The sequence below is a fragment of the Streptomyces scopuliridis RB72 genome, assembly GCF_000718095.1.
GTDB lineage: Bacteria > Actinomycetota > Actinomycetes > Streptomycetales > Streptomycetaceae > Streptomyces > Streptomyces scopuliridis.
This window is the reverse complement of sequence record NZ_JOEI01000015.1, coordinates 57,330-115,000: the sequence shown is the minus strand read 5'-3', so window position 1 is coordinate 115,000 and position 57,671 is coordinate 57,330. Positions and strand designations below refer to the sequence as shown.

The window sequence follows — 57,671 nt, the reverse complement described above, 5'->3', positions numbered from 1 at the left end:
AAGCGCGCCACATCGGCGTCCGTCACCTCCGTCAGTTCCCTCGGCGACCAGCGGGGCCTGCGGTCCTTGTCGATGACCTGGGCCCGGATGCCCTCCTGGAGATCGGGGAAGGTCAGCGCGGCGCACGAGGCGCGGTACTCCTGGTCGATCACCTGCTCCAGCGTGGCCGTCCGCCGGGCCCGGCGGACCGCGACGAGGGTGGCCTTCAGCGCGGTGGGCGAGCGGGTGAGCAGCGTCTCGGCGGCGTCCTTCGCCGCCGGCTCCCCGCTGCCGCGCAGACGGTCGATGATCTCCTCCACCGAGCCGGCCGTATAGCAGGAGTCGATCCACTCGCGGTCCGCGTCGAGCCGCCCCTCCGGCGCGGTCGTCCCGTACCGGCGCGCGATCTCCCGTACGTCCGCCGCCTCCCGCACCTCGGGCCCGGCGAGCGCGGCGCGCAGGTCGCCCAGCCTGTCGGAGGGTACGAAGTGATCCGCGAGCCCGCACAGCAGGGCGTCCGCCGCGCCGATCGTCTGGCCGGTGAGGGCGAGATGGGTGCCCAGCTCGCCGGGCGCCCGGGAGAGCAGATAGGTCCCGCCGACGTCGGGGACCAGCCCGATCGCGGTCTCGGGCATGGCGACGGCCGACCGTTCGGTGACGATCCGTACGCTGCCGTGCGCCGAGACGCCGACGCCGCCGCCCATCACGATGCCGTCCATCAGCGCGACATACGGCTTGGGGTAGCGGGCGATCCGGACATTGAGCCGGTACTCGTCACGCCAGAAGGCGGGCGAGGCGCCCGCGCCGGTGCGCGTGTCCTCGTGGATCACGCGGATGTCGCCACCGGCGCAGAGCCCGCGGTCACCGGCGCCGGAGATGACCACGGCCGTGACGTCGTCGTCGCCCTCCCACGCGGCCAGCGCCTCGTCGATCGTCCGCACCATGGGGTGGGTGAGGGCGTTGAGAGCGCGGGGCCGGTTGAGGGTGAGGTGGGCCGTGCGGCCCGCGCGGGCGGTCAGTACCGGTTCGTCGTGGGCCATGCTCTCGCTGGTTCCTTCCCTGGGCGGACGCGTCGGTCTGGTCGCGCCCGTCCAGTATGGACACGCTGATCCGGGGGCCTCTCACCGGTCGGATCACTCACCGGCCTGGGGCCGCCAGGCCCTGTCTGACAAATCGAGCCCCGCCCTCCGGGCGGACGGCGCTATTTGTCAGACAGGGCCAGCGCCTCGATGATCCGTTCCGCGGCGAGCGTCGCGGTCAGCGTCCCGTCCCGTACCTCCCGCTCCAGCGCGGGCGCCAGCTCCCGTACGCCCGGGTGCTCGCGCAGCCGGTCCAGGAGGTGGTCGCGGACCATCGCCCACGTCCAGTCGACCTGCTGGTCCCGGCGTTTGTCCGTCAGCCGGCCGTCGGCGCCGAGCACCGCGCGATGCTGTTCGAGCCGTTCCCATACGGTGTCGAGGCCGCTGCCCTCCCGCGCGCTGCAACTGAGCACCGGCGGCGTCCAGGCCGCGTCCACGGGGTGCATCAGCCGTAGCGCGCCCGCGAGTTCGCGCGCGGCGGAGCGAGCGTCGTGTTCGTGCGGGCCGTCGGCCTTGTTGACGGCGATGACGTCGGCCAGTTCGAGGACGCCCTTCTTGATGCCCTGGAGCTGGTCGCCGGTACGCGCCAGGGTGAGCAGCAGGAAGGAGTCGACCATATTGGCGACGGTGGTCTCGGACTGGCCGACCCCCACCGTCTCGACGAGCACCACGTCGTAGCCGGCGGCCTCCATGACGATGATGGTCTCGCGGGTCGCCTTGGCCACGCCGCCCAGCGTGCCCGCGGTCGGCGAGGGCCGTACGAACGCCGCCGGGTCGACCGCGAGCCGTTCCATCCGGGTCTTGTCGCCCAGGATGGAGCCGCCCGTCCTGCTGGAGGACGGGTCGACGGCGAGCACCGCGACGCGGTGGCCGAGACCGGTGAGCAGCGTGCCCATCGCGTCGATGAACGTGGACTTGCCGACGCCGGGGACCCCGCTGATGCCGATCCTGCGGGCCTTCCCGGAGTGCGGCAGCAGCTCGGTCAGCAGCTCCTGGGCGAGCCTGCGGTGGTCGGGGCGGGTGGACTCCACGAGTGTGATGGCACGGGCGATATACGAACGGGAGCCGTCCAGAACGCCCTTGGCATAGCTGTCGATGTCGATCCGTGGGGGCACGCGCTCACCGCTCTGCGCCGAGGGCGGCTTCGCCGGAAGTGGCCTCTCCGGAAGCCGGCTCCCCGGAAGCGTCATGGCCCAGCGAGGCCGCGAGCGCGGTCAGCAGATCGCGCGCGGCGTCCGGGATGACCGTGCCGGGCGGGAAGACCGCGGCGGCCCCCGCCCGGTGCAGCTCCTCGATGTCCTGGGGCGGGATCACCCCACCCACCACGATCATGATGTCCTCCCGGCCCTCCTCGGCGAGCTGTTCGCGCAGCGCCGGTACGAGCGTGAGGTGCCCGGCGGCGAGCGAGGAGACGCCGACGATGTGCGCGTCGGCCTCGACAGCCTGCCGCGCCACCTCGGCGGGCGTCTGGAACAGCGGGCCGACATCCACGTCGAAGCCCAGATCGGCGAAGGCCGTGGCGATCACCTTCTGGCCGCGGTCATGGCCGTCCTGGCCCATCTTGGCCACCAGGATGCGCGGCCTGCGCCCTTCGGCCCGTTCGAAGTCCTCGACGGCGGCGCGGGTGCGCTCGACGGCCGGGGAGGTGCCTGCCTCGTTCCGGTACACACCGGCGATGGTACGGATCTGGCCGGAGTGGCGCCCGTACACCTTCTCCAGGGCGTCGGAGATCTCACCGACGGTGGCCTTGGCGCGGGCCGCGTTCACCGCGAGGCCGAGCAGATTGCCCTCCAGTCCGGGGCGCGCGCCGGCCTCGGCGGCGGCGGTGAGCGCGCGCAGCGCGTCCTGGCAGACGGCCTCGTCGCGTTCGGCGCGCAGCCGCCGCAGCTTCTCGATCTGCTGGGTGCGTACCGAGGAGTTGTCGACCTTGAGCACGTCGATCTTCTCGTCGGTCTCCACCCGGTACTTGTTGACGCCGATGACGGGCTGGCGTCCCGAGTCGATGCGCGCCTGGGTACGGGCGGCGGCCTCCTCGACCCGCAGTTTGGGGATTCCGGCGTCGATGGCCTGCGCCATTCCGCCGGCCGCCTCGACCTCCTCGATGTGCTGCCACGCGCGCCGGGCGAGGTCGTAGGTCAGCTTCTCGACATACGCGCTGCCGCCCCACGGGTCGGTCACCCGGCAGGTCCCGGACTCCTGCTGGAGCAGCAGCTGGGTGTTGCGGGCGATACGTGCCGAGAAGTCGGTGGGCAGGGCGAGGGCCTCGTCCAGCGCGTTGGTGTGCAGCGACTGGGTGTGGCCCTGCGTGGCGGCCATCGCCTCGACGCAGGTGCGGGTGACGTTGTTGAAGACGTCCTGTGCGGTGAGCGACCAGCCGGAGGTCTGCGAATGGGTGCGCAGGGACAGCGACTTGGCGTTCTGCGGGTCGAACTTCTTGACCAGCCTGGCCCAGAGGAGCCGGGCCGCGCGGAGTTTGGCGATCTCCATGAAGAAGTTCATGCCGATGGCCCAGAAGAAGGAGAGCCGGGGCGCGAACGCGTCCACGTCGAGCCCGGCGCCCAGCCCGGCGCGCAGATACTCCACGCCGTCGGCGAGGGTGTACGCCAGCTCCAGATCGGCCGTCGCGCCCGCTTCCTGGATGTGGTAGCCGGAGATGGAGATGGAGTTGTAGCGCGGCATCTTCTGCGAGGTGTACGCGAAGATGTCGGAGATGATCCGCATCGAGGGTTTCGGCGGGTAGATATAGGTGTTGCGGACCATGAACTCTTTGAGGATGTCGTTCTGGATGGTCCCGGCCAGCTTCTCGGGCGGTACGCCCTGTTCCTCGGCGGCCACGATGTAGAGCGCGAGTACGGGCAGGACCGCGCCGTTCATCGTCATCGACACGCTCATCCTGTCGAGCGGGATGCCGTCGAACAACTGGCGCATGTCATAGATCGAGTCGATGGCCACGCCCGCCATGCCGACGTCGCCGGTCACCCGGGGATGGTCGCTGTCGTAGCCGCGGTGGGTCGGCAGATCGAAGGCGACCGACAGGCCCTTCTGCCCGGCGGCGAGATTGCGCCGGTAGAACGCGTTGGACTCCTCGGCGGTGGAGAACCCGGCGTACTGCCGGATGGTCCAGGGCTGGTTGACGTACATCGTCGGGTACGGGCCGCGCAGATACGGCGCGATGCCGGGGTAGGTGCCGAGGAAGTCGAGCCCCGCCAGATCCCGCGCGGTGTAGAGCGGCTTGACGGCGATGCCCTCGGGCGTGTCCCAGAACAGTTCGTGGTCGGTCCTGCCGCTGTGTTCCTTGACGGCCGTACGCCACTGGTCCTCGGTGGTCCCTGCGCTGTCGCCGGGGCCGAGCCCGATCTCGGAGAAGTCCGGGATCCCCATCACGCCACTCCCATCCGGTCGAGGACGGAGGTGAGGACGGCGATCGCGTCGCCGCCCGCGACGACGAACTCGTCGACTCCGGCCCGTACATAGGTCTCACGCTGTTCGCCGGGGCGGCCGGCGAGGAACACCTGGAGCGCGCCGGCCGTCTTGAGCGCCTCCGCGACGGGCGCGGCGCTCTCCGCGTAGAGCGCGTCGCTGGAGCAGATACAGGCGACGGCGGCCCCGCTGCGGGTGAAGGCGTCGGCGACGCTCTCCGCGTCGACCGTCACCGGGTCGTGGACGGGTTCGATCCCGCCGGCCTGGAAGAGGCTGGTGGCGAAGGTGGCGCGCGCGGTGTGCGCGGCGGCCGGTCCGAGGGCGGCCAGGAAGACACGGGGCCGGGCGCCGGTGGCGGCGAGATACGCGTCGGAGCGGGCGCGGAGCGTCTCGTACGCCTCGTCGCGGCGTACCACCGGCAGTCCGCCGCCGGGCGGCTTGGGCGCCGGGTCGCGTTCCACCGGGGGCTGCGCGAGCTGCGGGAACTCACTGACGCCGGTGATGGGTTCACGCCGCCTGGCCAGCCGGCCCGAGCGCTCCTGCCACGTGGCCGCGAGCCGCTCGGCGATCAGTCCGTCGTGGAGCGCGGCGCGCTGGCCGCCGGCGCGTTCGATCTCCTGGAACCACGCCCAGGCGGCGTGCGCGAGATCGTCGGTGAGCCGCTCCACGTACCAGGAGCCGCCCGCGGGGTCGATGACCCGGCCCAGGTGGGATTCCTCCAGCAGGATCGTGGAGGTGTTACGGGCGATCCGGCGGGCGAAGGCGTCGGGCAGCCCGAGGGCGTGGTCGAAGGGCAGTACGGTCACGGCGTCCGCGCCGCCGACCCCGGCCGCCATCGAGGCGACCGTGGTGCGCAGCATGTTCACCCAGGGGTCGCGCCGGGTCATCATCACCGACGAGGTCACGGCGTGCTGGCGCTGCGCCCCGGCGCCGGGGCCGGCGCCGCAGACCTCCGTCACCCGGGCCCAGAGCCTGCGCGCGGCCCGGAGTTTGGCGATCGTCAGAAACTGGTCGGCGGTCGCCGCGTACCGGAACTCGATCTGGTCGCAGGCGGCTTCGACGGAGAGTCCGGCCGCGGTGAGATCACGCAGCCAGCCGACCCCGGTGGCGAGGGAACAGCCCAGTTCCTGCGCGTCGGAGGCGCCGCCCTCGTGGTACGGCAGCGCGTCGACGGTGATCGCGCGCAGGCCGGGGTACTCCCGGTCGCAGAGCGCGGCGAGTTCGGCGGCCTCGTCCGTCAGACCCGTCACTTCCCGTCCGGTACGGGCGAGTTCACCGACGGGGTCCGCGCCGAGCGTGCCGCGCGCCGCGTCGCGGGCCACCCCGCGCTCCTCGTACAGCTTGAGCAACGCCCGTGCGGCGGACGGGAATTCGGCGCCGGCGTCGAGGGCGACCGGCGCGAGGTCGAGATAGACCCCGTCGAGCGCCGTGGCCAGCCCGGACACCGGGATTCCGGCGGAACCCACCGACAGCCAGAGGGAGGTGACCCCGTTCTCCAGGTCGGAGAGCACGGCCTCGTTGGCGCGTACGGGATCGGGGAGCGAGTGGCGCTGCCGTACGTCCCAGCCGGAGACCACGCCCCCCTCGGGACGGCCGCCTCGCGTGAACGGCGCGAAGCCGGGATAACCGGAGTCTCCGGGCGCGTCGGCGGCGGTGTACAGCGGACGGGCGGTGAGCCCGTCCTGAAGCGTGGTGGAGAGCGCATCCTCGGCGGCCGGCCCCGAGAGATCCCGACCCGACTTACGCAGAACGCCTGCCACCAGGCTCTGCCACTGCTCGCGGGTCGCATCGGGGAACTCGCCGGCCAGGGAAAGCCCGTCGTCAGGCAGGACCGTCATGCCCAGATGTTAGGGCAGCCCGGCCAACGGGCAGCAGAGCGCATCGCTGTGACGTTGCCCTCGTCGAAATGCCACGGGTGTAGGTCATTCATGACGCGGAATGTGCCAGGGCTCGAACCCGCGGCAACAGGGGCCACCCCCGTCCCGTAACCCACAGACGCTACGCTGCCCACCACCACCTCAGTGAAGAGCCGGTATGAGTAGGACCACTCACCCATCCATATGATCGAACCCGCGCTTCGACCGTCAGCCCTCAGTCCGTCACTGCGCCGCTGTTCCGCGGGCCAGTGCTTGATCATCTCTTGGATGGCGTAGTACCTCATGTCTTGGTTCGAATCTTTCATCCTCGGGCTCGTCCAGGGGCTGACCGAGTTCCTCCCCATCTCCTCCAGCGCGCATCTGCGGCTGACGGCGGCCTTCGCCGGCTGGCACGACCCGGGTGCGGCGTTCACCGCGATCACCCAGATCGGTACCGAGGCGGCGGTCCTCATCTACTTCCGCAAGGACATCGCCCGAATCGTTTCCGCGTGGTGCCGCTCGCTGGTGGACAAGTCGATGCGTAGTGACCACGACGCCCAGATGGGCTGGCTGGTCATCGTCGGCTCGATCCCGATCGGTGTCCTCGGCGTGACGCTCAAGGACCAGATCAACGGCCCGTTCCGTGATCTGCGGCTGATCGCCGTCACCCTGATCGTGATGGGCATCGTGCTCGGTGTCGCCGACCGGCTGGCGGCCCGCGACGAGACCGGCGGCAAGCACCGCGCGATCAAGGAGCGCAAGTCGCTGAAGGATCTGAGCGTCAAGGACGGTCTGATCTACGGCTTCTGCCAGGCGATGGCCCTGGTGCCCGGCGTCTCGCGCTCGGGCGCCACGATCAGCGGTGGTCTGCTGATGGGATACTCCCGTGAGGCGGCGGCGCGGTACTCGTTCCTGCTCGCGATCCCGGCGGTGCTCGCCTCGGGCGCGTTCGAGCTGAAGGACGCGGGTCAGGGGCATGTCGCGTGGGGACCGACCCTCTTCGCGACTGTCATCGCTTTTGTCGTTGGATATGCCGTTATCGCCTGGTTCATGAAGTTCATCACCACGAAGAGCTTCATGCCGTTCGTGATCTACCGGATCCTGCTCGGTATCGCGCTGTTCGTCCTGGTCGGCACGGACACGCTGAGCCCGCACGCGGGCGAGTCGGCCGGCTGACCGGGGCCCGCAGGGGGTGGCCGTGCGGCGGGGTGGACGTGCGGGGAGCGTGTGAGCGAAGTGTGAGCAAGGACGCTCCCTGATCGGCACCGGGACGGGGCCGCCTCCCCCTAGGCTTGTCACATGTCCTCTTCCTCCGCTTCCGCATCCCCGGCATCCGACGCCGTCGCGGCCAACGAGCGCATCCGCGCGCTCGTCGACGCGGCCGAGACGTCCGACGGGACGTGGCCGGCGGAGGCGTACGAGGTCCTGCTGCTGGAGTGGGCCGCGGCTCTCCACGACAGGGTGGACGAGGCCGCCTAGAACAGGCCTCTTTGAACGCCCTGCCCTCAGGAACAGGGCGGCTGCGACGGGGTTCCCTCCGGCAGCAACTTCCGTTCGGCTTCGGTGTAGTCGCGATCCGCGGCGGCGCACAGGGTGCGGAACTGGGTGTCGGGGTTCAGGTCGAAGGTCTGGCGCAGGCGGCCGGTGTCGATGGTCAGGCGATGACCGTGCACGAAGCCCGCAATCCAGTTGCCGCCCGCGACCGGCAGAGTGCCGGAGGCTCCGTCGCCCGTCAGGTCGTAGAACTGGACCTGCTTCTTGTCAGAGAGGTACGTGACGACGCTGTCGCCGGAACCGATACCGACCAAAGCGTCGTTACTCGCGCGGGGCGCGCTGCGAGCAAGCTGCTTCCTGCGGTCGACGTCCCAGACCATCACCTGACCGTCCACGTTCTGCACGGCGAGATGTGAGCCGTCCGCGTCGAAGGCGAGCGCGCTGGTGAAGGAGTCGGTGGCGAACGGCACACTGATGGCCGGTCCCGGCAGCGTTGTGACGCGCCGTTGGGACCATACGTCCCACAGCAGGATCTCACCGCGCTGGGTTCCCGTCCTGGTGACTGCGGCGACCTGTCCGGGGTGCCCGGGACGGGCGATGAGCTGGCTCCTCACGAAGATCTCGCCGGTGAGGCCGGTGCCGGCCCAGTTCGGTGCGGGGTGGACGAGGAAGCGCCGGGTGCGTACGGCCGCGTCGGCCGCATCAACGCGGGCGAGCCTGCCGTCCACGGTCAGCAGAACGATCTCGCTGCCCTGCAGCGCGGCGACACTGTCCACTTCACCACCCCGCAGCTCAGTGACACTGTCCAGTTCCTTCGCCTTCGGCACGACGTCGTCGAGCGGCACGCTGTCGCGCAGGTCCTGCACGGAGTACGACCGGTAGAGGTTGCCGCTCTCGCCCCACACCACGATCCGCTTCGAGTCAGCCGTCCACGTGGGTATCCAGTCCACCGTTTCGGCAGGTGGCGGCAGTGACACCGACTGGTGGCGGGTGCGGGAGGCGTCGAGGACCTCAAGGCGCCGGTCGGTGACCAGGGCGACGAAGCGCCCGTTCGGCGACACGCTGTACTTTCCCGAGTCGGCCCGGAACCGCTCGCCGCCCACCGATTCGGCGCGCACCGCCATCAGCGTCGTGCCGACGGGCACGAGAACGGTGAGCCCGCCGCCCGCCAGCGCGGCGAGCAGCCCGAACAGACCGCGTGCGGCGGCCGGTTCGGCGCCCGCGTACTCCTCGAACTGGTCGACGAAGATGACGTGTCCGGCGCTCGCTCCCCGGGCGAGAACCCCGCCGCGCAGCTCGGCGGGCACATCGCCGCCGGTCTCCAGGAGACCTGCCAACTCCTCGGCCCTGGCGAGCCGTTCGACCTCACCGAGCTCCGGCTCCAGGATTCCGGTCAGCGCGCGGGCGAGTACGGCGGCCGCCCGTACCCCGGGCACGGGCCGCAGCTCGGACACGCTCATGCCCTCGGCCCGTAGCCGGGGCAGCACGCCTGCCCGTACGAGGGACGACTTGCCGCACCCCGAGGGCCCCGCCACCAGCGTCACCGGCCGCCTGCGTACGGCCGTGTGCACCCGGGCGGTATCGCCCTCGCGGCCGTGGAAGAACTCCGCGTCGGCCTCCGTGAACGGCGCGAGGCCCTGGAACGGGCAGCGCGGCCGTAGCGTCCGTTCGTCGACCAGCTCGGCCGAGGGCAGCAGATACGCGGTGCGCTCGCCCAGGTGCGCGGCGACCGTCATCCCGACGACGCCGTCCTGCGCGTCGTCCCAGACCGGCGCCCCGCTGAACCCCTCCTCGATGCGCGGCCCCGGCTCCTGGGCCTCCATCTGCACCCAGCCCGCGCCCTGTCCGGCACGCAGCGTGCCCGAGGCCCATACGCCGTCGTCGGCGCCGTCCGGATAGCCGAGTGCCCGGAACGTGTGCCCCCATACGCCGGTCCCGTCGACGAGCGGTACCGGCCGGGCGCCCTCGACCGCCGCGTCGAGCCGCAGCAGCGCGACGTCCGCCCCACCACCCCGCCAGGACACCACGGTCGCCCGCGCCCGGGGGCGGCCACTCAGCAGCGGAAAGTCGAGGTCCACGGGGGTGCCGGGCGCTGACTCCTCGGTATCCGGCACCCCGAGCGCCCCGGTGACGACATGGGCGCAGGTGCACACAACATCGGCGGCGACGAGGAACCCGGCGCCGATCACCTCACCGTCGGCCGAGAGGATCCGCACCTGCGACGCCTCAAGGACATCGCTCCCCCGTAACGCGGCCATGGACTTCCCCTCTGCCCACCGTGTCACGTGCCACCCGACACGCCAGCATCCCCGGCGCGATCGCCTCGCACAACTCGCCTAGCCCGGAGCACAGTTGAAGCTGCGGCCGCAGCGCGACCCGCACGTAGCGCCTCGCTGTTCTTCGTCCGGCTCTCTGTCCGACTTCTTTGTCCGACCCACCCCGTTGACCTCTCTTTGGCGCGCCCTTACGGTTTCGGCGTTCGGAATCACAGATGGCGTTCGATATACCGAACATCAACCTCCGTGAACCTCCGCCCCCCGAGAGGGAGACCGCATGAGCCGCAGTGAAATCCCGAGCCGCAGAGTGGTGTTGAAGGGCGCTCTGGCCGCCGGTGCCCTGGCCGCGGCGCCGGGTATCGCCCACGCCGCGCTGCCCGGTACCGGCCACGCCGCGCCGCCTGGATCCACGTACCGCAACCCGCTCGTCGAACAGCGCGCCGATCCGTACATCCACCGGCACACCGACGGCCGTTACTACTTCACGGCGACGGCTCCCGAGTACGACCGCATCATCCTGCGCCGCTCCCGCACCCTGCGCGGCCTCTCGACCGCCGAGGAGTCGGTGGTCTGGAGGAAGCACACGAGCGGTGACATGGGCGCGCACATCTGGGCGCCCGAACTCCACCACATCGACGGGAAGTGGTACATCTACTTCGCCGCGGGCCGCAGCGACGATGTGTGGAAGATACGCGTCTGGGTGCTGGAGAACGAGCACCCGGATCCGTTCCAGGGCACCTGGACCGAGAAGGGACGGATCGCGACCGCCTGGGACACCTTCTCGCTCGACGCCACCACCTTCACCGCCCGGGGCACCCGCTATCTGGCGTGGGCGCAGCACGAACCGGACACGGACGGCAACACCGGTCTCTTCCTCTCCCGGATGGCGAACCCCTGGACCTTGACAGGGCACCAAGTACGCCTGAGCACGCCCGAGTTCGACTGGGAGTGTGTGGGCTTCAAGGTCAACGAGGGGCCGGCCGTGATCGAGCGCGGCGGGCGTGTCTTCATGTCGTACTCGGCGAGCGCCACCGACCACCACTACTGCGTCGGTCTGCTCACCGCCGACGCCGGCGGCGACCTGCTCGACGCCGCCTCCTGGACGAAGTCCCCCGTACCCGTCTTCACCAGCAGCGACACCACTCGCCAGTACGGTCCGGGCCACAACTCCTTCACCGTCGCCGAGGACGGGCGTACCGACGTCCTCGTCTACCACGCCCGGCAGTACAAAGAGATCACCGGCGACCCGCTGAACGACCCCAACCGCCACACCCGTATCCAGGAGCTGGGCTGGAAGCCGGACGGCACCCCCGACTTCGGCATCCCCGTCGCCGACGCACCGGCCCGCGTGCCCGCCGCGACGACGCGGTACACGATGACGGCGTTCACCAATTCCAGCGAGTCCAATATGTATGTGTACGAATCAGCGGACGCGCTGACGTACCGGCTGCTGAAGGGGCCCGCCTACACACCGCCCACGGGGCTGATCCGCGACCCCAGCCTGATCAGACACACCGACGGTTACTACTACCTCGTCCACACCACCGACTGGACGGGCAACACGATCGGGTTCGCCCGCAGCAGGGACCGTACGACCTGGCAGTTCGTCGCCCAGCACACCCTTCCGGTGAGCGGACTGGCCCGCACCTGGGCTCCGGAATGGTTCGTGGACACGGACGGCAGCGTCCATGTCGTCGTCTCGCTCGACACGACGAACACCTTCACCTTCCGGCCGCATCTGCTCACCGCGACCGACGCGTCCCTCACCCGCTGGACCACCCCGCGACCGGTGGCGGGGCTCGACAGGGCCAACTACATCGACACGTTCATCGTCCGGCACGGCGGCGTGTACCACGCGATCACCAAGCAGGAGACGACCAAGTACCTGGAGCACGCGGTCGCCGACAGCCTCGCGGGGCCCTACACCTTCACCGGTACGGGCGACTGGGCGGGCTGGGGCAGTTGGCGCGAGGGGCCGGCGCTCGTGCAGCTGGACAACGGCGGCTGGCGGATCTACTTCGACGGATACGCGGAGGGGAAGTACTACTACAGCGACAGCCTCGACGGGCTGCGAACCTGGACCCCGATCCGGGAACTGCCCGGACTGTCAGGCTTCGCACGCCACTTCACCGTGCTGAGGGAGCGCGTCTGAGCCGAGCCGCCTTCCCGGGTGAGCGACGCCCCCACCCCGCCCGCCCGCCTGCCTGCCGGTCCGGTCAGGTCGCGGCGGTGGGGGCCACCGGCGTCCGGGAGGCGACCGGCGGGATCGACGTCCGCTCGGGCCGGGGCTCCGGGCTGACCAGGCAGTCGAGCGCCTCCTCCACCCCGGACGCGACCTGGATGACGAAGCGTTCCTCCTGACTGATGAAGCCGTCGGAGACCATATTGTCCAGGAGCGTCAGCAGCGGATCGAAGAAGCCGCCCTGGTTGACCAGGACAAGTGGCTTGTGGTGAATGCCCAGTTGATTCCAGGTCGCCACTTCGAGCAGCTCGTCGAGCGTGCCGAGGCCGCCCGGGAGCACCGCGAAGCCGACCGCGAGGCGGTACATCAGCGCCTTGCGCTCATGCATCGTCTCCACGACGATCACTTCGGTGCGTGACTCGTCGGGCTGCTCACGTTCGTACAACTGGCGGGGGATCACGCCGGTTACCGGCGCCCCGGCATCCAGCACCGCATCGGCGACGGCGCCCATGATGCCGACGCCTCCCGCGCCGTAGACCAGTCCCGTCCCGCGCTGTGCCAGCGCCTCGCCGAACTCGGTGGCGAGCCTCAGATGCTGGGGGCGGGCGCCCGGCCGGGCGCCGCAGAACACACCGACTCGCTCCACCCGCGACGCTGGCATGGTCATATCCGTCTCCGTCTCTCTGGCCCGACCCCGATCGGCACATAACGTATCCGAACGGCTACGTTAAGCGAAGAGGGCCTTTGATGCCCCCGCTCACCGCCCCTCTCCACATGGGCCGATTAATAGCACTAAACCCCCAAAGGGATTACTTACCGGGTCATGTGGCGCAGGCAGGGGCATACCGCTGGGGCGAGACGTTTGCTGTGGAGTACGGCGGGAGCGGTACGGCCCGCCCGCGGCGTGGCGGCCGGACTTGCCCGGCCGCGATGAGCCCGACTCCGCGGCTCTCCCCTTACTGCCGGGGCCCATGACGGCCTACCGGTCAGGACCAAGATATGGAGGCTGTCGATGGTGCCCGCCATGCAAGGTGACGAACGCGAACGATTCCTGGCCGACACCCATGTGGGTGTCCTGGGAGTCACCGACCCCCGTGGAGTCAGAGCACCGCTGCTCGTCCCGGTCTGGTACCGGTACGAGCCGGGCAAGGAGGTCGTCGTGCAGACCGGCAGGGCGTCGCTCAAGGCGCGTCTGCTGAAAGAGGCCGGCCGGTTCAGCCTGTGCGTGCAGGACGAGACCGCCCCCTACCGCTACGTCAGCGTCGAAGGTCCGGTGACGTCCGTCGCGGATCCGATGGACGCGGCGGAGCGCGAGGCCATGGCCCATCGCTATCTGGGGGCCGCCGAGGCGCGGGACTACCTCGCGGGGACGCGGGACCAGCTCATCGACGACATCACTTTCCGGATGCGTCCGGAGCGCTGGCGGAGCGCCGACTTCGCCGCCTTCGCCGCCGAGTTCGCCGGTGCCGACGGCCCTCGCTGACCCGCCCCCGACAGCGACGGAAGGCAGAACCGCATGACCGACACCGACCCCCGCACGGACGGTATCGACAGCCATCCCGACCCCACGACCGGCCGCCTCGGACCGGCCGTCACGCCGCTCACCGCGGGCTTCGGGCACCCTCCGAGTCCCGGCCATCCTCCGGACCCCGGCGACCCGCCGGACTCCGCCCTGCTGGACCCCGGCTATCCACGGAACAGCGGCCTCCCGGAGCTCTTCGAAGCGCGCGCCGCGGCCGCCCCGCTCGCGCTCGCGGCCCGCCACCGGGACCGCGTCATGACATACGGGCAGCTCAGCGCCGGCTCCGACCGCCTCGCGGCCCGGCTGCTCGCCGCCGGTGTCGAACCGGGCTCGGCGGTGGGGGTGTGCGGCAGCCGCTCGCTGGAGGCGCTGGTCGCGTTCCTGGGCATCCTCAAAGCCGGCTGCGCCTACGTACCCCTCGACGAGGACCATCCGCCGGCCCGGCTGCGGGCGATGGCCGAGGACGCGGGCGTCCATGTCGCCGTCGTCCTGCCCGGCAGCACCCGCCGTATCCGCGGCCTGCACACGCGTGTCGAGCTCGACCGGGTCACCGACGCCGCTCCTCCGGACGCCGCGAATGGCGCCCCGCCGCCGGTCGCGGCGGCGACCGACCGCGCCTATGTGATGTTCACCTCCGGCTCCACGGGCAGGCCGAAGCCCGTCGCGATCGCACACCGCGGTGTGGCCCAGCTGGTCCTGTCGGATCCCCAACTACCCCCGCCGGGCCCCGGCGACGGAGTGCTGCATGGCTACGGCCTCTCCTCCGACGCCTCCACGATCGAGATCTGGAGCGGACTGCTCGGCGGCGCCTGCCTCGTACTGGTGGACCGGGAGGAACTGCTCGCGCCCGCCGTCCTGGAGGAGCGGTTCCGTACGCACGGCGTGACCGTCGCCTACCTCACCACCAGCGTCTTCCACCATCTGGCCAGGACCCGGCCCGGCGCCCTGAGCGGACTGCGGTTCGCGTCCGCCGGCGGGGAGGCGATGGACCCCGGCCTCGCCCGCGCCGTACAGACCGCCTGCCCCGGCACGACCCTCGTCAACTTCTACGGGCCCACCGAGAACAGCGTGGTGTCCACCGCGTACGTCCTGCCGAAGCTCACCGGCGACGAGACCCGCGTTCCCATCGGCCGCCCCTTCGCCACCTCCACCTGCCACGTATTGCGCCCGGACGGCACGCCCGCCGCGCCGGACGAGGAGGGCGAGCTGTACGTGGGCGGGGACGGCCTGGCGCTGGAGTACATCGGGGACGCGGAGCTGACGGCGGAACGGTTCGTCAGCCTGCCCGTCGACCCGGGTGGCCGGCTGTACCGGACCGGTGACCGTGTCGTACGGGGCCCCGACGGTCCGCTGGAGTACCGGGGGCGGCTGGACCGTCAGGTCAAAGTGCGCGGCCAGCGCATCGAACTGGACGAGGTCGAGGCGCGGTTGCGCAGTCACGCCGAGGTCGGCGAGGCCGTCGTGGAACTCCGCGACGGTGTCCTGGCCGCCTATCTCACCCCCGCGCGGCCCGGCGGCACCCTTCCGGTGGACGCGCTGCGGAGGCACTGCGTGCGGTGGCTGCCGGCCCAGGCGGTGCCGACGCTCATCGCACGGGACCGGTTCCCGGTGACCAGCGGCGGCAAGGTCGACCGCAAACGCCTGCTGGCCGAGTCGCGGCACGACGAGGTGAGCGCGCCGCGCGGGGAGACGAGGGAAGACGCCCGGTACGGCTCCGGGCCGGGCCGGGAGACCCGGTCCGGCCCCGGCGCGGAGGCGGACGGTCCGCTGGAGGCGCTGGCCGAGGTGTGGCAGCTGGTGCTGCGCGTACGTCCCGCGCCCACGGACAACTTCTTTCTCATCGGGGGCGATTCCCTGCTGGCGGCCGAAGTCGTCGCCCGTACGCTCGCGTTGCTGAATCTCGACGCGGCGCTCGGCAGCGGCCTGATCCGGGCGCTGCTCTCCGATCCGACGCTGGAGGGTTTCGCGGCCGCCGTCGGCGCCCATCTCCGCCGGCCGGCCGGCCTGCGGCAGGCGGGCACCGCGCCGGGGGCCCCGGAGGCGGAGGTCGACTTCGTACGCGAGACCGCACTCGGCTTCTCGCTGCCGCCCGCCCGGACGCCACTCCCCCAGCCCGGCGACCCCTCGGACGTCCTGCTCACCGGCGCCAGCGGTTTCGTCGGGGCGTTCCTCCTGGACCGGCTGCTGCGGGACACCACGGCCCGTATCCACTGCCCGGTACGGGCCTCGGGCGCGGCGCACGCGGAGCGACGCGTCCTGGCCGCGCTCACCCGCTACGGCCTGCGCGCGGACGACGCGGCGCGGCAGCGGCTGGTCTGCTTCCCCGCGGACCTCGCCGCTCCCGGACTCGGTCTGTCCCCGGAACACGCCGACGGTCTGGCCGCGTGTCTGGATCTGATCGTGCACAACGGCGCCCAGGTCAACTTCCTCTATCCCTACAGCGCCCTGCGGGCCGCCAATGTCGAAGGCACCCGCGAGATCATCGGACTGGCGGCCCCCCGCCGGGTGCCGGTGCACTTCCTGTCCACGGTGGCGGTCCTCGCCGGCTTCGGCACCGCCGGTGCGCGCGAGGTCGACGAGGACGTACGGCTGGACCACGCGGACCGGCTCACGATGGGGTACGCCGAGAGCAAGTGGGTCGCCGAGGGCCTGCTGCGCAACGCGGCGGAGCAGGGACTTCCGGTCGCCGTCTACCGTCCGTACGAGGTCACCGGGGACCGGCTGCACGGCGCCTGCAACACGGAGACCGCGATCTGCTCGCTGTTCAAGACCATCGCGGAGACAGGGCTCGCTCCCGACATCGCGCTGCCGATGGACTTCGTACCGGTCGATCATGTCGCGGAGTCCGTCGTATATATCGCCACCCGGCACCGCGCCACGGACCGGGTGTACCACCTCACCAATCCGCGCCCGGCCGTGCTGCGTGACGTACTGGACCGGATGCGCGCGGCGGGGTGCGAGATGCGCATGCTGCCGTACGGGGAGTGGGTGGGCGAGCTGGTACGTCATGTCTCGCGCCATCCCACCAGCCCGACCGCGCCCTTCGTGTCCCTCTGCGTGGACCGGGCGAACCAGGGCGACATCTCGGTCAAGGAGATGTATCTGGACGGCGTCTTCCCCCGGCTGAGCCGCCGTAACACCGAAGCGGCTCTGGCTGGGAGCGGGCTGGACTGCCCGCCGGTGGACTCGGTGATGCTCGACCGCTATCTGGAGTACTTCTTCACCTCGGGCTATATGACGCGGCCCGCGGTCGCGCCGGTCGGCGCGGCGGCGACGGTGTCCTAGGTCCTGTCCGAACCGGAGATGCGGCACCGGCGGCCGACGGTCGATGTCCAGCCGATCAGGCGAGTCGAAAACGGCCGGGTCGCGATTGGCCGCGTCGATGGAGATCAGCACCAGCTCACCGGCGGGGACCGGGACTCCGCCGACCTCGGCGTCCTCCCGTGCGATACGCGTAATCGAATCGCCCAGCATGACGGACCAGCGGTACAGCTCCTCCAGCGCGCCGGGCAGTGCCCGCGGCTCCCGCCTCAGCCGGGCGGCCAGCTCCGGGTCGCGTGCCAGCACCAGACCGCAGAGGGCCAGGAACCCGGCCGGGTTTCCGAGGCCGGACACGAACAGGAACAGCGCGATCTCCACCAGCTCCTGATGGCTCAGCGGGCGGTCGGAGGAGCGGTTCAGCAGGGCGAGACGGCCGAGGAGCCCGTCCGTGCCGATGCCCGTCATCCAGTCGTCGAAGCGGCTCAGGGGTGGCTCTCCTCGTCCTCCGCGGCGGACTCCTCCGCCCAGATGCCACGGACATGGCCGATATGACGCCTCATCAGCTGCTCCGCGCCATCCGCGTCCCCCTCCTTGATCAGGTCGAGGAGTTCGGAGTGCTCGTGCGAGGAGGGGATGAGCTCGTCGTGCTCGGCCAGGATCTTGAGGCCGTAGATCCGTGACCGGGAGCGGAGGGAACGGACGGTCTCGACCAGATAGGTGTTGCCGGTCAGCCCCAGCAGCGTGAGATGGAACTCCATGTCGATCGTGACATGGGCGATGAGGTCCTGACGGCGGGCGGCGTCCTCGATGGCCGTGGCCAGCGGGCGCAGTCGCTCGATGACGGCGGGATCGACGCCCGCCTCGGCGATCCGCCGCACGGTGGGGATTTCGATGAGGGCGCGCAGGTGCGTGATGTCATCGAGGTCGGCGTCGGACAGTTCGGTGACCCGGAAGCCCTTGTTACGGACGATGTCGACCAGCCCCTCGCGTGCGAGATCGAGCATCGCCTCCCGTACAGGGGTGGAGGAGACACCGAACTGTTCGGCCAGGCTGGGCGCCGAGTAGACGACGCCGGGGCGCAGTTGACCGGAGATCACCGCACCGCGCAGCGTTTCGATGATCTCCTCACGGAGATTGCGCCGGCGGCTGAACGAGGGCAGTACCGGTGTGATGTGGTCGCCCTCGGGCATGGGACTTCTCCTTCGTACGGTCATAACTCGAAGCCTTCGGGGAACGGGTCGTCCGGGTCGTAGTGGTACTGGGCGGTGCCGGTGATCCAGGCGCGGCCCTCGATGGTGGGGATCACGGTGGTCAGGCCGCGAGGCGCTTCCTGGCCGCCGGGCACGTCCAGTGCGGCGGGAACGTCCGGTGCGGCGGGAACGTCCGGTGCGGCAGGAACGTCCGGTGCGGCGGAAACGTCTTGTCCGCCGGGAACGTCGTGTCCGCCGAGGACGCCCTCTTCGATGAGACGGCCCGTGAAGTGCGTACCGATGAACGACTCGTTGTCGAAGTCGGTGTCGAGCGCGAGTTCGCCGCGGGCGTGCAGCTGGGCCATACGGGCGCTGGTGCCGGTGCCACAGGGCGAGCGGTCGAACATGCCCGGGTGGATGACCATGGCGTGCCGGGAGTGCCTGGCGTCCGACCCGGGGGCGGCGAGATACACGTGATGGCAGCCGTTGATCTCGGGGTCGAGGGGGTGGACGGGACGGTCCTGGTCGTTGACCGCGGCCATGATGGCGAGGCCCGCGTCGAGGATGCGCTGCTTCTCCGTCCGCGCGAACGGGATGCCCAGCTTGTCCAGTTGGACGATGGCGTAGAAGTTGCCGCCGAAGGCGAGGTCGTACGGGATGTCGCCCCAGGGCTCGACCCGTACCGTACGGTCGAGACCGAGCGCGAACGACGGTACGTTGCGCAGGACGACCGACGTCGCCGCTCCGTCCGTCACCCGGACCTGGGCGACGACCAGCCCGGCGGGGGTGTCGAGGCGGATGGTGGTGACCGGTTCGGTGACCTCGACCATGCCGGTCTCCACGAGGACGGTGGCGACACCGATGGTGCCGTGGCCGCACATCGGCAGACAGCCGGAGGTCTCGATGTAGAGCACGCCGTAGTCGGCGTCGGGGCGGGTGGGCGGCTGCAGGATGGCCCCGCTCATCGCCGCGTGGCCGCGGGGCTCGTTCATCAGGAACTTACGGATGTGGTCGAGGTGTTCGATGAAGTAGCGGCGCCGGTCGGACATGGTGGCGCCGGGCACCACACCGACGCCGCCGGTGATGACCCGGGTGGGCATGCCCTCGGTGTGGGAATCGACCGCGTGGAAGACCCTGCTGCTGCGCATACGGTTTACCCGAGCCCTTCCGCGAGCGCCTTCTCGGTGGCCCGGCGCACGATCTCCTCGTGCTCGGGGGTGAGCGGAACGCGCGGCTGGCGGCAGGGACCGCCGTAGCGGCCCGCCAGATCCATGCTCGCCTTGATCGCCTGCACGAACTCCGTCCTGGAGTCCCAGCGCAGCAGCGGGTGCAGCGCCCGGTAAAGCGGCAGCGCGGTCTCCAGATCACCGGCCGAGGCGGCGCGCCACAGCGCGACCGAGGCACGGGGGAACGCGTTTGGATAACCGGCGACCCAGCCGGGAGCGCCCGCGACGGCCAGCTCCAGCGCGACATCGTCGGCGCCGCACAACACATCGAGACCGGGGGCGAGTTCGGCGATCCGGTAGCTACGGCGGACATCGCCGGAGAACTCCTTCACGGCGACGATCAGTCCCTCGGCGTGGAGTTCCGCGAGCAGTTCGGGCACCAGATCGACCTTGGTGTCGAAGGGGTTGTTGTACGCGACGACCGGCAGGCCGGCCCGGGCGACCTCGCGGTAGTGCGCGACCACCGCGCGCGGGTCGGCCCGGTAGGAGTTCGGCGGGAGCAGCATCACGGCCGCGGCGCCCGCCTCGGCGGCCTGCTCGGCCCAGCGGCGGGCTTCGTCGGCGCCGTAGGCGGCCACACCGGGCATGACCGTGAAGCCCTCGGGGGCGGTCTCGACCGCCGTGGTCACCACACGGGCGCGTTCTTCCGGCGAGAGGGTCTGGTATTCGCCGAGCGAGCCGTTCGGGGTGACACCGTCGCATCCGTTCTCGGCGAGCCAGCTGACGTGGTCGGAGTAGCCGTCGAAGTCCACCTCCAGCCGGCCGGTGGAGCCGTCGCGCAGCGGCAGCGCGGTGGCGACCAGCACGCCGTGCCAGGGCTTGCGGTGAGGTTGTTGCTGTCGTTGTGGTTGTGGTTGTGGTTGCCCGGGCGCTGACGCGTTCATACGACCTCCACGGAGACTCTGTTGATTCGGCCGGCTTTGCTGAGGCTGAGCGGCGGGTTTCGCGGCCGCGGCCAGGGCACCGAGCGGCACCGGCTGCGCGATGGGCCTGCTCGCCATGGAGCGCAGATCGTCCTCGGTCGGAGCGCGTCCGGTGCGCGCGGCGACCAGACAACTGGTGGCGTACCCGCAGACCCGCCCCTGGCACAGCCCCATGCCGGGGCGCGCGAACAACTTCACCGCACGGGAATCGGTGGCGCCCAACTCCTCGATGACCTCGGTGATCGCGCCCGCCGTGACCTCCTCGCACCGGCACACCACCGTGTCGTCGTCGATCCGTCCGGTCCACCCCGGCCGCACCGGATACGCCTCGTGCAGGGCGGTGGCGAAGGAGCGCAGCGCCGCGCGCCGGTGCGAGAGACGGCGCACCGCCGCCGGGTCCGGGGTGGCGCCGACCGTGGCGTACGCCGCGTGGAGTCCGGCGAGCCGGCCCTCGGTCACGGACAGCTCCGCGCCGCCGACCCCGCAGACCTCCCCGGCGAGATAGACCCCGGGGACCGTGCTGAGCTGCCGGCAGTCGGCGGTGGCGACCAGGCTTCCGTCGATGTCTCGGCGCGTGTCGCAGCCGAGTTGGAGCGGGATCTCGATCTGGGGCGTGAAGCCGTAGCCGACGGCGAGGGTGTCGCAGTCCAGGCGGCGCTCGCTGCCCGGTACGGTCCGCCACCGCGCGTCGAGCGCGGCCACGGTGACCCCGGAGACCTCGCCTTCGCCGTGGGCACCGTGGGCGGCATGGGCGGCGTGGGCGGCGTGGGCGGCGTGGGCGGCGTGGGCGGCGACCACGGTCGTACGGGTCCGGTAGGGCACGCGGTGGCGCAGCAGCGTACGGAGGAACCCCGCGCCCTCGGCGAGTTTGCCGGGGTTACGGGCCACGGCGAGCGGATGCCGTACGAAGGCGGTGGGCAGCCCGGCCTCGAAGACCCCGACGACGTCCGCGCCCGCCTCGGCGAGACCGGCGGCGACGGCGAGAAGGAACGGGCCGGTACCGGCGACCGCGATCCGCCGGCCGGCGCGTACGCCCTGCCCTTTCAGCAGCGCCTGCGCGCCGCCCGCCGTGAAGACGCCGGGCAACGTCCAGCCGGGGAAGGGCAGTTGGCGGTCGTAGGCGCCGGTGGCGATCACGACTGTACGGCTGTCGATGACTCGCTCGGTGCTGTCGCGGGCGGTGTGGGTGGCAATGGTGTGGCTGGCGTGGACGGCGTCGGTGGCAACGGTGTGCGTGCGGAACCCGTACGGGGGCTCCTCGGCGGTCCGCTCGATGTGCCAGACGGAGAGCCCCGGCAGGTATTCGATCCGGTCGGCATGGTGGGTGAGCCCGCGCAGGAGCCGTTGGAATACCGGCCAGCCGTGGTGCGACGCCCCGTTGTCACCCTGGCGGTGGCGCCAGTACTGGCCGCCGGGACGCGGGGCCGCGTCGATCAGCGCGACGCGGGCCCCGGCGGAGGCGGCCGTGACGGCGGCGGCGAGACCGGCCGGGCCGGCGCCGAGGACGGCGAGATCGTAGCGGGCGTGCTGTGTGGCGGCGGGATCAGCACGCGAGATCGTCATGGCCCGCTCCCTCCTGGGTACGGACCCGGTCACCTGGCGCGGCGTCGACCAGACAAGCCCGTTGATTCGGCTGCCCGTTGACGGTGACCAGGCAGTCGAAGCACACCCCGATGCCACAGAACACACCGCGCGGAGCGCCACCGAGGCGGGTACGGCGCCAGGAGCGGTGCCCGGCGGCGATGAGCGCGGCGCCGATGGTCTGGCCCGGCGAAGCGTCGATCGTCCGGTCGTCGAACCTGAACCGGAAAGGGAGTTGAGCCTCGTCCTCGGCGTTCACGCCGCCACCAACTCCTCCCCGAACCGGTCCGGGCGGAACGGTGTGAGATCCAGGTCGGGTTCCGTACCGGCGATGACCTGCGCGATCAGATGTCCGGTGGCGGTGGACAGCCCGATCCCGGCGCCCTCGTGTCCTCCGGCATGGAGAAGCCCGGGGGCCCGTGGGTCGGCGCCGATGACCGGCAGATGGTCCGGGCAGTAGGGGCGGAAGCCCAAGTAGCTGCGGAGCAGCCGGACTTCGGCGAGGAACGGGAAGACGGCGATGGCCTGCGCGGCGAGCGTACGCAGGACCGGCAGCGACATCGAGCGGTCGAAGCCGACGCGCTGGCGGCTGGCGCCGATCAGTACGGTCCCGGCCCGGGTGCCCTCGACCACGACCGAGGTCTCCAGCCCGGCGTCGCTGCTGGCGACATTGGCGACGTACTCGGCGGTGTACACCTTGTGCCGGATGACCCGGGGCAGTGGCTCCGTGACGAGGATGAACCCTTTGCGCGGCAGCACGGGGACCGGCGCGCCCGCGAGCCGGGCGGTCTGTCCGCTCCAGGTACCGGTGGCGTTGACGACCCGGCCGGCATGGATCACGGGCGCCGTGGACGAGTCCGTACGGACGCCGGTGACGGTGCCATGGCCGTCGCGTACGAATCCGACGACCTCCGTCCCCGGCAGTACGGTGGCGCCGCGACCACGGGCGCGCTGGAGCAGCCGGGCCGCCGCCAGCATGGGCTGGACCTGGCAGTCCTGCGGGTAGTACGCGCCCGAGACCACGTCGGGCGTGATGTGCGGCTCCAGGTCGGCGACTTCACCGGAGGACACGTCGATCGCGTCGATCCCGGCCGCGCGCTGAACGGCGGTGAGCTTCCGGAGACCGTCGGCCGTGGCCCGCGAGGTGGCAACCACGACGCCGCCCTTGCGCTGATACTCCAACCGCTCGGCGCCCACGTCCTGGGCGACCTCGCTCCAGAGCCGTGAGGAGAGCAGCGCCAGATCGAGTTCGGGTCCCGGCTCTTTGTCGGAGAGCAGGATGTTGCCCTCGCAGGCGGAGGTGGTTCCCGCGGCGATCGCGCCCCGCTCGATCACGGTGACGCGGAGACCCGCGGCCGAACAGTAGTAAGCACAGGCGGCACCGACCATGCCCGCCCCGATGACAACCACATCTGGAGATCTCTCCGAGCTGCCCATGTCAGTAGCATGTCACATTGCAATGTGGCGCACCATGGTCCGTCAGCGGGCCTGTCGGCGGGCTTGCCAGTGGACTCTTTGTTCGGCCAGGTCCAGCCACTGATCGGCCTCGGCAGGGTGAAATGCCGGATGGCCCAGTCGATCATCCGAAGACTCAGGCGCACGCCGGTCAGGTCGGTGACCGGAGAGAGGGGTCCCCGGGGAAGCTCCCTTGTTCCTGGGGCCCGTTCGCGGGCTACGGGCCGGTGGGTGGGCTACGGGCCGGTGGGTGGGGCGCGGGAGTGGAGTGGGGCGGCCCGGCACCGGCTCAGCGGGCTTATGGGGGTGGGTAGTTGGGCTTCATGCCCCGCTGTTGGCGGTTCGTTGTCGGGTACGGGTTCATGCCGAGGGGTAGTCGGGGTGACCCGGTGCGTTTGATGGCGGGTGGGGGCCGCCCCTCAGGTTTCAGTTTCGCGGCTCCGGGCCGGGCGTCAAGGGCGCTCCTTCGTCGCGTCGGCAAGCCGATGACCTCCGGTCACCCTTGACTCCCAACCCTCCACCGCAAGTGCAGCTTCGTGGAGGGGCGGCCCCGGAGGGAGGGGTCCCCGGAGGGGATCCGTAGATGGGGACGGTTCATTGCCGACCGCAGGTCGGTGGCTGGGGCGCGGTTGTGGAGTGGGGCGGCCCGGCACCGGCTCAGCGGGCTTATGGGGGTGGGTGGTTGGGCTTCATGCCCCGCTGATGGCGGTTCGTTGTCGGGTGCGCCTGCCATCTGACCCGTATGTCCCACTTCGGCAAGGCATTCTGGGGCTCCTCCGGCGGGTAATGCGTCCTGGTGCCAGGTAACCGGGCCCCATGGCACATCACAGCCTCTCAACGGCCCACTTGCCGCCTCATCAGTCACACCCACCCCACCACCCACGCACCCCCACCAGCGGGGCATGAATCCCCACTCAAGGAGTGTCCGCAGACGCTGAGGCGGGGCCGGGCCGCCCCATTGCACTGGTGCGCCCCCACCCACCGGCCCTTAGGCCGGGAACGGACCCCAGGAACAAGGGAGCTTCCCCGGGGACCCCTCCCTCCGGGGCCGCCCCTCCACGAAGCTGCACTTGCGGTGGAGGGACGGGAGTCCAGGGTGGAGCGAAGCGGAATCGGCGCAGCCGACGCGACGAAGGAGCGCCCTTGACACCCGGCCTGGAGCCGCAAAACTGAAGCCTCAGGGGCGGCCCCCACCCGCCATGACGGATTCCGGGTGACCCCGACTACCCCTCGGCACGAACCCGCGCCCACCCCCGCATTGCCCCATGAGGCAGAACCCAATGCCCCCCGCCCACGAAGTCCGGGCTGGACCGTCCGCCGCGCTCGGCCCGAGAGTGGAGGGTGGAGGTCCAGGCAGGGTGAGCGGCACAGTCAGGGGAGACGGAGATGCGCGCACACGACCAGGGGCACGAGTCGGAGCACGAACACGGGCACGAGCATGACGAGACCTTCCGGTCCACCGCGCAGGACGGGGCCGCCGACGCGCGGGAGTCCGCGCAGACCTCGTATCTCTTCAAGGCAGCCGCCACCGGGCGGCCCGATGTGGTCGGGGCCGCCGGGCTGAGCAGTCTCCAGCGCTCCGTGGGAAACAGCGCCGTCGGAACGATGCTCAGCAGGGACGCGGCACCCGAGAAGGAGCCCGCTCCAGGCCCAGGGCACGAGACCGCGCCCAGCCCCTCGCAGGACCGCTCCCCCGTGCACGATGTGATCTCCTCCGGGGGCGGTTCGCCTCTGGACACCGATACCCGTACCGACATGGAGAGCCGTATGGGCGCGGACTTCTCCGACGTACGCGTGCACACCGACTCCGCGGCTCATGAATCCGCGAAGGGCGTCGGCGCCCACGCGTACACCGTCGGCAACCATGTCGTCTTCCAGCGGGACAGTTACGATCCGTCCTCACCCGGCGGCCGGACCACACTGGCGCACGAGCTGACGCATGTCGTCCAGCAGCGCAACGGTCCGGTGGAGGGGTCCGAGGCGCCCGGTGGCATCCGTGTGAGCGATCCGTCCGACCGCTTCGAGCAGGAGGCCGTCGCGAACGCCGACCGCGTGCTCTCCGAGCCGAGCCCGTCGCCGTCATCCGAACCTGCCCCGGCGCCCCCGCCCATTACCGCGGCCGCCGTACAGCGCCAGGCGACCGAAGACGAGGACGAGGAGCCGGCGAACGTACAGGGATCCTTCGTCCAGCGGGCCGAGGAGGGTTCCGAGGAAGAGGAAGAGGCCCCGCCCACCTGACCACCGCGCGGTACCCGACCCTCACTGCCCCACTCACTCACTCCGAGTTCGACCGCAGCGTCCCTCCCAGAAACAGCGACTCCGCGCAGCGCGACGGCCTCGGCGCCTGCACCGGCCTGCCCACCTGCCGGCAGTCGACGGTCATCGTGATCTCGCCGCCCGCCGGTACCAGAATGGGGGTGACGAAGTGGTAGTCGGAGTCACGGAAGTTCTCCAGTGCCAGGCGCAGTACGGGATCGTTCTGGCTGGACACGACGAGTGTTCCGGCGTCGCCCTGCGGGTTCTGGACCACGATGTCGGTGAGTTCGAAGGTGCTGCCGGCCGGCACCCGGTACGCGGATCCGCTGGCCGAGCCGCCACCCACCGCGTCCCTGACCTCGACGCGCGCGCTTGTCGGCGCGCCCGCGCCCTGCGCGCTGCCCGCGCCCGTTCCTGACCCCGAACTCGCCCCGGAGCCCGTTCCGTTCTGCCCGGCCCCGCTGTTCGCCCCGCCCTCGGCACCCGCCGTCGCACCGGCGTTCCCGCCCCCGGTTCCGGCCGTGGCTCCGCCGTCAGCCGTCCCACTGCTCGGAGACGCGGTCTTCTCCGCTGCGGACGCCACCGCCTCCGGGGTGATCGCCTCCCGGGCCGCCGACTTCACCGCGGGGCGCAGCAGCGCGTACCAGAGCCCGACCAGCGCGATCGCCACGACCGCCGCGAGGATGAGCGCGCGGGGCAGCCAGCCCGGCAGGATCGCCTGCTGCTCGTACGATCCGTCGAGTACCACCGGTTCGAGTACCGCTGGTTCGGATACCCCCGGTGCGTACGGCTCCTGGCCCCCCTCCGCCGCCACGAGCGCCGCGAAGACCTGGAACGTATGCGTCACCGGCGTACCGCGCCACAGCCGCTTGGCCGGCCGTACCCGCAGTTTCGCGAAGTCCGCGTGCCCGGGCGGTATCCGCAGTTCGGCGGTGGCGAAGTCGACGCGGGCGCGCTCGGTGCCGGTCCGGCCGCTGAGGCGCACGGTCGCCGGCGCGTTTCCCCTGTTGTCCACGGCGAGTTGGTGGCTGCCGCGGCGCGCGCCGTTGGAGCTGCGGGGCACCAGTTCCGAGGTCACCTCGGTGAACGGCGCCACGGTCACCCGCCCCTCGGGCACCACGGTCTCGCTCAGCTCGCTCGTCGGCACCACACGGATACCGAACGGTGTCTCGCCCGCGGGCACCGAGGAGTCGCGCGGCGGTGTCAGCCGCAGCACGACGGTGCCGGAGGCCCCCGGATAGAGGGACAGGGTCCGCGGTTCCACGGTCGACCACGCGGCGCAGGCTCCGACCACCTCGAAGCGGTATTCCTCGACCGTACTGCCGGAGTTGAGGATCTGTAGGGGTAGATCCGTCTGCGCGCCCGGCTCGGCGGTGACGGACGATGCGTCGAGGCTGGCCGTAAGACTCATACGTCGCACCGTAGGACCGCGCATTACCGTGAACAGCGGTCGGACAGGAACACTTTCGGGCAGATGTAGTGCCCATCGGGCGGCTGCGGATTTCGCGTCCGCACTCGGTGGGAATGGAGTATCTGCCGATGCGTAAGGCACCGACGACTCAGTCTGCCAGGTCCTATACGGCCCATGATGACGCCATCGGTTCGCATTTGCGGAGGGGGAAATTCGTGACAGACCGTACGATCGTTGGTTTACGCGCACAGGATCCGATCTCCCAAGCGGGAGTGGCCAGCCAGCTGCGGACCAGGCCGGAGGTGACACTTACCGGATGGGAGGACGGTGAACTCACCCCGCAGGTAGTCGTGGTGGTGGTGGATGTCATAGATGAGGAGGCACTACGGATGCTGCGCAATATCCAGCGCAGCGGTACGGCACGCGGAGTACTGGTGGCCACCGAGATCGATGAGCAGAAGCTGGTCAGCGCCGCGGAGTGCGGTGTCGCCGGGGTGGTCAGGCGTTCGGAGGCGACGCCTGATCATCTAGTGCGGGTCATTGTCGCCGTGGCGAACGGTGAGGGCCATGTGCCCGCCGATCTTCTCGGACGCCTTCTTGAGCAGGTGGGAAAGTTGCAGGGCCAGGTGCTCGGGCCGCGCGGCCTGCACTTCACCGGACTCTCCTCCCGCGAGATCGATGTACTTCGACTGGTCGCGGAGGGATACGACACCGCTGATATCGCGACCAAGCTCGCGTACTCCGAACGCACGATTAAGAACGTCCTGCACGCGGTCATGACCCGGCTTCAATTGCGTAATCGCTCCCACGCGGTGGCGTACGCGCTGCGCCAGGGTCTGATCTGAGCCACAGTTCGAACAGGCCCCAGTTCGAGCGAGGCCACGGGCCGACCAGATCAACAGGCCGAAAAGATCCACGGGCCGTAAAGATCCACAGACCCAGCAGATCCACGGGCCGAAAAGATCCACAGTTCGCACCGATCCGGGTTTTGATCTTTCAGCACAGCCACTCGCCGCACGGCTGCCCCAAAGGGCAGAACTCGGTTCCCGCAGGAATGACTCGCGCCCCGCTGCCCGCGGGGCGCGAGCACGGGATGGTGGGCGCCGGTGCGCCGATCTGGGGAGGGTTCCGTGCGGCGGTCTCAGCGGTTCCGGCAGTCCGCACGGCAACTGCCACAACAGCTCCTCCGGCGGTCGGCACGGAAGCAGCCACAACAGCCGTTCCGGCAGTCCGCGCGGAAACAGCCACGGCGCGGGAGCAGTGCCTTGCGCGTGCTGCCCTTCGCCCTTCTGCTGCTGGTCATGAGCGGCCTGCCCAGCTCCGCCGCCGAACCGCGCGCGGCCGTCCCCGTACCCGAACCGCCGGTCACCCCCGCCGTGGTGACGGAGCGGCTCGACCCGGGCGCGTCCCTCTCCGTGGACAAGCTGGTCCGTACGCCGGCCATCCCGCCGAAGCCCGACATCGTGCTGCTGGTGGACGGCACCCTGAGCATGGAACCGTCCATCGAGCAGATCCAGCGGAACCTCCCCGTGATCACCGAGAGAGTGACCGAGGAGCAGCCCGACTCGCGCTTCGCCGTGGCCACGTACGGCGACCAGCAGGTCGACGGCGACCGGACCTACACCGTGCTCCAGCCGTTCACGGACGACCTCGTCAAGGTGCAGGAGGGGGTCGACGCCCTCACTGTCGAACGCGGCCAGGGCAGCCGCGGCCCGTCCGAGGACTGGATCAACGCGCTGTGGCAGATCGCCAACGGCAGCGGCGGCCAGACCGAGTTCCGCGCGGACGCGAGCCCCGTGGTCGTCCTGGTCGGCGACGCCTCCAGCCACGACCCGAGCAGGGGGCACTCCCTGACCGACACGATCTACGCGCTCCAGGACCGGGGAGTCCGGGTGCTGGGCGTGGATGTCGCCACCGCGGTCGGTGACGGACTCAACGGCACCGGAGACGCCGGTGTCCCCGGCCAGATAGAGGACCCCCTGCACCCGCCGGGCCAGGCCGACAAGGTCATCGAGGCCACCCGGGGCAGCCTGATCTCCGGCGTCAACGCGGACGCGGTCGTGAAGTCGATCGCCGACGGCCTCGGCAATCTGCCCACCCAGGTCGGGCACCGGCTGGAGAGCTGCGATCCCGCCCTGACGGTGGCGCTCGATCCGCCCACCCGGACCGTCACCAGCGGCGACCCCGCCGCCTTCGACGAGACGATCACGGTCGCCGAGGACGCTCCGCAGGGACGGAGGCTGACCTGCACCGTCCAGTTCCTGCTGGGCACGAGCCCGCCCGGCACGGACACCGTCGGGCCGAACGCGGCGGCCGATCCGGAGCTGACCCAGACGATCAACATCGACGTCAACGATGTCGACGCGCCCGTGGTCGTCGTGGACGACCGTACGGTGGTGACCAGGGACCCGGACGGCGCCCGCGTCGAGCTGACCGTCACCGCCGTGGACGCCAACGACGGCCGTCTGCCCGTACGTTGTACCCCCGCGTCGGGCTCGGTCTTCCCGGTCGGCCGCACTCTCGTCACCTGCTCGGCCACCGACTCGAACGGCAACACCGGCACCGACACGGCCACGGTGGAGGTGCTGGAGCTGCCACCTGTCCCGCCCGTCCCGCCGGTTCCTCCCGCGCCCCCGGTGCCTCCGACGGCCGATGTAGCCGTGGACGTACAGATCGCCCCGTCGCGCACGTACACGGGCCGTGCCGCCCGTGCCCGCTTCGTTCTCACCAACGCCGGTCCGGACGCGGCGTCCGGTGTCATCGTCACGTCCGCCTGGCCGAGGACACCGGACGCGGGCAGACGTACCCTGGCCGGGCTGTCGCGCTGCACCCCGACCGCGCCGTGCACCATCCCGGCGGGCGGCCGGGTCGAGGTCACCCAGACGGCCACGTACCGGATGGCGATCAGCGGAGCCGTCCACGCGACCGCCGTCGCCACACTGCCCGACCGCAGACCGGCCAACAACACGGACCGGGGCACACTCCGCGTTCTCCAGCCGAAGCTGGCCGTCACCCCGCAGGTGGCCACACCGGGGCAGGTGGTGCTGGCACGGGGTACGGACTTCCCGCCGGGCTCGACCGTACGGCTGAGCTGGAGCGCGGGCATCACCGCCAACGGATCGCCGGTGACGGTGGGACGTGACGGTACGTTCGAGACGCAGGTGCCGGTCCTGCGCAGGGACCGGCTCGGGCCACGCGATCTCCGCGCGGACGTCACCGGTCTCGACCGGCTGACGAAGCCGGTCCTGGTCGTCCAACGCAAGCTCCAGCCACCGGACTTCGCGGGGCGCGGATGACGGCGGACCGGATGACGGGAGCGGGGTCGTCGTGATCCACGAGGTGGACGACGCGCTGCGCGCGCTGCTCAGGGCCGAGGTCCTCGAAGGCGCCCAGATCGCGGTGGTGTTCGACGCGCCGACCCGCGAATGGGCCGCCAAGGTCAACGCGCCCACGGTGAATCTGTACCTCTACGACATCCGCGAGGACATGCGACGGCGTGAACGCGGGCTGCACAACGAGTACGACGAGCGGGGCGCGGTCGTCGCCCGCCGCCGGCCTCCGCGCTTCTTCAAGCTCTCGTATCTGATCACCGCCTGGACGAAGCGGCCGGAGGACGAACACCGGCTGCTGTCCTCGCTCCTGGCCTGCCTGCTGCGGTACGAGGCGCTGCCTCCCGAGCGGCTGACGGGAACGCTCCAGGACATCGGGGTTGCCGTACCGATGACCATCGCGCTGCCACCGCCGGAGGACCGCTCCTTCGCGGACGTGTGGAGCGCGCTCGGCGGCGAACTGAAGCCGTCGCTGGACCTGGTGATCAGTGTGCCGGTCACGGCGTCGCCGACCTACGCCGCGGGTCCGCCGGTGGGCGACGAGGGGATGCGTGTCCACTTCGGTGACCGCGCGAGGGAGGGTCGCGCGGGGGAGGATCGCGCGCGGCGGCCGACCAGGGCGATGCCGGGCCGCGGGGCGCTTCCGCTGTATGGGGCCGTTGTCGACCGTCGCGGGGATGCGGCGGACGAGAGCGACGGTGGGGGAGAAAGCGAGGGCGCGGGCGAGGCGGTGCGGCGCCCCGGGCTGTCGCTTCGGATTACGGAGAACCGGGGCGATGCCTGAGCGCGGGCGGCACGACGGGGAGCGGCCCGATTCCGCTGGGGCCGAACAGACCGGGGGCGAACAGTCCGGGGGCGAACTGGCCGGGGGCGAACTGGCCAGGGGCAAACAGGCCGGGGGCGAACAGGTCGGGGGCGAACAGGCCGGGGGCGATCCGAACCTCCGACATCTCCTGACCTGTGCCGTACGTGTCGAGCGGCGCGTCCGCCGGGCGGTCGAGGCGCGCCAAGTCACCGACCCCCATCCGGACGACGCGTTCCGTGGCCTGTATCTGACGGAGGAGACGATTGCGCGGCTGCTGGACGAGGGCCGTACGTTCCCCGCTCCCGACGAGACCGATACGCCCGATGCGAGCGACGAGACCTGGGCGACCGATGGGCCACCGTCCCGACTCACCATGCTGGAAAGGGAGTTCGACCTCAGTCCGCTGGATGTCGAGATGCTGCTCATCGCGCTTCTGCCGGATCTCGACGACCGGTTCGAGGCGTTCTACGGCTACCTCAACGACGATGTCACCCGTCGCCGCCCGACCATCGGACTGGCCCTCGGCCTCTGCGGCCTCTCCCCGGCGGACGCGGAGGCCCGCGCCCGGCTCGGCCCCCGGGCACCGCTGCGCGCCGGCGGACTGCTGCTGGTGGAGGAGGCGGACCGGCCGTTCCTGGGGCGTGCGTTACGGGTTCCCGACCGCGTCACCGCGCACCTCCTCGGCGACGACAGCCCCGATCCCCGGCTGACCGGTCTGCTGGCGCCGTGGCACGCCGTACCGGGCGTGGGCGATCCCGGGCCGCTCGCCCGTACGCTCGGTTCCGGTGTCCGTCTGGCGTATCTCCGCGAGGAACAGGGCGGCGCGGGTACGGCGCTGGCCGCCACGGCGCTGAGCCTCGCGGGGCGCGGCGTACTGGGCCTGGATCTGTCCCGGCTGGCGGAGGACCCGACGCCCGTCGAGGCGGTGCGGGCGCTGGTACGGGAGGGCCGGCTGACGGGGGCGGGGCTGGTGTGCGCGCCGCTGGACGCGCTGTCGCGTGACCACCCGCAGACGCTCCGGCTCCTCACCGACACGCCGCTGCCGACGGTCCTGGTGGGCCGCGCCCCCTGGGACGCGGCCTGGTCGACGCGCCCGCCACTGCTGCTGCACGCTCCCCGGGTGGAACCGGCGGTACGGGCCGCCCTCTGGCGCGACGCCTACGCCGAGCCGGTCCCGGCCGATCTGGATGTCGGCGTACTGCTCTCCCCGTTCCTCCTCACCCCGGACCAGATCGAGGGCGCGGCCCGCAGCGCCGCCCAGACGGCCCGGCTGGACGGTGGCGCCCTCGGCCCTGACCACATCCGCCGGGGAGCCCGCGCCCAGAACGCCGCGGGCCTCGACCGGCTGGCCCGCCGCATCGAACCTTCCGTGACCTGGAACGACTTGGTCCTCCCCCCGGACGCCCACGCCCAGCTCCGCGAACTCACCGCCCGCGCCCGCTATCGCGACCAGGTCCTCGGCGAGTGGGGAATGCGCCCGGGCGGCGGCCGCGGCCGTGGCGTATCAGCCCTCTTCGCGGGCGACTCCGGCACCGGCAAGACGATGTCGGCCGAGGTGATCGCGGCCGATCTGGGTCTCGACCTCTACACAGTCGATCTGGCGACGGTCATCGACAAATATGTCGGCGAGACCGAGAAGAACCTCGAACGCATCTTCTCCGAAGCGGCCGGCGTGAATGGCGTCCTGCTCTTCGACGAGGCGGACGCTATCTTCGGAAAACGCTCAGAGGTCAAGGACGCCCACGACCGCTACGCCAACGTCGAGAGCGCGTATCTGCTGCAACGCATGGAGTCCTTCGACGGCCTCGCCATCCTCGCCACCAACCTCCGCGCCAACCTCGACGACGCCTTCACGCGCCGCCTCGACCTGGTCATCGACTTCCCCATCCCGGACGCACCCCAACGCCTCCTCCTCTGGGAACGCTGCCTGGGCCCCACTCTCCCCCGCGCCTCCGACCTGGACCTCCCCTTCTGCGCCGAATCCTTCGAACTGGCAGGCGGCAACATCCGCTCGGTAGCGGTAACGGCGGCCTACCTCTCAGCGGCCTCGGGCACCCCAGTAACAATGCCAACCCTGATCCACGCGATCCAACGCGAATACCAAAAACTGGGCCGCCTCACCCTGGCCTCAGAATTCGGCCCCTACCTCCACCTGCTGACCTGACCCCGCGACGACGCGACCGCCAACGGGGAGATGCGACTCGATCGCTGCTGTAGGACAACGCTGGCGATGTCGTCTGCAGGATCAGGATGAGGCGAACTGGCGGAGCGGAACGTGCCTGAGATCTGGGCCGGATGGACATCGACAAGAGGCATCACGACGCCGTGGTGATCAACGGGGACGGCGTGCGGCTGCTGTCCTGCCAGCTCAAGGACGGCGAATCTTCGTTGCTGACACTGATCGGCGACGTACTGAGCGATATCCGAGGATGTGTTGCGGGCCTTCGATCTCAACCATGGTGGCGCCGCCCTGGTGCGTGGTGCTGAACCAGGCATTCGCCCAGGCTCCGCAGTCATTGCGGTTGCCAGGCAAGGTGCGGCCAATCACGACGACTGGGGCTCGTCCGGTCGATCTTCGCGGATCAGTGCGCGGCAGTCTGGTGCAGGGGGTACCCCCTGCCGTTCAGGCTAAGGGGGAACATCGCAAGGCGGAGGATCGGGGTTGTGGATGGCCCGGCCATACATGGGCGACCCCGACATCGCAGCGAGCGTACGCGCCAGGCGTCACGGGCCCGCGAAGATCGACCGGACAGGACCTAAGCGCTTGTCCGAGTCGATATCGACCTGGTGGTTGGTGGAGCTGCAGAAGCCCTTGGACTGCTCGACGACCGTGCGGTCGCGGGTGGGCATCAGTGTGCCATTCGCGGTGAGTACAGCGTTCTTGCGGAACCGCCGGCGGCAATGGAGCGCAAGTCGCAGGCCGAGGTGGTTGATGACGCGGTCTATGCAGAAGTACAGACTCGGCGGTGACGATCCGGCGACGTCGCCCCATTGTCCGGCGTATCCCAAACGGCCACGGACAAGGCCGTTGCCCTCCTCTAACTTTGGCACCCGAGGAGTGCCGACACCGGAAGAGATGTCGATGATTGTTCAGGCAAATAGAAACGACTAATTCATTCCCCCTCCCTCAAGATAGAAATGAGTTCATTCGCCGGAAACTCGGAGTCGTCTGACCAAGAGGCCGTGAGGTTCATCAAAATGGGCCGAAATCTTCCCATATCCCGATCCGCAAGAGCCAGTCCCGCGACAGCTTGCAATTGAACATCAGTTAGTTCCAACGCTCCGACAAGGTACGACTCTGCAATTTCCGACCCGGATTGAGAAACAGCGTTTATGGCTAACCAACGCTCCTGCGACGAGACCGAATCATCGAAGATGATTTCCGCAAGCTGATCGATCAGTTCGTTCAGAAGTGCAGCTTTGTGGCCGCACCCAGGTAAAGTATCCCTTAGGATGGTGGAAGCTGCCATCGCGGCTGCTTTCCTGACATCTTCAGACGTAGCTCTTCTCAGCGCCTCGCTGACGAGTCCGGAATCCTCAGGCTGGACAATCCCGGCGATCGCAGATAGCGCAGTTGCGTGAGCAGCCTCATACTCATCGTGTTCTGCGGTCGCAACTTTTGACGGTGGCCGGCGCAAAACCACACGCGCACATTCGAGAACATCTTGCGATTCCCCTTCCAAAATATTCTCGCCACCGTGCCGCGACATAGATTCGCAATAATGATAGTAGCTCAGTGCTACACACATCGCATCGATATCTCCACTGCGCAACAGAACACCAAAAGAGTTGATCACGTCAGAATCACTCTTGGGGAACTCCAACTCTTCCCTCGCGTCCTCAAGGGCAGCATCGCCGAGATGACAATCTTCCCAGTCATACATCCTGCGTGACGTCCTTTCATCAGGCGTCGCCCCAAGAACAGCTGAAATATCACTCGGCGCATCGATGCTAAATTCTCATCACCGGTCTTCTCCCGGCTCGACCCTGAGAATCTCACCTCCCCTCGCGATATACTTCGCCCGCTCATTCTTTATATCTTCTTCAGTGAGCCATTCGATCGCCGCAGCGGGTATCTCACCAAATATGAGCACTTCCTGAGTTCGCACTACATCCTCAACAATCTTCTTCATCTTGCTTTCACTCTTCGTTAAGAACCACTCCCGCTGACCAGACTTCGTGGTCATGTCGCTGATATTTCTCGGTGAGATATAAGAGAGATCTATCCTGATCCTGTCTTTCTTCCCCCCAAAAAGCCTCCCTTGCGGATTTCGAATATCCCCAGAGAGGATCTTCGTCCCAGAGACGTAAGGGCTATTATTTGGCCGTCCATCAACGTGCGCCTCTTCCGGTATCACAGAGACGTTCTTTCGCGGAATACCCTTACCGGCCAAGATATTACGCCTGTCCCCAGGCGTCACGTTCCTCACGATATGCCTGGGCACTTCCTGGCCCTTCTTGTCCAATACATAATGATCATTTGCAGCAGCATCCCCCGCATAAATCACCTGATCCCCCCTCCTATCTAGCTCAACGTAATCTCTTGCCCTACACAACTGCCCAACCACGGTCCGCCTAACACCTTTCTTCTCATCTTTCTCAAGGAACAACACCCACGAATCATCCGTAAACGGATCCCAGAGCAGCCTATATCCTTGCTTGAGAGCGTCACGAACCGCCTCATTTCCATTCACTCTATTCTTGACATCCTGAATCTGCACTGGAGCAGTATAGTAGGAATTTCCGTGAATCGGGAGCTGCTCAAGCTCCCGATCGATCTCCTTGCGCAGCCGCTCAGCTTCGTCAGGAATGGAGAACATTTCAAATTTCGCTTCCGGGTTGATCTTCGCAAATACGTTCCACGTATAAGTGGACCCCGACCTTACCGCTTCCAGGGAACTCAGTCGGTATTTACGCTTAATTATGGCGAGGCGCGCCCTTAGGATTAGACCCAAGCGCTGCGACCCGCTCATCAACCCTTCCGCTTCGGTCACTGCACGCCGAAGCCTCTCCTCTTTCTGCGCAGTTGACTCCTCATTATTCTTTTTCTGCGGCGAACCACGAGATCCGTATGCATTCTTTTCACCATCGGTTTCCCGTTTCCCGCTGCCAGACTCTGCTTTGCTCTTCCTCTTGGCTTTGGACCAGATCCTCCTGGCAGTTTTGGCGATTTTGTCGACTATTTTGTCGATGGCTCGGTTTACTGGGCGGGAGACCTTTTCGAAGGCTTGTCTGACTCTGTTGGCCAGGCCGCCGATTCCCAGGAGTGAGGCGAGGAGGCCGATCAGGAGGGGGATGCTTGCCGCCAGGGCGGTTTCTACTGTTTTAGGGACGGCGGCTGCGGCGCCGTTGGCTATGGCTACTACCGCGTCCAGGACCGAATTGACGAATTCCACTATCTGGGCGCCCTGGATCACGATGAACGTGACGATGTCGATGATTCCCTTGACCGCTCGTATGAACGCCGAGGCGGGGTTGAGGAGGGAGAGAATCCAGGTGATGCCCGCCATGAGGACGGTCGGGATCAGATAGGACTTGAGGTCGTCGAGGATGGTCGACTTGAGATCGCCCGTCTCGGCGGTGATCTCCTGGGCGGCGCCGGCCGGGCCCTCGCGGGCCAGGGCCTGGGCTACCGGGACGGATTGTTCGGCCTTGGTCATCGCTTCGTCGGGGACGCCCTTGCGGGTGACGCGGGCTCGGATGTTGTCCCAGGTCAGGCCCAGTAGCGAGGCGATGAGCTGGATGATGCCCTTCAGGTCGAAACGGGACGGGATTTCGAGGCCTGTGCTGACCGCCGTGCCCAGGAGCCAGGAGACCAGGCCCTTTTGGAGGTGGGTGGCGATGTTTCCGATGAAGAGGTTCAGGCCCGCGCCGACCGCCGAGACCAGGTTTCTGAGGAAGCCGATCGGGTCCTTGAGGATCTTCATGACGGCGCCGGCGGCCTTGGCCAGGATGCCGAGGAGGAGGTTCTTCAGCTCGTTGATGGTCTGGATGACACCGACGACGGCATCCACGACCTTCGCGATCAGGCCCTTGTTCTCCTCTTCGAGTTTCTTGATCTCCTCATCGACGGAGTTGAGGGCCTCGGTGTATTTCTGGGCCAAGTCCTGGACCAGTTGCGTGGACTTGTCGTTGACCTCGGATTCGAGATCGTCAAATTTTCCCGCGAAATCTGCGGCTGCCTCCTCACCGAACTGCTTCAGATCGGCTGGGAGTTTGTCGACCTCGGCCTTCAATTCATTGCGGCCCGTGGCGATACGGGTCTTGGCCCGGCCCAGCTCGGTGCCGATGGTGTCGGCGATGGACGAGATGACGGACTGCATCTTGGTTACGTAGAGCTCCCGGGACTTCTTGAAGATGTCCAGGCCCTCCTGGGGGAGGCCCTTGAACTTGTCCCTGAGCCAGCGGCCCTTGCCGGTGAAGCCGGAGTAGCGCCTGTCCTTGTACTGCTTCATCCGGCGCTTGTGGTCGGCGGTGAAGTCGTCGCGGGCCCGTTTCTCGCCCTCGGTGAACTGTTTGTCGACCTTTCCGTCCAGGTCGCCGAGGATCTTCTCGACGTCCTTCTGCGTGGCGTCGAAGACCTTCTGGAGCTTGGCCGTGACCTGCTCGCGCTTCTTCTCGTCCGCCGACTTCGTCTCGCCCTTGCCGCCGTCGACCGCCTTGCCCGCGGCGGCGCGCTCGGCGGTCATGGCGCTCATGGCCGCCGCGCCCGACGCGGCGGCGCCCGCCTTCGCCGCCGACAACTGCTTGGCCTCGGCCGCGCGGCCCTTGGCTGGGGCGCTCGCGGTGTGCTGCTCCCCCTTCTTCTTCTCCGACAGCGCCGTGTCGAACTGCGGCTCGTTGCCCTTGGCCAGCTGCTCCTCGGTGACCTCGGCGTCCGCCATCTGCTGGTCGACCTGCTGATTGCCCTCGGAGAAGTCCAGGACCTTGTCCGGCTGTCTGTCCGGCACCGCGTCCGCCGCGCTGGGGGCGCCCGGGTTGCCCGGAGGCTGGTCCGGGCCCATCGGGGTGACCTGCTTCTCCTTGGCCTGCGAAGTGTCCGGCGCGGCCGTCGTCGTGCTCTCGATGTCCTCGGCCGACGACTTCTTGCCGTCCTTGACCTTGCCGTCGACCGAGTCCTTGATCGTGTCGGCCTTGCCGGAGTCGGCGAATCCGTCGGCCTCGTCGAGGTTCTTCGGCGCCTGGGCGGCGATCGCCTCGTTGACCGCGCCGACGAACGCGTTCTTGTCGAACTCCCCCGGCTTCGCCTCGTTCATCTTCTCGGCGTTGGCCGCCTTGCCCTGCGCCTGCTTGTCGTCCGGCGGCGCGACGGCCGCGTCCTGCGCCGATCTCGATTCGCTCGCCGCCGGCTTGTGCTGCTTGATCCGCTGCTTCTTCGCGGCGACGTCCTGCTGGACCTTGCGGAAGCCGGGCGCCTGCGAGGGCGGGGGCTTCACCACCTCCGCGTACCGTTGCGCGACGAGCCGCGACACCGCCGCGTTGCCCGCCCTCCCCTGGAGCCGCTGGAGGCTACGGGCGTTCAGCCTCGGGCCGGGGGCGGATGCCGCTGATACGTCAGGTGACGGTGCTACGTCAGGCGAAGGGGCCGTCTCCTGGGCCGGGGCCGAGGACCGGGGCGCGGCCGCGCGTACGGCAGCCGCAGAGCTCTTCTCCGGAGCGGCCTTCACCGCCGCTCCCGGTCACAGGTCCCCGACATACCAGCCAGGGTGTGGGCGCGTGCGGCACGCCCGGCAGCGTGTGCGGGACAGTGCCGGGGGCAGGATGCGTTGCCCGATCACCTGTCCCGGCGACTCTGCCTTTTCGGGCAGTCGGCTCGGTACGACGCGGCGGCCGAATGCCTGTTCCGGATGATCTCGCCCACGGCGAGAATCGCCCACGTTCCCTGATCAATCACGTTCTCTGATCAATCACGTTCTTTGATCAACCGCGATCCACGGTCCTGGTGCCCACGTTCCCGGTCAAGGAGAGTCGCATGCCGTCGTATCTGTCCCCGGGCGTGTACGTCGAAGAGGTCCAGTCCGGCTCGCGGCCGATCGAGGGCGTGGGCACGTCCGTCGCCGCCTTTGTCGGCTTCGCCCAACGGGGACCGTTCAACGAACCGACCCTGATCACCAACTGGTCGCAGTTCATCAGCCGGTTCGGCGAATTCGTCGAAGGCACCTATCTCGCCTCCTCCGTCTACGGCTTCTTCGCCAATGGCGGTGGGACCTGTTACGTGATCCGGATCGGTGCAGGCGAGGCGGCAGTTGGTGGGGCCGGGGAGCTCACTGCCGGCGCGGAGGCTCAGCTCGGGCCGTACACCGTACGGGCGTTGCCCGGTGTGACCGGTGAGATCACCGTGACCGTGGCCGATCCCGAGGGCGAGGATCCGCCGCAGGACGTGTTCAGCCTGGTGGTGGCCCGGGACGGCAAGGTCGTGGAGACCTACCCGGCGGTGTCGTCCAAGCGCAGCAAGGACAATGTCGCCTCGCAGGTGAAGGCGCAGTCGCAGCTGATCGAGGTACGGGAGCCGGGGCGCGGGCCCGCGCCGGGCAGACCCGAGGCGCAGACAGTGACGCTCCGGCCGGCGGATGACGCGGGGACCGCGTCCGGACCACTGTCCCCGGACGAGTACGTGGGCGACCCGGACCAGCGCACCGGCCTCGGCGGGCTGGAGGCCATCGACGAGGTCACCATGGTCGCCGTACCGGATCTCATGAGCGCCCTCGAACGCGGGGTGCTGGACCGGGAGTCGGTGATCTCGGTGCAGCAGGCCCTGATCAGCCACTGCGAGCTGATGGGTGACCGCATCGCGATCCTGGACCCGCCCCCCGGCCTGAGCCCGCAGGAGATCAAGGGCTGGCGGACGGAGACAACGGGCTTCGATTCCAGGTTCGCGACGCTCTACTACCCGTGGATCAAGGTGTTCGATCCGGCGACCGGCCGCAATACGTTCGTACCGCCGAGCGGGCACATCGCCGGCGTCTGGGCCCGTAACGACGCCACGCGCGGGGTGCACAAGGCCCCGGCGAACGAGGTCGTACGGGGAGCGGTCTCCTTGCAGACGCAGTTGACCAAGAGCGAACACGATCTGCTCAACCCGATCGGTCTGAACTGCATCCGCTCCTTTCCCGGTCGCGGTATCCGCGTCTGGGGCGCGCGAACGCTGGCGTCGGACCGCGACTGGCATTATCTGAATGTGCGCCGGCTCTTCAATTACCTGGAGGAGTCTATTCTGACCGGAACGCAATGGGTGGTGTTCGAGCCGAACGATGACGCGCTGTGGGCCCGTATCCGCCGTACGGTTTCGGCGTTCCTGGTCAATGAGTGGCGCAGGGGAGCGCTGTTCGGGCTGACGCCCGAGGAGGCCTTCTACGTCAAGTGCGATCGTGAGACGAACCCGCCGGAGAGCATCGACGCAGGTCAGGTCATCTGCGAGATCGGGGTGGCGCCGGTGAAGCCCGCGGAGTTCGTGGTGTTCCGGCTGTCCCAGCTGACCGGTGGAACGGGCGCCGTCGACGAATGACGAATGACGACGAGCGACGAGCGACGAGCGACGAGCGACGAGCGACGACCTGACAATTAGCGCAGAGGAGGCTGGTAGTGCCACTTCCCGATCTCGACAGTTCCGTCGGGCATTCCTTCGGTCTGGAATTCGACAGCGTCGTCATCAAGCAGATCACCGAGGTGAGTGGTCTGAAGATGGAACAGGACGTCATCGAGCTGAAGCAGAACACCGCCGACGGCAAATACGCCATCAAAAAGCTCCCGGGACGGCCCAAAGCGGGTGAGGTCACGGTCAGCCGTGGACTCACCGAGGACAACAGCTTCGAGCAGTGGGTCAAGGACTCCCGGTTCGGTCGGATGTCGGACGCCCGGCGCAACGGGGCGATCATCGTCTACGACTACGAGGGCATCGCGATCAAGCGCTACAAGCTGATCAACGCCTGGCCGAAGTCCCTGGAGATCGGCACGCTCAAGGCGGGCGACACCTCCGTGCTCACGGAGAAGCTGGCGATCACCTACGAGAGCATGGAAGTCGACTGATGCGGCGTGTGCTGTCGACCTCCGCGCGGGGTGGGACGGGCGATGAGGAGCGCACCGCTGCCCGGGAGTTCCCAGACGCCCACGCGTCACGTGAGTCCCACGCGTCACGTGAGTCCCGCGCGTCACGTGAGTCCCGCGCGTCACGTGAGTCCCGCGAGTCCCGCGAGTCCCGCGAGTCCCGCGAGACGCTACGGACCGAGTTCCCCTTCGAGCTGCCGCGCGGGTACGTGGACGACGCCGGCACCGTACACCGCAGCGGCGTGATGCGACTGGCCACCGCCCGCGACGAATTGATCCCCCTCCGGGACGACCGCGTACGGGAGAACGCCGCCTATCTGTCGGTGGTCCTGATCGCCCGCGTGGTCAGCCGGATCGGCACCGTCGACGACATCCACCCGGGCGTCATCGAGGACCTGTTCGCCTCCGACCTCGCCTTCCTCCAGGACTTCTACCGCCGGATCAACGCCGAGGGGCACACCCGCGCCGCCGTGACCTGCCCGTCCTGCCAGGAGAACTTCGCCGTGGATCTCGCCGGAGGTGGTCGCCCGGGGGAATCGTGACGTACGCGGCCGACCTGCTGTACGAGGAGGTCGCGTACCTCGCCTATCACTTCCACTGGCCGCTCGACCAGCTGCTCGATCTGGAGCATCCCGAACGGCGCAGATACATCGCACAGATCGCCCGGCTTACCGGCCACGAGTACGAGTAACGGGAAAGGCGAGGGGGGACGAGAGACCATGGGACTGCTGTCCTGGCTGCGCGGCGACCGGACCGCGGCAGACGCCGGTACGGCCACGGCAGACGCCGGTACGGCCACGGCAGACGCCGGTACGGCCACGGCGGACGCCGGCGCACCTGCCGGGACAGCCCGCCGCCCGGCAGCCGGCTGGCGCGAACTCCCGCCTGTGCAGCGTACGTTGACGACGCCCGGCCTGGTCACGGACCCGGACGGCTTCCGGGGATCGCTCGGCACCTGGCAGGACGCCACGCTCAGTACGCCGCTCGGCCACCTGGTCACTCCGCAGGCACCCTCAGGGCTGGTGCACGGGCTCGTCGCCTCCACCGGTCCGACAACGGCAACGGTGAGCCGACGTGCGGAAGGCGCGGAGCCGCGAGAAACGGAGGGCAGAGTGGTCACCTCCTGGCCGGGGGCGACGGGTCGCGTACAAGTGCAACCCCGTGCGGTTCCGCTACAACGGAGCGACTCCCTGGGGGAGATGGTCACGGCCGGTGTCTCGCCCGCCGAACTGCCCGTACGCCAACTGATCGGTGAGCGGCCGGTGGAACCGGCATTGCCCGTCACGCCTCCGCACGACGCACCTCCGCCCGCCGCGCCCTCCACGCCCGTCCCGGACGACGTGCCCACCGTCGGTACGTCACCAACTGGCCGTGGGCCAGCGCCCGTTCAACGGACCCATGCGGCGCCCACACCCATCCCGCCGGATGCGCGCCGGCCGCCGTCCCGTCCCCGTATGCCGGGCCTGGGGGCCCCACTGGCAGGTCTGCCGCCCACGGCACAACGGGAGATCGCGGCTCGCACCTCCGGCCCGGTGTCCGAAGCGACCCCACCGACCCCACAGGCCCAACCGACTTCACCAGTCCCACCCGGCCAGCCCGCCCAGCCCGCCCAACCAAGCGCACCCGAGCCCTCACCGGATATGGACGCCCCGACCGGGCCGCTGCTCGGCGAGACCCCACCCCTCACACCCCAACACACCCCGTACGCAACGGAGTCCGGAACGGAACGACGACCCGCCGCGTCCCCGACAGACCCCGACCCCGCCCCCGTCCCGATCCAGCGCTTGAGCGGTCCCCCCGCCCTCCCCCGGCCGACCGAACCGACCCCCGGTCCAGTGGCACCGCTCCTCGCGCAGCGTGCGGTCCCCCTCTTCGCCACCGGGCCGGACGCCCCCGTGGCCCCCGCGTCCGCCCCGGCCACCACCAGCACGGGCGCGGAGCCGTCGCCCGTACCGGTCCGGTGGGAACCCCCTGGTCCCGGGAGGACGACATCGGTCCAACGCTCCTATGAAGCACGGCCGTTGACCGCGGCCCGAGAAACAGTGACGAGGAACCCCAAGCCCCCCACCCCCACGTTCCAGGACGCCGGTTCCGCGGCCATCGCCGCAGGCGTCGCCCAGCGGATGGCCGACGGCAGCGTGGTCTTCAGCCGTACGCGCGTGATCCAGCGTGCGGCCATGACCAGCGAGCTCCCGGCCCCCGACCCCCTCCCCGACCCCGCACCCGCGCCGGAACCGGACCCCCTGCCGGCCGCCGTCTCAGACCCGGCATCGGGCTCCGACGACCCCGCGTTCCCGGACGCCACCACCCCAGGAGCGCCCGGAAGCGCCGAGTCCGCCCCGCCCGGCTCCCCGGCCCAAAGCGCAGGCACAGGCGCGGGAACAGGCGCGGGAACAGGCACAAGCACCGCCGCAGGCACCCCGCCCGTCACCGACGAACTCGTACGAGCGCTGTACACGCCCCTCAGCCGACTCCTCAAGGCGGACCTGCGCCTGGAACGCGAACGCGCCGGATTCCTCATCAACACCAGGCATTGAATCAACACCAGGCATTGACCTGATCAACACCAGCATGGAGAGGTACATGCCATGGCCCCGACCGACAACGACGATCCGGCCGTCAGCGTCTGCTTCGTCGTCACCATCGACGGCATCGAACTCGGCTCGTTCAACACCTGCGACGGTCTCGGCTGCGAAGTGGTGCTCGAAGCGCGCGAGGAGGGCGGTAACAACGGCCACGTCTGGCAGTTGCCCACCCGGCTCAAGTACTCGAACGTCAAGCTGTCCCGCCCGCTGACCCGGGAGACGGAGAAGGTCGCCAAGTGGTTCGCCAGCATGACGACCGGATTCAGCCGTAAGACCGCCCATATCGAGGCCAGGACGGGCGACGGCCGCAAGGTCGCGCAGTGGGGGCTGCTGGAGGTCGTACCGGTGCGCTGGACCGGTCCCTCCTTCACGCCCGAGTCCCCCAAGGTCGCGATCGAGACCATCGAGATCGCCCACCACGGCTATGTGATGGAGGGCTGAGCACGATGAGCGGGCCCATCGCCTTCAGCGCAGCCGGCACCTCCGGTACGGCCGCCTCCCGCGCGCCCGGCTCGGCGAGGCCCAAGCTGGAGCACGCCTATCTGGAGCTGCGTACGCCGCCGCCCGGCGGCAGTCTGACCCCCGGCGGGCCGTGCGGTCGTATCGACTTCCAGTTCAATCCAAAGGAGCTGAGCCTGACGAAGGCGGCGTCCTGGAAGCGCACCCCCGCCAAGGGCGCGAAGAGTTCCGGGCCGCCGGAGTACCAGGGGCCGCAGCCCAGCAAGCTCACGGTGGAGATGTTCTTCGACGCCAGCGACACCCAGGACAGCAGTGTGGTGACCTCGGTGGAGAAGCTGTTCGCCTGCTGTGTGCCGACCGACGAGACGCGCCAGCAGCAGCGTTCCTCGCCGCCGTGGGTGGTCTTCCACTGGGGCGGGCTCACGGGCTTTCCGGGCTATGTGAGCCAAGTGCAGGCGAAGTACACCCTCTTCACGACCTCCGGTGTGCCCATCCGGGCGCTCTGCCAGGTGACGATGGAGGAGATCAGCGGGGAGACGCCGGGACAGAACCCGACCTCGGGTGCGCTGGCGGCGCGGCGCGTGCACCGGGTGCGCGCCGGGGATTCGCTGCCGGGGCTCGCCCACCGCGAGTACGGGGATCCGGGCGCCTGGCGGGTCATCGCCGAGGCGAACGGGATCGACGACCCGATGCGGCTGACCAGCGGCCAGGAACTGCTGCTGCCCGCACTCGACGAGCTGGACCGGCTGCGCGAATCCGAGCGCGAGCGGGAACTGCCGAGGCAGAGGTGAGGGCGGATGGCCCAGCAGAGTGTCGCCAAGGCGCTGGTGATCGAGTTCGGTGGCAGTCCGCTGCCATCGGCCCTCGCCAACACACTGGTCGAAGGGTACGTGGACGACAGCCGCACGCTGCCGGACCTCTTCGTCCTGCGCTTCCGCGATCCCGGCCGGGTGCTGCTGGAACAGACCGGCCTCAAGATTGGCGGCGAGGCCCGGCTGCTGGCGCACGCGGGCGGGGGCCCCTCCGCGACACCGCTGCTGACCGGTGTGGTGACGGCCCTGGAGGTCGAGATCGACGACACCGGCACGTTCACGGTGGTGCGCGGGCTCGACGAGTCGCACCGGTTGTTCCGGGGCCGTCGCGTCGCCGGGTACCAGAACATGACGCTCGCCGACATCTGCGCGCAGGTGGCGCAGCGGGCCGGGCTGCGCCCCGGGACAGTCGATGTCGCGGGGCCGGTGCTGGAGCATGTGGCCCAACCCAACATCAGCGACTGGGAGTTCGTACGCGGGCTCGCGGAGGAGGCGGGCGCGCAGGCGTATGTCACGGACGGCCGGCTTCATATCACCAGGCCCGCCGAGGCCAGTGGCGCACCGGACAGCTCCGCGCGGGCCGAACAGAACCCGCTGGTACTGGAGATGGGGAGCAATCTGATCCGCTGCCGGGCCGGGGTGTCGTCGGCCGAGCAGGTCTCCGAGGTGGAGGTGCGCGGCTGGGATGTGGCGGCCAAACAGCCGCTGGTGGGCCGGGCGCCGGCGGGGAGTACGTCGACGCTGGCCCTCGGGGTGACGGCGGCCGAGGTGTCGGCGCCGTTCGGTGAGGCGAGTTTCGTCGTCACGGACGCCTCGTACGGGACGCAGGCGCAGGTGGATCAGGCCGCGAAGGCGCTGGCGGAGCGGATCGCCGGGTCCTTCGCCGAGCTGGAGGCGGTGATCCGGGGCAATCCGGAGGTGCGGGCGGGCAGTGCCGTGGCGCTCAATGCCGTGGGCGCGCCCTTCGAGGGGCGCTATACGGTCACCTCCTCGCGGCATGTCTTCGACCCCGTACGCGGCTACGAGACCTGGATCACCGTCTCCGGGCAGCAGGAGCGCTCGCTGTTCGGTCTGACCGGCGGCGGCGCGGGCTCGGGCGGTGGCGGCGCCGGAGCGAGCGCGGGCGGGCGCTGCTCGGGACTGGTCAATGGAACGGTGACGGACACTCAGGACCCGGAGGCGATGGGGCGGGTGAAGGTCCGCTTCCCGTGGCTGTCGGACGAGTACGCGAGCGACTGGGCGCGTACGGCGCAGTCCGGCGGTACGGGCGGCGGCGAGGCGTTCATCCCCGAGGTGGGGGACGAGGTACTGGTCGGGTTCGAGCAGGGCCATCTGGACCGGCCGTATGTGCTGGCCGGTCTCTACAACGGTCAGGACAAGCCCTCCCAAGGCGGAGGCAGCGGCGGCGGGGAGAGCACCACGGGCTCCGGTGGTTCCGCGGGCTCCGGTGGTTCCGGGGGCTCCGGTGGTTCCGGGGGCTCCGCTGGTTCCGGGGGCAGCCCCGGAGGCACCGAGCTGATCGACCCCACCACCGGCGCGGTCAACCGGCGCGCCGTCGCCTCCAAGAGCGGCAATCAACTGGAGCTGCTGGACGCCGCGAACGGCCCGCAGGGCGTACGACTGGTCACCGGCGACGGCAAGTTGAAGATCGACCTGGACCGCAGGGGCACCACCATCGTCGTCAACAGCGACGGCAGCGTGGAGATCGAGGCCCGGCAGCAGGTCTCGATCAAGGCGGGCAGCGGCGTGGCGCTGGACGCCGGACAGGGCGCGCTCGAACTCACCGGTGATTCCGTGAAGTTGACGGCCCGTACCGGGGTCCAGGTGGACGGAGGGACCGGCCGGCTCCGGCTGGCCACCAGCGGCGCGCTGGATGTGACGGGCAGTCAGGTAGCGGTCAACGGGACCTCGCGCACCGAGATCAAGGGCGGCAGCACCTGCTCCATCAACGCACCACTGGTCAAGATCAACTAACCGGCGAGAGGAGCACGCACAGATGTCGGCAGCCGCACGCGTCGGCGACCCCACCGGTCACCCCGGTACGGTCGGCCCGCCGGGCGTACCGTCGGTGCTGATCGGCGGCAGACCCGCCGCCACGGTCGGTACCCCGCACCAGTGTGCCGCCCCGCCTCCCGCCGTACATCCGCCGTCCGCGATCGTCGGGCCCGGCAGCTCCTCCGTACTGATCGGCGGCAACCCGGCGGCCCGGGTCGGTGACCGGGCGGGCTGCGGCTCGCCCGTCGTGACCGGCTGCCCGACCGTGCTGATCGGGGGCTGAGCGCCATGGGAGAGCAGTTCATCGGCGCGGGCTGGGCCTTCCCGCCGCGTACGGACGCCACCGGCTCCATCGCCCTCGTTGGCGGCGAACGCGCGCTGGAGGAGTCGATCCGGCTGATCCTGGCCACCTCGCCCGGCGAGCGCCCGATGCGGCCCGAGTTCGGCTGCGCCGTCAACGACTACGTGTTCGCCCCGGCGGACGCGGGCACGGCGGGGCAGCTCGCGTACGAGGTGCGTCTCGCGCTGGAGCGGTGGGAACCCCGTATCGAGGTGGCGGACGTGACGGTCCGGTTCGACGAGGCGGACAACGGGGTCCTCTATATCGACATCGGCTACACGGTGCGCGGCTCCAACGACCCCCGGAATCTCGTATTCCCGTTCTATGTGATCCCGCAGCACGAGGAGGACGGCGCGTGACGATTCCCAGCCCCGATCTGGACGACCGCCGCTTCCAGGGCCTGGTGGACGAGGCCAAGCGGCTGGTGCAGCAGCGCTGTCCCGAGTGGACCGACCACAATGTCTCCGACCCCGGGGTGACCCTGATCGAGGCCTTCGCCACCATGGTCGACCAGCTCGTCTACCGGCTGAACCGGGTGCCGGAGAAGAACTATCTGACCTTTCTCGATCTCATCGGGGTACGGCTCTATCCGCCGACGGCGGCCCGTACGGAGGTCACGTTCCGGCTCTCGGCGCCCCAGCCCGAGCCGGTACGGGTCAGGGCGGGCACCGAGGTCGCCACGGTCCGTACCGAGACCGAGGAAGCGGTGGTCTTCACCACCAGCCACCCGCTGTCCATCGTCCCCTGCTCGTTCGCGTATCTGGCCACCTGGTCGGCGGACGGCGAGGCGGTGGAGCGGTCCGAGGAACTGGCGCTCGGCCGCGAGGTGCCCTGCTTCAGCCGTACCCCCACCCCCGGCGACGCGTTCTATGTGGGCCTCTCCGCCGCGGTGCCCATGGGCGTGGTCGTCCTGCGGCTCGACTGCCGGGTCGAGGGCGTGGGCGTCGACCCGCGCCGCCCGCCGCTGCGCTGGGAAGCGTGGGACGGCACGGAGTGGCGGGCCTGCGAGATCGAGAAGGACGACACCGGCGGCTTCAACAAGTCGGGGGAGCTGATCCTCCATCTGCCGCGCACCCACACCGCCTCGGCGGTCGTACGGCGTACCGCCGGCTGGCTGCGCTGCCGGCTGCTTGAGCCCGAGCCCGGCCAGCCCAGCTATGTGGCGCCGCCGACCGTCCGCCGGATCACGGCCTTCACGATCGGCGCGACGGTCGAGGCCGCGCACGCCGAGACGGTACGTGACGAGGTCCTCGGTCCGGCGGAGGGCGTTCCCGGACAGAGTTTCCGGCTCGCGAGACCGCCCGTCGTCCCGGGCGACTTCGTGGTCGAGGTGGCGGACCCGGACGAGGGGTCCGGCTGGGCCGACTGGACCCGGGTCGACGACTTCGCCCACTCGGGACCCGACGACCGTCACATCACCCTTGACCCCAACTCCGGCCGGGTGGACTTCGGTCCCGCCGTACGGGAACAGGACGGCGGCCTGCGGTATTACGGCGCGGTCCCGCGCAAGGGCAGCGCGGTACGAGTGCGCGGCTACCGCACGGGCGGGGGCAGGCGGGGCAATGTCGCCAGGGGCGCGCTGCGCGTCCTGCGCAGCTCGCTGCCGTTCGTGGCGCGGGTGGAGAACCGGCGGCCCGCGCTGGGCGGGGTCGACGGCGAGACGGTGGAGAGCGCCAGGGTGCGCGGGCCGATGACGCTGCGGACGCTGCACCGCGCCGTCGTACCGCACGACTACGAACTGCTGGCCCGCGAAGTGGCCCCGGACGCGGCGCGGGTGCACTGCGTACGGGAGGGCCGGGAGGCGGACGCGGGCGGGGTGCGGCTGCTGGTCGTACCGGCCGGGCGCAGCGACGAACAGGGCCGGATCAGCTTCGACGAACTGATCCCGCCGCCGGACACGATGGCGCAGATCAAAGGGCATCTGGACGACCGGCGTCCGCTCGGGGCCCGGCTGATGGTGGAGCCGCCGTTCTACCAGGGCGTGACCGTCGTCGCCTTCGTGCAGGCGCGCCGGGGCGCCGTGCCCGAACGGCTGCGCGAGGCCGCGCTCGCCGCGCTCTACGGCTACTTCAACCCGCTGACGGGCGGCCCGGACGGACAGGGCTGGCCGTTCGGGCGGCCCATCCAGTCCGGTGAGGCGTTCGCGGTGCTCCAGCGGGTGCCGGAGGTGAATCTGGTGGAGGACGTACGGCTCTTCCCGGCGGACCCGATGACCGGGCAGCGGGGTGACGCGACGACGAGGATCACGCTCGACCGGCACGCGCTGGCCTTCTCGTACGAACACCAGCTGCGGATACGGGAGGTCTGAGCGATGCGCGGAACCGTCGCGGGGCTGTCCTCGCCGCATCCGCTGGTCGAGCTGCTGCCCGCGCTCTATCTGGAGCAGGACTTCCTGGGACGCTTCCTCTCGGCGCTGGACGATGTGCTCGCCCCGATCCAGCTGACCCTCGACAATCTGCCCGCGCATCTGGATCCGCGCAGCGCGCCCGAGGACTTCCTCGACTGGGTGGCGCAGTGGGTGGCAGCCGAGCCGCACGGCGAGGCGCCCGTCGGCGAGCGGCGGACGGCGGTGACGGAGGCGGTGGCCCGGCACAGCCGCCGGGGGACACGCGGCGGGCTGGCGGAGGCGGTCCTGCGGCGGACCGGTGTGGAGCCGGAGATCGCCGAGAGCGGCGGCGCCGGCTGGTCGCTGACCCCCCACACAGAACTGCCGGGCGAGGAGCGCCCGTGGGTGGTCGTACGGCTGCGGGTACCGGAGCCGGACGCGGTGGACCGGGTCGGTCTGGAGGAGCTGATCGAAGGGGAGATCCCCGCGCACATCGGGTACGCGGTGGAGATCCTGCCCTCGGCCGAGGCGTCGTCCGGCGGTCCCGGGGAGCGGCCATGACATGTCCCGAGTGCGGGCACCGCAACGCGCCGGGCACGGCGTTCTGCGCGTCCTGCGAGACGTTCCTGGAGTGGGGCGACGCGGAGCGGTCCGGTACGGGGACCGGTGCCGGGGATTCCGGATCGTCGCGGCGAACGCCCGCACCGGCAGCCACACCGGCTCCAACTCCAACGCCTACACCTACACCCGCACCCGCACCCGCACCCACACCCACACCCACACCCACACCCACACCCACAGCAATGCCCGCACCGGGACCGGCAGCAACTCCCGTACCCGGACCCTCAGATCCTCCCGCTCCTGAGCCGCCGGCCCCCGCCACCAGCGCCCCCGTCTCAGCCCCGACCCCACCCCCGGCCCCAGCCCCGGCCCCCGACCCGGAGCCCGTCGCCGCGGGTCCCCGCCGCCCGGGCGACCGGCTGGACTCCCCCGTACCCGGCCCCGGGGAGGAACCCGACGAGCCGGCCGGCGGGCCGGACCCCGACGCCGCGCCGCGCCCGGACCGCGGACCCGCCGTCCGCTGCCCCAACTGCCGTACGGAGAACACTCCCGACCGCACCCTCTGTCTGCGCTGCGGTCTGCTGCTGGATCCGGGACCGCCGCCCGAACTGCCGCTCTCGTGGTGGCGCCGCATCCTCGGCCGACGCAGCCGCCGGCGCGCCCTGCCGGCCGCGGGCACGCGTCCCAGGCGTCGCCTGTGGCGCCGCCCCGGCCTGGCCATTCCGCTCACCCTCGTCATCCTGGCCGCCGCCGTCTGGTTCGTACGCCCGCATCTTTCCGAGGCGTTCGACTTCACCAAGGACAGCACCGGCACTCCCGAAGAGCTGCGCCCCATCCGTGTCCGCGGCTCCAGCGCGCTGTCGGACCACCCGCCCCGGGACGCGTTCGACACGTACACCAATCGCTTCTGGGTCCCCGCCGAGGCCGGGCCCGGGCTCGGTGAGTATCTGGAGGCCGACTTCGAGGAGCCGGTACGGATGCTCAAGCTGGTCGTCTTCGCGGGCCGGTCGGCCAAGGAGGACGAGTTCCTCGCGCAGGCCCGGCCCGCCGCGCTGACCGTGACGCTGCGTTCCGCCGCCGACGAGCTCACCGAGAAGAGGATCACGCTCAAGGACCAGCCGGGCCAGCAGACCTTCGACGTACGGGGCTCGGACGTCGTACGGGTGCGGCTCGCGATCGACGATGTCTACGGCAACGGTCCCGGCCGCAGACCCGCCGTCGCCGAGATCGAGTTCTTCGGACGGCGCTGAATTGGGGCGGCGCCGAATGGGCCAGGTAGGTGTCCGGATGTCGATCCGACCACTCATGGCCCTTGGCCTGGGGCTCCCCCTGCCGGAGACTGAGCCGATGACACAGCGTGTGGATCTCGCGACCGTGATGGACCGTCTGGCGATCGATGAGGTGATCACCGGCTACGCCGTGGCCATGGACGACGCCGACTGGCCGGGGTTCCGTGCCCTGTTCACCCCGGACGGCCGCGCCGACTACACCGCGGCGGGCGGTATCGAGGGCCCCGCCGCCGAGATCGCCGACTGGCTGGCCGGCACGCTGCGGCCCTTCACCGTCCGTCAGCATCTGATCGTCAACCGGCGGCTGCGCATCCAGGACCTCGGGGGCTATCCGGGCGACCGCGCCGAGCTGCGGGCCGACTATCTCAGTCCGCTGCGGCACGAGTCGGGCGAGGACCTGATGAGCGGCGGCGGGTTCACGTTCGGGCTGCTGCGCGGTGAGGAGGGCTGGCAGCTGCGCACCGTGACCGTCCAGGAGAAGTGGCGGCGCGCCTCCGTACCGGCCGGCCTCGGCTGACCTGCGGAACACCCGCCGGACGCGCCGGCTCCGTATCCGCTTCGGTTCCCCCGATCGAGGGAAGGGACTGCTACACGGACGAGGACGGGCGAGGCGAGGAGGCGCGGCGCGTCCGCCGTGGCCACGGGCGCGCTTCCGGCCCTCGCCTTTCCTTCGCCGTCCCTCTGGTGGCTGGCGTATGGGGCGCTGGTGCCCTGGATGCTGCTCATACGGTCCGCGCCCACGGGCCGCCGCGCGGCGCTGGACGGCTGGCTGGGCGGTCTCGGCTTCATCATCGCCGTGCACCACTGGCTGATACCGAGCCTTCATGTGTTCATCGTGGTGCTGGCGGCGCTGCTGGGGCTGCTGTGGGCGCCGTGGGCATGGCTGGTACGCGCCGTGCTCGGCGGCGCGCCGTCCGTGGGGCGTGCCACCGTCGCTCTGGCCGTGCTCCCCTCGGGCTGGCTGATGGTCGAACTGGTCAGGTCCTGGGAGGGACTTGGCGGACCGTGGGGTCTCCTCGGCGCCAGCCAGTGGGAGGTCTCCCCCGCGCTGCGGCTCGCCTCGGTGGGCGGGGTGTGGCTGGTGAGTCTGCTGGTGGTCGCGGTGAACACCGCGCTGACCCTGCTCATATCGGTGCCCCGGGCGCGGAGCGCGGCGGCCCTCGGCCTCGTGGTGTGCGCCGTCACCGTGGGATCGGTGGGGTGGTGGGCGCCGGAGCCCGAACGGTCGGGCCTGGCACGGATCGCGGTCGTCCAGCCGGGCGTCGTCGCCGGCGCGGACGCGGTGGAGCGCCGGTTCGCACGCGGCGAGGAACTGACCCGCACGCTGGCCGGACAGGATCTCGATCTGGTGGTGTGGGGCGAGAGCAGCGTCGGCGCCGATCTGGCGGCCCGGCCCGATCTGGCGGCGCGGATCGCCGTACTGTCCCGCACGGTCGGCGCCGAGATCCTGGTCAACGTCGATGCGCGCAGTACGGACCCGACGGGCCGGGCGGGCATATTCAAGCGCGCTGTCCTGGTGGGGCCGAACGGTCCGACGGGAGATGTGTACGACAAGATGCGGCTGGTGCCCTTCGGCGAGTACATCCCGGCCCGTGCCGCGCTGGGCTGGGTGACGTCGGTGGGCAAAGCGGCCGGTGAGGACCGTATTCGCGGCACCCGCCCGTCGGTGATGGTGCTGCCGGGCGAGGGCGGGGGCGGACTGCGTTTCGGTCCGCTGATCTGCTTCGAGTCGGCGTTCCCCGATATGAGCAGGCGGTTGGTCAGGGACGGCGCGCAGGTGCTGGTGGCGCAGTCCTCCACCTCGTCGTTCCAGGACAGTTGGGCGCCGGAGCAGCACGCCTCACTGGCGGCGCTGCGGGCCGCGGAGACCGGCAGGGCGATGGTGCACGCCACGCTCACGGGCGTCAGCGCGGTGTTCGGCCCCGAGGGCGAACGGGTCGGCGGCTCGATCGGAACGGATCGTTCGACCGCCGAGGTCTTCGACCTCCCCCTGGCCCGGGGTACGACCCTCTACGTACGGTTCGGTGACTGGGCGGTGCATGGCGCGCTGGTCGTCCTGGCGGCGTTCCTCGCGGTGGAGGGCGCGCGTTCGCTCAGGCGGTGGACTGGTCCAGCGCCTCTCGTACCACCCGCTCGCACAGCTCGTGAGTCAGCAGCGCATCCCTCGCGCTGACCGTCTTTCCGGCCCGTACGGCGTCGAGGAACGCCAGCACGCACTGCTCGACACCGCGCTGGCGGGCCACCGGCACCCAGTCGCCGCGCCGCCGGACGCTCGGCTGCCCCTTGTGGTCGATGATCGTCGCGAGATCGTGGACGGCACGCTTGGTGTCCTGTCCCGACACTTCGAGGATCTCCTCCGTGGAGCCGCTCAGCCGGTTCATCACGCCGATCGCGGTGAAGCCGTCGCCCGAGAGCTGGAGGACGACATGGTGCAGCAGTCCCTGCCGGATCCGCGCCCGTACATCGGTGTGTTCGACCGGTCCCGGGAGCAGGAAGCGCAGCGTGTCCACGACATGGATGAAGTCGTCGAGGACGAAGGTGCGCGGGTCCTCGGGGAGACCCACCCGGTTCTTCTGGAGGAGGATCAGCTCGCGCGGATGCTCCAGGCACTGCGCGTACCCGGGCGCGAAGCGGCGGTTGAAGCCGACGGCGAGGCTCACGCCCCGCTCCTCCGCGAGGCGCACGATCCGCTCGGAGTCGGCGAGTTCGTACGCGATCGGCTTGTCGACATAGGTCGGTACGCCGGCCTCCAGGAGGCGGGTGACGATCTCGGCGTGCACGGCGGTCGGGGCGTGCACGAACGCGGCGTCGAGGCCCTGGCCGAGCAGCGAGTCGAGATCGGCGTGGCACCGCTCGGCCGGGATGTGGTGGATCTCGGCGGTACGCGTCAAGGTGGCGGGGGTACGGGTCTGCAGATGCAGCTCGACCCCGGGCAGTGTGGTGAGCACCGGCAGATACGCCTTCTGCGCGATGTCGCCGAGCCCGATGCAGCCAACCTTCACAAGGGCCTCCCCAGCCTGTCCTTACGCGTCGCTGACATGCGGGTTCGCATATCTGTCCGCATGTCTGTCCGCATTACTGACGTGGTGTCCCGGAAGCATACGTGTGCTGAGGAGGCCGCCAGTCGGCGATCCCGGCGAAGCCGCGCAGGATGAGTCCGGGCCCGAAGCGGGAGACGGCGACGATCAGCGCGTCCCGTACGGCGACGGCGACCGGATTGCTGACGGCGGTCATCCGGCCCGTTCTGGTGGCCTGGCGGACGATCGCGGTGGTACGCGGCAGCCGGTCGGCGGAGTAGGCGGCGAGCCCACCGACGCATTCGGCGGCCGCCCCGAAGTCGCCGTCCGGTCCGACATGGTGCGCGAGGACGATGGCGTCCTCGATGGCCTGGTTGCCGCCCTGACCGAGCGTGGGCTGCATCGCGTGCGCGGCGTCACCGAGCAGGGCGACCCGGCCGCTGTGGTACGCGGGCAGCGGTACGGCCATCTCATGGACGTCATGGCGCAGCACCTGCCCGGGATCGGCGGCGTCGATGATCGCCGGTACGGGATCGTGCCAGTCGCCGAAGAGCCGGCGCAGCTCCGCCCGCTCGTCCTCGGGCGCGTGAGCACCCTCGGGTGCCGTGGCCATGGCATACGCGTAGACACGGCCGTCCTTCAGCGGCTGGGTGCCCCACAACCGCCCCCGGCCCCAGGTCTCGTGCGGCGCGAACGGCCGCTCGGGGGCCGGGACGACCACGCGCCAGGTGGTCAATCCGGTGTAGCGCGGGCCGGGATGATCCGGGAACAGCGCCTGGCGTACGGCGGAGCGGATGCCGTCGGCGGCCACGACGAGTTCGGCCTCCAGCTCGCCGTCCGGCGTGCTGACGACAGCCGGCCGGCCGCCACCGCCCGGATCGGTGAGCACGGCGGCCGTACCGGTGCGTACCACGCCTTCGGGCAGGGCGGAGGCCAGGAGGGAGACGAGGGTGGCGCGATGGACCAGGACGAGGGGGCCGCCGAAGCGGTCGGCCGCGGCCTCGCTGCTCGTACGGGAGAGCCAGCGACCGCCGGGGGCGCGCAGCCCGCCGTCGCCCTGCCAGGCGGAGAGGGCGCGGACCCGGTCGCCGAGGCCGATGACATCGAGCGCGCGCTGCGCGTTGGGCGCGAGGCCAAGTCCCGCGCCGACCGGGGTGAGTTCCGGCGCGCGTTCCAGCACGGTGACCGCCCACCCCCGCTGACGCAGGGCCACGGCCGCGGTCAGTCCGCCGATTCCACCGCCGATGACGAGGGCGCGGGGCTGGTCCATGACGTCTCACTCTCCTCGGATCGCTTCTCGCACCGCAGCCGGAACTACAGCTGTAGTGACCTCACCATCACCGTACTACAGCTGTAGTGCGCGGGATAGATTGGCTCCATGGCCACACGCTCCACACGCTCCACCGGGTCCTCCCGCGCCGAACTGATCGCCGACACCGCCCTCACCCTGCTCGCCGAGCGCGGCATGCGCGGGCTGACCCACCGGGCCGTGGACGAGCTGGCCGGGCTGCCCCAGGGCTCCACCTCCAACCACGCGCGCACCCGGCAGGCGCTGCTGGAGGCGGCGGTACGGCGGCAGGCGGAGCGCGAGGCGCGGGTGCTCACCCCGGACGAGATGCCCGTCGGCACGGGTGGCCGGGGCGCACCCGTCGACGCGCTGGCGCTCGCGCTGCACCGCTATCTGACCGGCCACCCCGAACTGCTCGTCTCCCGTTACGAACTGGCGCTTGAGGCCACGCGCCGACCGGAGCTACGGGCCTACTACGACGCGGCGGGACGGCAGTTCCGCGAGCCACTGGTCGCGATGATGACGGCGGCGGGCTCCACCGACCCCGAGCGGCACGCGCTCTCGCTGGTGGCCTGGTGCGAGGGGCTGATGTTCTCCTGCGCGGCGGGCTCGTACCACGACTCCGTACCCTCCCTGGACGCGCTGCGCCTCGGATTCACCGAGCTGCTGCGCGGAATGCTCGGGACCCCGGGCGATTGAGCGGCCGAGCCGACGAGCCGCCCGGGACGATTAAGCCCTCGCCACATCGGCGGCTCATCCATGAGGATGTCCGCCATGACAACCGCTGAGGCAGCACCCGAGCGCACCGAACCCTCCACCCTCGCCGGCGAACGCGAGATGCTGGAGGGCTGGCTCGACTACCACCGCGAGACCCTGGCCCTGAAATGCTCCGGCCTGGACGAGAAACAGCTCAAGGAGGCGTGCGTTCCACCCTCCGATCTGACGCTGCTCGGTCTGGTACGGCATATGGCCGAGGTGGAGCGCGGCTGGTTCCGTAACCGGCTCGCCGACGAGCGGGCCGCGCCGCTCTACTGCACCGACGCCGACCCGGACGGCGACCTCCACCCCGGTGAGGCCGACACCTGGGAGGAGGCGTACACCACCTGGCGCGCCGAGATCGCCCGCGCCCGCGAACTGGCCGCGCCGCGCTCCCTCGACGACCTCGGCGAAGGACCGCCCAGCCGGCACACCGGCGACCCGTACAACCTCCGCTGGATCTACACCCACATGATCGAGGAGTACGCCCGGCACAACGGCCACGCCGATCTCCTCCGCGAACGGATCGACGGCACGACGGGCGACTGACCCGACCGAGGGAGCGGCGCGCGGGCCCGGTGTCACCCGTCCGGGCCAATCCGCGCTCTTCCGCTCCCCAACAGCGCCCCCAGCCAGCAGAGTTGCCCGAGTGCACCGAACCAACCGAACGAGAAGCGCGGCGATGATCCTGATGGGGGTGGCGGTCACCGCCGTCTCCGGATGTGTGGCCGTGGAGCCGCACCCCTCGCCCGGTCCCGCGCCGCGCCCGGGAACGAGCAGCGGCATCCAGGGCCCGGGGGCGCCGGAGCCGCTGATCATCGAGGCCCCGGCCAAGGAAGCACTGGAGGCGGCCGTCCCCCCGCCCGGCCCGGAAGCGGCGCCGCGCTCCTCCGCCGAAGCCCGCCCGCCGGCCCAGGACCGGCCGGCCCCGGACTGGATCAGCGGCTCCGATCG

General features: G+C 70.1%; 46 protein-coding genes and 3 pseudogenes (2 of these 49 cut by a window edge). 30 read left to right on the top strand and 19 right to left on the bottom strand.

From position 1 onward, the window contains the following. The 4 genes from IF11_RS0120490 to mutA all read right to left on the bottom strand — a co-directional run. A protein-coding gene (locus tag IF11_RS0120490; RefSeq protein WP_030353117.1) for an enoyl-CoA hydratase/isomerase family protein crosses the window boundary here: on the bottom strand, window positions 1-1,019 show its 5' portion. It extends 43 nt beyond the left edge of the window; only the first 1,019 of its 1,062 coding nucleotides appear in the window; its start codon is at window positions 1,017-1,019; the stop codon falls past the left edge of the window. A 161-nt stretch (window positions 1,020-1,180) separates the two neighbouring features. Further along, a complete protein-coding gene (gene meaB, locus IF11_RS0120485; RefSeq protein ID WP_030353116.1) occupies window positions 1,181-2,173 on the bottom strand; it encodes a methylmalonyl Co-A mutase-associated GTPase MeaB in 993 nt (330 codons plus the stop codon). Window positions 2,174-2,177: 4 nt separating this feature from the next. Next, entirely contained in the window at window positions 2,178-4,439 is a 2,262-nt protein-coding gene (scpA, locus tag IF11_RS0120480) for a methylmalonyl-CoA mutase (protein ID WP_037728148.1), read from the bottom strand. Then, complete coding sequence (mutA, locus tag IF11_RS0120475; protein WP_030353114.1) at window positions 4,439-6,316, bottom strand: methylmalonyl-CoA mutase small subunit; 1,878 nt, start codon at window positions 6,314-6,316, stop codon at window positions 4,439-4,441. The genes scpA and mutA overlap by 1 nt, the downstream gene beginning before the upstream one ends. 321 nt (window positions 6,317-6,637) lie before the next feature. Between mutA and IF11_RS0120470 the strand changes: the two genes are divergently transcribed. Both IF11_RS0120470 and IF11_RS0120465 read left to right on the top strand, forming a co-directional pair. Beyond that, window positions 6,638-7,510: an undecaprenyl-diphosphate phosphatase gene (locus IF11_RS0120470; RefSeq protein WP_030353113.1), complete on the top strand. Its 873-nt coding sequence runs from the start codon at window positions 6,638-6,640 to the stop codon at window positions 7,508-7,510. Window positions 7,511-7,633: 123 nt separating this feature from the next. Beyond that, on the top strand, window positions 7,634-7,813 hold the full coding sequence (locus tag IF11_RS0120465) for a hypothetical protein (RefSeq protein ID WP_030353112.1): 180 nt from the start codon (window positions 7,634-7,636) through the stop codon (window positions 7,811-7,813). 26 nt (window positions 7,814-7,839) lie between these two features. Here the strand turns inward: IF11_RS0120465 and IF11_RS37860 are convergent, their stop codons facing one another. Continuing rightward, window positions 7,840-10,086, bottom strand: coding sequence for an nSTAND1 domain-containing NTPase (locus IF11_RS37860; RefSeq protein ID WP_078490803.1), 2,247 nt, complete (start codon window positions 10,084-10,086; stop codon window positions 7,840-7,842). Window positions 10,087-10,381: 295 nt separating this feature from the next. Here IF11_RS37860 and IF11_RS42960 point away from each other — a divergent pair, with 295 nt between their 5' ends. Beyond that, a complete protein-coding gene (locus IF11_RS42960) occupies window positions 10,382-12,256 on the top strand; it encodes a family 43 glycosylhydrolase (RefSeq protein ID WP_030353110.1) in 1,875 nt (624 codons plus the stop codon). 64 nt (window positions 12,257-12,320) lie between these two features. On the opposite strand, the gene IF11_RS0120450 is transcribed toward IF11_RS42960, so the two are convergent. Beyond that, a complete protein-coding gene (locus tag IF11_RS0120450; protein ID WP_051746085.1) occupies window positions 12,321-12,953 on the bottom strand; it encodes an LOG family protein in 633 nt (210 codons plus the stop codon). A gap of 357 nt (window positions 12,954-13,310) precedes the next feature. Between IF11_RS0120450 and IF11_RS0120445 the strand changes: the two genes are divergently transcribed. Further along, on the top strand, window positions 13,311-13,769 hold the full coding sequence (locus tag IF11_RS0120445) for a pyridoxamine 5'-phosphate oxidase family protein (protein ID WP_037728175.1): 459 nt from the start codon (window positions 13,311-13,313) through the stop codon (window positions 13,767-13,769). Between the two features lie 33 nt (window positions 13,770-13,802). Continuing rightward, window positions 13,803-17,093: an amino acid adenylation domain-containing protein gene (locus IF11_RS0120440; RefSeq protein WP_078490802.1), complete on the top strand. Its 3,291-nt coding sequence runs from the start codon at window positions 13,803-13,805 to the stop codon at window positions 17,091-17,093. Window positions 17,094-17,141: 48 nt separating this feature from the next. Here IF11_RS0120440 and IF11_RS43235 read toward each other — a convergent pair. The 7 genes and pseudogenes from IF11_RS43235 to IF11_RS0120415 form a co-directional block, all read right to left on the bottom strand. After that, a pseudogene (locus IF11_RS43235) lies at window positions 17,142-17,534 on the bottom strand (cytochrome P450); the annotation flags it as partial. Between the two features lie 17 nt (window positions 17,535-17,551). Continuing rightward, window positions 17,552-18,259, bottom strand: a complete 708-nt coding sequence (locus IF11_RS0120435; RefSeq protein ID WP_051746084.1) for a GntR family transcriptional regulator — start codon at window positions 18,257-18,259, stop codon at window positions 17,552-17,554. Window positions 18,260-18,279: 20 nt separating this feature from the next. Further along, window positions 18,280-19,407: a proline racemase family protein gene (locus IF11_RS0120430; protein ID WP_030353105.1), complete on the bottom strand. Its 1,128-nt coding sequence runs from the start codon at window positions 19,405-19,407 to the stop codon at window positions 18,280-18,282. Between the two features lie 5 nt (window positions 19,408-19,412). Beyond that, a complete protein-coding gene (locus IF11_RS0120425; RefSeq protein WP_078490808.1) occupies window positions 19,413-20,369 on the bottom strand; it encodes a dihydrodipicolinate synthase family protein in 957 nt (318 codons plus the stop codon). A gap of 186 nt (window positions 20,370-20,555) precedes the next feature. Next, window positions 20,556-21,971, bottom strand: a pseudogene (locus tag IF11_RS42170) (FAD/NAD(P)-dependent oxidoreductase); the annotation flags it as partial. Then, window positions 21,952-22,248, bottom strand: coding sequence for a (2Fe-2S)-binding protein (locus IF11_RS0120420; RefSeq protein ID WP_051746083.1), 297 nt, complete (start codon window positions 22,246-22,248; stop codon window positions 21,952-21,954). The gene IF11_RS0120420 and the pseudogene IF11_RS42170, both read right to left, overlap by 20 nt. Next, on the bottom strand, window positions 22,245-23,426 hold the full coding sequence (locus IF11_RS0120415; RefSeq protein ID WP_030353102.1) for an NAD(P)/FAD-dependent oxidoreductase: 1,182 nt from the start codon (window positions 23,424-23,426) through the stop codon (window positions 22,245-22,247). Before IF11_RS0120415 ends, IF11_RS0120420 begins: the two co-directional genes overlap by 4 nt. A 1,404-nt stretch (window positions 23,427-24,830) precedes the next feature. On the opposite strand from IF11_RS0120415, the gene IF11_RS0120410 reads away from it, so the two are divergent. Next, window positions 24,831-25,682: an eCIS core domain-containing protein gene (locus IF11_RS0120410; protein ID WP_030353101.1), complete on the top strand. Its 852-nt coding sequence runs from the start codon at window positions 24,831-24,833 to the stop codon at window positions 25,680-25,682. Window positions 25,683-25,719: 37 nt separating this feature from the next. Here the strand turns inward: IF11_RS0120410 and IF11_RS0120405 are convergent, their stop codons facing one another. Continuing rightward, window positions 25,720-27,111, bottom strand: a complete 1,392-nt coding sequence (locus tag IF11_RS0120405) for a COG1470 family protein (protein WP_030353100.1) — start codon at window positions 27,109-27,111, stop codon at window positions 25,720-25,722. 272 nt (window positions 27,112-27,383) lie between these two features. Between IF11_RS0120405 and IF11_RS0120400 the strand changes: the two genes are divergently transcribed. The 5 genes from IF11_RS0120400 to IF11_RS40950 all read left to right on the top strand — a co-directional run bounded on the left by IF11_RS0120400 (window position 27,384) and on the right by IF11_RS40950 (window position 33,732). Beyond that, window positions 27,384-27,956 carry a helix-turn-helix transcriptional regulator gene (locus IF11_RS0120400; RefSeq protein WP_240627645.1) on the top strand — a complete coding sequence of 191 codons (573 nt, stop codon included), beginning with the start codon at window positions 27,384-27,386 and terminating at the stop codon, window positions 27,954-27,956. 426 nt (window positions 27,957-28,382) lie between these two features. Beyond that, window positions 28,383-30,407 carry a VWA domain-containing protein gene (locus IF11_RS0120395; protein ID WP_338119904.1) on the top strand — a complete coding sequence of 675 codons (2,025 nt, stop codon included), beginning with the start codon at window positions 28,383-28,385 and terminating at the stop codon, window positions 30,405-30,407. A gap of 31 nt (window positions 30,408-30,438) precedes the next feature. Then, on the top strand, window positions 30,439-31,224 hold the full coding sequence (locus tag IF11_RS0120390; RefSeq protein WP_030353097.1) for a Pvc16 family protein: 786 nt from the start codon (window positions 30,439-30,441) through the stop codon (window positions 31,222-31,224). After that, window positions 31,217-33,409, top strand: a complete 2,193-nt coding sequence (locus IF11_RS0120385) for an ATP-binding protein (RefSeq protein ID WP_078490800.1) — start codon at window positions 31,217-31,219, stop codon at window positions 33,407-33,409. Before IF11_RS0120390 ends, IF11_RS0120385 begins: the two co-directional genes overlap by 8 nt. 131 nt (window positions 33,410-33,540) lie before the next feature. Further along, window positions 33,541-33,732: a hypothetical protein gene (locus IF11_RS40950; protein ID WP_133243236.1), complete on the top strand. Its 192-nt coding sequence runs from the start codon at window positions 33,541-33,543 to the stop codon at window positions 33,730-33,732. Between the two features lie 270 nt (window positions 33,733-34,002). On the opposite strand, the pseudogene IF11_RS42165 reads toward IF11_RS40950, so the two are convergent. From IF11_RS42165 to IF11_RS0120375, 3 genes and pseudogenes are all read right to left on the bottom strand, one after another. Further along, a pseudogene (locus tag IF11_RS42165) lies at window positions 34,003-34,185 on the bottom strand (IS5/IS1182 family transposase); the annotation flags it as partial. A gap of 173 nt (window positions 34,186-34,358) precedes the next feature. Then, window positions 34,359-35,129 (bottom strand): hypothetical protein, encoded by a 771-nt coding sequence (locus IF11_RS40945; protein ID WP_133243237.1) that lies wholly within the window; start codon window positions 35,127-35,129, stop codon window positions 34,359-34,361. 78 nt (window positions 35,130-35,207) lie between these two features. Next, on the bottom strand, window positions 35,208-38,912 hold the full coding sequence (locus IF11_RS0120375) for a phage tail protein (RefSeq protein WP_240627646.1): 3,705 nt from the start codon (window positions 38,910-38,912) through the stop codon (window positions 35,208-35,210). 305 nt (window positions 38,913-39,217) lie between these two features. Here IF11_RS0120375 and IF11_RS0120370 point away from each other — a divergent pair, with 305 nt between their 5' ends. From IF11_RS0120370 to lnt, 16 genes are all read left to right on the top strand, one after another. Continuing rightward, a complete protein-coding gene (locus IF11_RS0120370) occupies window positions 39,218-40,750 on the top strand; it encodes a phage tail sheath family protein (protein ID WP_030353093.1) in 1,533 nt (510 codons plus the stop codon). Window positions 40,751-40,827: 77 nt separating this feature from the next. Beyond that, window positions 40,828-41,271, top strand: a complete 444-nt coding sequence (locus IF11_RS0120365) for a phage tail protein (RefSeq protein WP_030353092.1) — start codon at window positions 40,828-40,830, stop codon at window positions 41,269-41,271. Next, window positions 41,271-41,831 carry a hypothetical protein gene (locus IF11_RS0120360; protein WP_078490799.1) on the top strand — a complete coding sequence of 187 codons (561 nt, stop codon included), beginning with the start codon at window positions 41,271-41,273 and terminating at the stop codon, window positions 41,829-41,831. The genes IF11_RS0120365 and IF11_RS0120360 overlap by 1 nt, the downstream gene beginning before the upstream one ends. Further along, entirely contained in the window at window positions 41,828-41,980 is a 153-nt protein-coding gene (locus IF11_RS41370; RefSeq protein WP_165840640.1) for a DUF6760 family protein, read from the top strand. The genes IF11_RS0120360 and IF11_RS41370 overlap by 4 nt, the downstream gene beginning before the upstream one ends. 1,351 nt (window positions 41,981-43,331) lie before the next feature. Next, window positions 43,332-43,826 (top strand): hypothetical protein, encoded by a 495-nt coding sequence (locus IF11_RS0120350; protein ID WP_030353090.1) that lies wholly within the window; start codon window positions 43,332-43,334, stop codon window positions 43,824-43,826. A 51-nt stretch (window positions 43,827-43,877) separates the two neighbouring features. Continuing rightward, window positions 43,878-44,315, top strand: a complete 438-nt coding sequence (locus IF11_RS0120345; RefSeq protein ID WP_030353089.1) for a phage tail protein — start codon at window positions 43,878-43,880, stop codon at window positions 44,313-44,315. 5 nt (window positions 44,316-44,320) lie between these two features. After that, entirely contained in the window at window positions 44,321-45,124 is an 804-nt protein-coding gene (locus IF11_RS0120340; RefSeq protein ID WP_037728145.1) for a CIS tube protein, read from the top strand. A gap of 6 nt (window positions 45,125-45,130) precedes the next feature. Further along, window positions 45,131-47,119, top strand: a complete 1,989-nt coding sequence (locus tag IF11_RS0120335; protein ID WP_030353087.1) for a VgrG-related protein — start codon at window positions 45,131-45,133, stop codon at window positions 47,117-47,119. A gap of 22 nt (window positions 47,120-47,141) precedes the next feature. After that, on the top strand, window positions 47,142-47,423 hold the full coding sequence (locus IF11_RS0120330) for a PAAR domain-containing protein (RefSeq protein ID WP_030353086.1): 282 nt from the start codon (window positions 47,142-47,144) through the stop codon (window positions 47,421-47,423). Between the two features lie 5 nt (window positions 47,424-47,428). Continuing rightward, complete coding sequence (locus tag IF11_RS0120325) at window positions 47,429-47,839, top strand: GPW/gp25 family protein (RefSeq protein ID WP_030353085.1); 411 nt, start codon at window positions 47,429-47,431, stop codon at window positions 47,837-47,839. After that, the gene (locus IF11_RS0120320; protein ID WP_030353084.1) at window positions 47,836-49,788 is read left to right on the top strand and encodes a putative baseplate assembly protein; all 1,953 of its coding nucleotides are present in this window, start codon (window positions 47,836-47,838) and stop codon (window positions 49,786-49,788) included. The genes IF11_RS0120325 and IF11_RS0120320 overlap by 4 nt, the downstream gene beginning before the upstream one ends. Before the next feature lie 3 nt (window positions 49,789-49,791). Continuing rightward, window positions 49,792-50,367, top strand: coding sequence for a phage tail protein (locus tag IF11_RS0120315; RefSeq protein WP_030353083.1), 576 nt, complete (start codon window positions 49,792-49,794; stop codon window positions 50,365-50,367). A gap of 1 nt (window position 50,368) precedes the next feature. Next, a complete protein-coding gene (locus IF11_RS41615; protein WP_211266753.1) occupies window positions 50,369-50,671 on the top strand; it encodes a hypothetical protein in 303 nt (100 codons plus the stop codon). Further along, entirely contained in the window at window positions 50,610-51,617 is a 1,008-nt protein-coding gene (locus IF11_RS42160; RefSeq protein ID WP_165840706.1) for an NADase-type glycan-binding domain-containing protein, read from the top strand. The genes IF11_RS41615 and IF11_RS42160 overlap by 62 nt, the downstream gene beginning before the upstream one ends. Window positions 51,618-51,714: 97 nt before the next feature. Further along, on the top strand, window positions 51,715-52,173 hold the full coding sequence (locus IF11_RS0120300) for a nuclear transport factor 2 family protein (protein WP_030353080.1): 459 nt from the start codon (window positions 51,715-51,717) through the stop codon (window positions 52,171-52,173). A 117-nt stretch (window positions 52,174-52,290) separates the two neighbouring features. Next, window positions 52,291-53,829 (top strand): apolipoprotein N-acyltransferase, encoded by a 1,539-nt coding sequence (lnt, locus tag IF11_RS0120295; protein ID WP_037728143.1) that lies wholly within the window; start codon window positions 52,291-52,293, stop codon window positions 53,827-53,829. Here the strand turns inward: lnt and IF11_RS0120290 are convergent. After that, entirely contained in the window at window positions 53,750-54,658 is a 909-nt protein-coding gene (locus tag IF11_RS0120290; protein ID WP_030353078.1) for a Gfo/Idh/MocA family protein, read from the bottom strand. The two genes, lnt and IF11_RS0120290, sit on opposite strands and share 80 nt — an antisense overlap. A gap of 73 nt (window positions 54,659-54,731) precedes the next feature. Further along, complete coding sequence (locus IF11_RS0120285; protein ID WP_030353077.1) at window positions 54,732-55,943, bottom strand: FAD-dependent monooxygenase; 1,212 nt, start codon at window positions 55,941-55,943, stop codon at window positions 54,732-54,734. A 108-nt stretch (window positions 55,944-56,051) separates the two neighbouring features. On the opposite strand from IF11_RS0120285, the gene IF11_RS0120280 reads away from it, so the two are divergent. From IF11_RS0120280 to IF11_RS0120270, 3 genes are all read left to right on the top strand, one after another. Continuing rightward, entirely contained in the window at window positions 56,052-56,660 is a 609-nt protein-coding gene (locus IF11_RS0120280) for a TetR/AcrR family transcriptional regulator (RefSeq protein WP_030353076.1), read from the top strand. 66 nt (window positions 56,661-56,726) lie between these two features. Beyond that, window positions 56,727-57,266, top strand: coding sequence for a DinB family protein (locus IF11_RS0120275; RefSeq protein ID WP_420894632.1), 540 nt, complete (start codon window positions 56,727-56,729; stop codon window positions 57,264-57,266). A gap of 133 nt (window positions 57,267-57,399) precedes the next feature. Next, on the top strand, window positions 57,400-57,671 hold the 5' portion of the coding sequence (locus IF11_RS0120270) for a hypothetical protein (RefSeq protein WP_030353074.1). It continues 178 nt past the right edge of the window; the window shows 272 of its 450 coding nt (coding positions 1-272); the start codon lies at window positions 57,400-57,402; the stop codon falls past the right edge of the window.

What these genes read in the sequence shown, in the direction of transcription:
- scpA (WP_037728148.1), bottom strand. Translation starts at nt 4,439, where the DNA reads ATGGGGATCCCGGACTTCTCCGAGATCGGGCTCGGCCCCGGCGACAGC.
- mutA (WP_030353114.1), bottom strand. Translation starts at nt 6,316, where the DNA reads ATGACGGTCCTGCCTGACGACGGGCTTTCCCTGGCCGGCGAGTTCCCC.
- IF11_RS0120470 (WP_030353113.1), top strand. Translation starts at nt 6,638, where the DNA reads ATGTCTTGGTTCGAATCTTTCATCCTCGGGCTCGTCCAGGGGCTGACC.
- IF11_RS0120465 (WP_030353112.1), top strand. Translation starts at nt 7,634, where the DNA reads ATGTCCTCTTCCTCCGCTTCCGCATCCCCGGCATCCGACGCCGTCGCG.
- IF11_RS37860 (WP_078490803.1), bottom strand. Translation starts at nt 10,086, where the DNA reads ATGGCCGCGTTACGGGGGAGCGATGTCCTTGAGGCGTCGCAGGTGCGG.
- IF11_RS42960 (WP_030353110.1), top strand. Translation starts at nt 10,382, where the DNA reads ATGAGCCGCAGTGAAATCCCGAGCCGCAGAGTGGTGTTGAAGGGCGCT.
- IF11_RS0120450 (WP_051746085.1), bottom strand. Translation starts at nt 12,953, where the DNA reads ATGACCATGCCAGCGTCGCGGGTGGAGCGAGTCGGTGTGTTCTGCGGC.
- IF11_RS0120445 (WP_037728175.1), top strand. Translation starts at nt 13,311, where the DNA reads ATGCAAGGTGACGAACGCGAACGATTCCTGGCCGACACCCATGTGGGT.
- IF11_RS0120440 (WP_078490802.1), top strand. Translation starts at nt 13,803, where the DNA reads ATGACCGACACCGACCCCCGCACGGACGGTATCGACAGCCATCCCGAC.
- IF11_RS0120435 (WP_051746084.1), bottom strand. Translation starts at nt 18,259, where the DNA reads ATGCCCGAGGGCGACCACATCACACCGGTACTGCCCTCGTTCAGCCGC.
- IF11_RS0120430 (WP_030353105.1), bottom strand. Translation starts at nt 19,407, where the DNA reads ATGCGCAGCAGCAGGGTCTTCCACGCGGTCGATTCCCACACCGAGGGC.
- IF11_RS0120425 (WP_078490808.1), bottom strand. Translation starts at nt 20,369, where the DNA reads ATGAACGCGTCAGCGCCCGGGCAACCACAACCACAACCACAACGACAG.
- IF11_RS0120415 (WP_030353102.1), bottom strand. Translation starts at nt 23,426, where the DNA reads ATGGGCAGCTCGGAGAGATCTCCAGATGTGGTTGTCATCGGGGCGGGC.
- IF11_RS0120410 (WP_030353101.1), top strand. Translation starts at nt 24,831, where the DNA reads ATGCGCGCACACGACCAGGGGCACGAGTCGGAGCACGAACACGGGCAC.
- IF11_RS0120405 (WP_030353100.1), bottom strand. Translation starts at nt 27,111, where the DNA reads ATGAGTCTTACGGCCAGCCTCGACGCATCGTCCGTCACCGCCGAGCCG.
- IF11_RS0120385 (WP_078490800.1), top strand. Translation starts at nt 31,217, where the DNA reads ATGCCTGAGCGCGGGCGGCACGACGGGGAGCGGCCCGATTCCGCTGGG.
- IF11_RS40950 (WP_133243236.1), top strand. Translation starts at nt 33,541, where the DNA reads ATGGACATCGACAAGAGGCATCACGACGCCGTGGTGATCAACGGGGAC.
- IF11_RS40945 (WP_133243237.1), bottom strand. Translation starts at nt 35,129, where the DNA reads ATGTATGACTGGGAAGATTGTCATCTCGGCGATGCTGCCCTTGAGGAC.
- IF11_RS0120370 (WP_030353093.1), top strand. Translation starts at nt 39,218, where the DNA reads ATGCCGTCGTATCTGTCCCCGGGCGTGTACGTCGAAGAGGTCCAGTCC.
- IF11_RS0120360 (WP_078490799.1), top strand. Translation starts at nt 41,271, where the DNA reads ATGCGGCGTGTGCTGTCGACCTCCGCGCGGGGTGGGACGGGCGATGAG.
- IF11_RS0120345 (WP_030353089.1), top strand. Translation starts at nt 43,878, where the DNA reads ATGGCCCCGACCGACAACGACGATCCGGCCGTCAGCGTCTGCTTCGTC.
- IF11_RS0120340 (WP_037728145.1), top strand. Translation starts at nt 44,321, where the DNA reads ATGAGCGGGCCCATCGCCTTCAGCGCAGCCGGCACCTCCGGTACGGCC.
- IF11_RS0120335 (WP_030353087.1), top strand. Translation starts at nt 45,131, where the DNA reads ATGGCCCAGCAGAGTGTCGCCAAGGCGCTGGTGATCGAGTTCGGTGGC.
- IF11_RS0120330 (WP_030353086.1), top strand. Translation starts at nt 47,142, where the DNA reads ATGTCGGCAGCCGCACGCGTCGGCGACCCCACCGGTCACCCCGGTACG.
- IF11_RS0120325 (WP_030353085.1), top strand. Translation starts at nt 47,429, where the DNA reads ATGGGAGAGCAGTTCATCGGCGCGGGCTGGGCCTTCCCGCCGCGTACG.
- IF11_RS0120315 (WP_030353083.1), top strand. Translation starts at nt 49,792, where the DNA reads ATGCGCGGAACCGTCGCGGGGCTGTCCTCGCCGCATCCGCTGGTCGAG.
- IF11_RS41615 (WP_211266753.1), top strand. Translation starts at nt 50,369, where the DNA reads ATGTCCCGAGTGCGGGCACCGCAACGCGCCGGGCACGGCGTTCTGCGC.
- IF11_RS42160 (WP_165840706.1), top strand. Translation starts at nt 50,610, where the DNA reads ATGCCCGCACCGGGACCGGCAGCAACTCCCGTACCCGGACCCTCAGAT.
- IF11_RS0120300 (WP_030353080.1), top strand. Translation starts at nt 51,715, where the DNA reads ATGACACAGCGTGTGGATCTCGCGACCGTGATGGACCGTCTGGCGATC.
- IF11_RS0120285 (WP_030353077.1), bottom strand. Translation starts at nt 55,943, where the DNA reads ATGGACCAGCCCCGCGCCCTCGTCATCGGCGGTGGAATCGGCGGACTG.
- IF11_RS0120280 (WP_030353076.1), top strand. Translation starts at nt 56,052, where the DNA reads ATGGCCACACGCTCCACACGCTCCACCGGGTCCTCCCGCGCCGAACTG.
- IF11_RS0120275 (WP_420894632.1), top strand. Translation starts at nt 56,727, where the DNA reads ATGTCCGCCATGACAACCGCTGAGGCAGCACCCGAGCGCACCGAACCC.